Origin of the sequence: Methylobacterium sp. 37f, assembly GCF_023093475.1 — a bacterium.
Lineage (GTDB): Bacteria > Pseudomonadota > Alphaproteobacteria > Rhizobiales > Beijerinckiaceae > Methylobacterium.
Genome location: NZ_JAGHKN010000042.1, coordinates 1 through 44,238, shown reverse-complemented (window position 1 = coordinate 44,238; position 44,238 = coordinate 1). Strand labels below are relative to the sequence as shown.

The window sequence follows — 44,238 nt, the reverse complement described above, 5'->3', positions numbered from 1 at the left end:
CCGCATCGAGCCGCACGGCCACGTGGCGGCCGTAGGTGGGCGAGGCGCGCCGCAGGTCGACGGCCACGTCCAGGATGGCGCCGGCCAGCACGCGGATCAGCTTGGCCTGGGCCATCGGAGGGCGCTGGAAGTGCAGGCCGCGCACGGTGCCCTGCGGGGCGGAGAAGGATTGGTTGTCCTGGATGAAGACGTCGTCGATGCCGCTCGCGGCCAGGATGTCCGCCCGGTAGGTCTCCGAGAACCAGCCCCGCGCATCGCCGAAGCGCGTTGGCACCACGCGCCGCACCGCAGGAATGGTCGTCTCGATCACGCGCATACCCGGATCCTCAGCAGGAGCGTCGAACGGAGAAGAACCGCGACATCAGAATGGCACGCGTTCTAGGCGGGGTTCCATCGGTGGCCGTCAAGGCCCGAGGCGACTTTTTGTTCGAATGCAATCCAGGATTCAAGTCGGGATCGACCGCCCCCGAACCGCGCCGCAGAAGGTGGCCCTGTTTCCGACACAGGATGTCGCGAGACGGGAACCAAGGTTCGATCTCACGGACGTCCCCTCCCCCGGAGGATCGTCCGGATGGATAAGGAGCGACGATGGAGATTCAGGTCACCGCCGGTTCTTGCGGCACCGGTTCGGCTTCCTACGAACTCGGCCTCTTCCGGCTTCCGGATGGAAGCCTGCGCGGCGTCGAGGATCTCGAGGTGCTGATCCTGCCGATTCCGGAGCGTCCGGCGCCCCGGCGCAGCGGCATCGCCCGCGGCCTGCGCGAGGCCTTGGCGGCGACCGGTCCCTTGCCGAATCCCTTGGGTCTGGCCGCCTCCCTCGTGGGCGTCGGCCTGGACGTGCTCGGGGGCGAGGGCCCGAGCCTGTCCGTGGAACTCCGGTTCCGGGATGGCGCCACGGCACTGATCCGGGTGGCGGCCGACATGGCCGCGCAGATCGAGCGCGACCGCGCGGTGGTTCAACACGCCACCCTGCGCCTGTCCCCAGCGCATCTCCCGGTGCCGGACGCCGCGGCCGACGAGGCTCCCCCGGCGGATGGGATCGCGGTGCATTCGGGCGATGAGCGCGCGATCGAAGAGATCGCGCCGGACGACCGCACCCTCGCTTCGCTCTTCGCCTACGAGAAGCGCGGCGGCCGCGTGCGCCGGCTGTCGAAGGCGCTGGACAGCTGAAGCTACGCCGCCCGGTCAGCTCTCGATGACGCTCACATGGGCCGCGACCACCTTCCAGCCGCCGGGGAAGCGGATCCAGGTTTGGCTCTGGCGTCCGATGCGCCCGGGAGCGCTTGACCGGGTGAACAGCGTCATGGCGATCCCCGTATCGGCGCCGTAGGTGGTGATCACGGTGTCCCGGAGGTCGCGGGCGAGGCCCTCGGAAGAGCGCGCCCGGCGGAAGGCCCGGATCGCCTCCATGCCGTAGAGGTTCTCGGCCCCGCCATACCGGATGGTGCGGGGATCGTCGTGGAACAGCGCCTCCAGCGTCGGGACGTCGTTGCCCACCAGTGCCGCCTCGTAGGCCGCGAAGGCGGCTTCCACCTCGGCCTTCACGGCCGGATCGTCGATGATCATCGGGGTTCCGCTCACAGGTTCGCCACGGGGGCCCGGGCGACGCCCGCCCGCTCGAGGTGGTACGCGATCCGCAGGGCGACGTCCTCGCGCCAGGGGGCGGCGATGACCTGGACGCCGAGCGGCAGGCCCGCGTCGAGGCGCACCGGCACCGCCACCACCGGCAGGCCGATGAACGAGATCGGCTGGGTGAACACCCCGATATTGGCCCGCACCGGCAGGGTCACCCCGTCGAGCACGAAGGTGGTCTGGCCCGAGCGGGGGGCGCGGCACGGCGTGGCGGGTGCCAGGATGACGTCGACCTCGCGGAACAGGTCGAGCACCGCCGCCCGGTACCAGCGGCGGAAGCGCTGGGCACGTTCGACCATCGGGGCCGGGATCATCGCCCCGGCGATCAGGCGGTCGCGCACTGCCGGGTCGAAATCCTGGCCCCGCGTCCGCAGGCGGTCGAGATGGAGGGCGGCCCCCTCGGCGGCGGTGATGAGGTAGGCCGCCGCCCGGGCGCGGGCCGCTTGCGGAATCTCGATCTCGCGCGTCGCATCCAGCGCCCGGGCGACGGTCGCCACCGCCTCGAACGCCTCGGCATCGCCGCCGCGCGCGAAGTAGCCGCCCGCCACCGCGACGCGCAGGGTGCCGAGGCCGTCTGCGAGGCGGGAGGCGGTGAACTCGGCCGGCCGCGTGGTGGCGACCGGGTCGTCCGGGTCCGGCCCCTGCATCGCGTCGTAGCTGATGGCGAGATCCCTGACGCTGCGGGCCATAGGCCCGAGATGGTCGAGGCTGCCCACGAAGGGAAAGCTGCCGGCCCGGGTCAGGCGGCCGTAAGTGGGCTTGAGGCCGAAACAGCCGCAGAAGGCCGAGGGCACCCGGATCGATCCGTTGGTGTCCGAGCCGAGGGCGATCGGCACCAGCCCCGCCCCGATGGCGCCGCCGGACCCGCCGGACGAGCCCCCGGACATGTGGCCGAGGGCGTGCGGGTTGCGGGTCGACCCGTCATGCACGTTCTCGCCCGTGAAGTCGTAGGCGTATTCGCCCATGTTGAGGCCGCCGACCAGGATGGCGCCGGCCGCCTCCATGCGGCGGATCAGGGCGGCGTCGCGCGACGCGGGCGCCCGTGCGCGGTTGATCGTCGATCCCGCCCGTGTCGGCAGGCCGGCGATGTCGAACAGGTTCTTGACCGCGAAGGGCACGCCCGCGAGCGGCCCGAGGGGTTCACCGCGGGCACGGGCCGCGTCCAAGGCCTCGGCACGGGCCGCGGCGCGTTCGGGCAGCACATCCGTGAAGGCGTTGACCGCGCCGTCGATGCGCGCGATCCGCGCCAGGCAGGCCGCCACGATGGTGCGCGCGCTCAGCGTGCCGTCGCGAAATGCGCCCGCCAGCGCCTCGGCCGTCATGGTGCCCGGATCGCGGGCCTGCTCCACACCCTCCATGCGGCTCATGCCTCGTAGACCGGGGCGGCGTCCACCGCGTCGACCAGGGGGAATTCGGCCACATGGGCCGCGGCCGCGCGCAGGACCGCGAGGTTGCTGCCGATGGCGCCGATCCAGGTCGGATCGAGAGGAATGGCGAGCAGCCCGGCCGCCGCTTCGATGTAGGCATCGAGGCCGCCGGTCGGCGGTTCGTTGCGCTCCGACATGAGCTTTCTCCCAGTGATGTTTTTGCGTGCCGCCGGGACGCCGCGCGGACGGGGATCTATTCTGCCGCCGCGGCGGCGTGAGTCGCGGGCGGGGTCGACGGCGCGGCCGCCAGGGAGCGGGACGCGGCGTAGAGCAAGGCCGCCACCATCGCGTAAGCAAGCGCCAGGCCGGGCGTCACCGCCACGCCGACCGCCGGTCCGTGCATGAAGCCGAAGAAGGTGAGGACCGCCCCCGCCAGGGCGAAGGCCGCCGCCTTGGCGAAGGCGCGCTCGATGATGAACACCGTGATCGCCCCTAGGATGAGCCCGCCCAGAATCGCGCCTTCGCCGAGGATGCCGAGGCCGGCATAGAGCACGCCGGCCTGCCCGAGCTTGTCGAGGCCCACCGCGGCGGCACTGGTGCCGGCCGCACCCAGCGCCCCATCGATCAGCGTCTTGGCCCAGGCCGCCAGATGGGGCGCGAAGGCGAGTACGATGGCAGGCGCATGGGAATGCGGCGTCTCCTGGAAGGCCTGCGCGCCGATCAGCATGCCGATGTAGAGCAGGATCGGGGCGATCGCGACCACGGGCACGAGGCTGGACAGCAGCGAGACCAGGTTGAGCCAGCACAGCAGCAGGATCACCGCTCCGGTGGCGAAGGAATAGCCGATCCGCCCGCCCATCGCCTTCCAGCCCGGATGGCCGATATAGACCGCGTTGATGAAGGGGTTGCCCATCAGGCAGCCGATCAGGCTGACGACGCCGTCGGCCGTGAGCACGCGGGTGGTGGGATAGGGGTCGCCCGCCACCTCGGCGCTCTCGACGTTGTCCATGGCCTCCACGAGGTCGTAGATGCCGAACGGGATCGCGGTGACCAGGATGATCCCGATGAAGTCGAAGCCCGAGAACACGTGGCCGAGAGCCGGCAACGGCACCGAGAAGCCGATGCCGTGGAGCGCCGCCGCGAGGCCGGGGCCGCTCACCCCGCCGATGTCGAGGCCGAACAGCTTGGCGCCCCAGGCGATTCCCATCCCGAACAGGATGGCAACGAGGCCCGCCGGCAGGCGGCCGGGATAGCGCAGGCCCCCGAACCAGGCGAGCAGGATGATGGCGAAGGCCACCACGCCGATCACCGGCGTGGTGATGAGTTCGAGCGCCGGGCGCATGGCGATGAAGGTGACGGAGACGCCGGCGAGCGTGCCGAGCAGCGCCGCCCGCGGGGTGATCCGGCGGATTGCCGGGGCGGCAAAGCCGCCGATCATCAGGATAAAGCTCTGGATGAAGACCCAGGCGAGCCCCGCCTCCCAGGCTTTCACCGGATCGCCGGTGGCGAGCTTGATCGGCAGCATGATCACGAAGACCACGATGAACATGTGCGGCACGCTGATGCCGGAGGGCAGCGCGCAGACGTCGTTGCGCCCAGTCGCCGCGGCTAGCCGATAGGCGAGCCAGCCGTAATAGGCAGTCGAGAGGCAGAGCATCAGTCCGATGGCCGGCAGGATGCGCCCGAACGTGATGGCGTCGGGCATGCCCAGCACGAAGCGCAGCAGGCCGGTGAGCACCAGGAGGTTGACCAGGATGTTGGTGCCGAAGCCGAAGAAGGCGTTCCAATCCCCCGGCACCCACAGGCTCGGCCCGTGGCGTCGCCCGATACCGGATGTCGCTGGCCCCGTTCCGTCCGCGCCCGCCGCCATGATCGAGGTCCTTCCTGCTGGTATGCCGCGCCCGCGTGCCGGGACGATGATCCGGTCGCGTCGTGAGACCGGGGCTGCGCCCGCGCCTAGCGCGCGCCGGCGAGGGCTTCGACCACCGCATCCGAGGACGTGACCCAACCGAAGATGCCGCCCTGGGCGGCGATCATCGCGAGGCCGACTCGGTGGAATTCAGGGCAGTAGGAGGCGCAGCCATCGCCGATCGCGATGCAGCGATAGCCGCGGTCGTTGCCCTCGCGGATGGTGGTGTGCACGCAGACCTCGGTGGTGACCCCGCAGACCAGCAGGGTCGCGATCCGGCGGGCCGACAGGACGGCCCCGAGATCGGTGGCGTAGAAGGCGCCCTTCCCGGGCTTGTCGATGACCACCTCGCCCCGGATCGGCGCCAGTTCGGGCACGATGCCGTGACCCGGCTCGCCGCGGATCAGGATGCGGCCCATCGGACCCGGCGCGCCGATGCGCGCGGTGGGCGTCCCTCGTTCCAGCTTGGCCGGCGGCGCATCGGAGAGGTCGGGCTTATGGCCCTCGCGCGTATGCACGATGAGGAGGCCGGCGTTTCGTGCGGCGGCCAGCACCGACCGGATCGGCGGCACCGCCGTCTGCAGCAGGCTCACGTCGTTGCCGAGGGTCTCGCCGAAGCCGCCGGGCTCCAGGAAGTCCCGCTGCATGTCGATGATCACCAGCGCGGTGGTCGCCGGATCGAAGGAGGCAGGGGCAGGTTCGGCCGCGATGACGGGACGCATGATCGGGGCACCGGGCCGGAGGAGTCTCGACCCGGGCGGGGCGGCGTCGTGTCCGGCCCCGATCTCGAATCTCCGGTGATCATGGATCCAAGCTCTGCCGGAGACACGCCCAAATGATGCGCGGCGCTGCATCCTTGCCGTGCAGGTTGCGCCGCGCTTGTCCGCCCCTCGGCGCGCCCAGCGTGACGGTACCTGTCCGCCGGGACACGCGGGGGGGGGGGCAGTCCACGCGACCCGGTGCCTTCGCCAGCCGGCCGGGACGCCGCGGAACGGACGGTCCGGGGCGCGTGCCACAAGGCCATGGACGCTCGAGCCGTGGACGCTCCAATGCCTAACGATAATGCAACCCTGGCTAGAAATTAGACCATCTGGTCCGACTATCATTTGGCGCGTGGCGTTTCCAGGGCGCGAGCGGCCCGGTGTGCGGGACGGCGCAGGTCCGTTTCCGTAGGGGAGCGCGCCAGGATTGTTGCATTTTTGTATCACCCCGCCTGGTTGCGTGGACGGGCCGGCCGGATGGCACATCGGTTGCGGTCATTTGCCCCAACGGATGCTTAAATCCGAGGGGGACGTTATCGATGATCACGACATTCACACGACCGCTGCTGGCTGCCACGCTGAGCCTCGCCGCCCTGGTGCCGGCCCTGGCCGCAGACCTCACCAAGGAGAAGGCGCCGATCGCACCCGTGGTGGTGCCGTCCGGGTTCTTCCTGTTCTCCGATACGCAGATCAGCTACCGCTACCAGTTCCCGGCTGCCAGTCCCGGCGCCCAGGTCCAGCGGTCCGACGGCAGCTTCCGCAACCAGGACGCGCCCAAGCACATCCTCAACCTCTCGCATGCGGATGCCTGGGCCTACGGCACCAACTTCTTCACCCTCGACATCCTGAAGTCGGGGTCGCAGTTCCCGGCGGGCACCACCGATGGTTTCGGCGTGCCGACCTACTTCGAATACGGGAACACCGAGGCCTACGGCCTCTATCGCGGAACCTTGAGCCTGAACGCCCTGACGGGGACGAAGGCCTTCGTGGTGCCCGGCATCATCAAGGATGTGTCGCTCGCCTTCGGCTTCGATGCCAATGCGCAGAACGACGCCTTCGGCTCCAAGAAGCGCGACGTGGTCGGCGGCCTGAACTTTGCCTTCGACGTCCCGGCCGGCTTCCTCAGCGCCTCGGTCCATGCCTACAAGGAGTGGAATCGCAACGGCTTCAACGTCGCCCCGAACCGGGATACCAGCTTCAACACGGTCCCGGAATTCGAAATCGTCTACAGCTTCCCGCTGGCCTTCACGGGCCTGCCGCTCAGCATCGCGGGCTTCAACAACATCGTCCTGCCCAAGGGGCGTGGCGTGAGCGATCCGTCCGCCTTCGCCTCCAACCCGAAGACGGGCCTCGAATTCCTGTCGCGGACCAACCTGGTCCTCGACGTCGGCAAGCTGATTTACAACCAGCCGAACCGGGTCGACGTCTTCATCGGCTTCCAATACTGGCTCAACAAATTCGGCAACGTCGAGCGCGCCAACTTCAAGGGGACCGAAGAGAAGAGCTTCCTGGCCGGCGTCTCCTTCCACGTGTTCTAAGGGTAGGCTCCAACGGCAGGCGCCTTCTCACAGGACAGGCACCTTGATCGATGGTCTGCAGGCGAGGTCTGCAGACCATGACCTGAACGACGAGGCCGGACCGCCGTCCGGCCTCCCGATTTCCGGGCGGGCTAGGGTGAGGGCCGGTCCGCACCGAGGGAACACCGGATCAGCATGGTCGAAACCCCCGCGACGCGACGAGTCTGGATCCGCAACCCGCTGGCGATCCTGGCGCTGGATTCCGGCGGCGGCCTCGTCGTCGCAGGTACCCGCATCGTCGAGCGCGTGCCCGCGGGCGGCACGCCCGCCGCGCCCGTCCACGAGACCTTCGACGCCAGCCGCCACGTGGTCGTGCCCGGCCTCATCAACACCCACCACCACTTCTTCCAGACGCTCACCCGCGCCCACCCGGTGGCGATCAACAAGCCGCTCTTCCCGTGGCTGAAAGCGCTCTACACGGTCTGGGACAGGATCACCCCCGAGGCGTTCCGGCTGGCCACCCGGCTCGCTTACACCGAGCTGCTGCTCTCCGGCTGCACCACGGCCGGCGACCACCATTACCTGTTCCCCAAGGGCCTCGAATCCTCCGTCGACATCCAGGTCGAGGAGGCCGGCCCCCTCGGTATCCGGGCCTTCGTCACCCGCGGTTCGATGAGCTTGTCGGTGCGCGACGGCGGCCTGCCGCCCGAATGCCTGACGCAGGACGACGACACCATTCTGGCCGACAGCGAGCGGGTGCTGCGTCTGTTCCACGACCCCAAACCGGGCGCGATGGTGCAGATCGGGCTGGCCCCGTGCTCGCCCTTCAACGTCACCAAGCGGCTGATGCGCGAGAGCGCGGCCCTGGCGGACGCCCACGATTGCCGCCTGCACACCCATCTCGGCGAGACGCTGGACGAGGACCGCTACTGCGTCGCGATGTTCGGCCAGCGCCCGGTGGACTACCTCGAGGAGGTGGGCTGGATGGGGCCGCGCACTTGGCTCGCCCACGGCATCCACTTCAACGACGCGGAGGTGAAGCGCCTCGGTGCGGCCGGCGTCGGCGTGTGCCACTGCCCGACCTCGAACATGACCCTGGCCTCGGGCCAGTGCCGGACCTGCGAATTGGAGGCGGCCGGCTCGCCCGTCGGCCTCGGGGTCGACGGCTCGGCCTCCAACGACAGTTCGAACCTGATGGAGGGCGTGCGCCACGCCCTGATGATCAACCGCCTGACCTACGGCGCCGAGGCCGTCACCCATCTCGACGCCCTGCGCTGGGCGACCGAGGGCTCCGCCGCCTGCCTCGGGCGCAGCGACATCGGCCGGATCGCGGAGGGCTGCGAGGCGGATCTGGCCCTGTTCACCCTCGACGAGCTGCGCTTTTCCGGCGCGCACGATCCCCTCGCGGCCCTGGTACTGTGCGGCGCCCACCGGGCCGACCGGGTGATGGTGGCAGGCTCCTGGCGGGTCATCGACGGCCAGCCCCTCGGGATCGAGACCGGCCAGTTGCGCGAGGCCCATACCCGCCTCGCCCACGCGCTGTTCGGAGCGCTCTAGCGTGGTCCCCGTCGTCCCCCCTGTCCGCACGGAGGGGCCGACACCCCTCTTCGGCGCCTATGGCATCGTCAAGCGCTTCGGCGCCTTCACGGCCAATGACGGCATCGATCTCGAGATCCGGGCCGGCGAGATCCACGCCCTGCTGGGCGAGAACGGCGCCGGCAAGTCGACCCTGATGAAGATCCTGTACGGGCTCCTGGAGCCCACCGAGGGGGTGGTGACCCATCGGGGCGACGTCGTGCGCCTCGCCCATCCGGAGGCCGCCCGCGCGCTGGGCATCGGCATGGTGTTCCAGCACTTTTCGCTCTGCGAGAACCTGACGGTCGCCGAGAACATCGCGCTGGTGATGCCCAAGGGTCTGAGCGGCCGGACCCTGAAGGCCCGGATCGCGGAGGTCGGGTCGACCTACGGCCTGCACCTCGACCCTGACCGGCCGGTCTGGTCGCTCTCGGCCGGCGAGCGCCAGCGCATCGAGATCATCCGCTGCCTGCTGCAGGACCCCAAGCTCGTGATCCTCGACGAGCCGACCTCGGTGCTGACCCCGGGCGAGGCCGAATTGCTGTTCACCGTGCTGGAGCGCCTGCGCGACGAGGGCCGGGCGCTGCTCTACATCTCGCACCGCCTCGACGAGGTGCGCCGGCTGTGCGCGCGTGCCACCATCCTGCGCGGCGGCCGGGTGGTGGGGGCCTGCGACCCCCGCGCCGAGACCGCCCGGTCCCTCGCCGCCATGATGGTGGGCGTCCAAGTGCGTGAGGTGAAGCCACCTTCCGGCGTGGCGACCGGGCCGGAGCGCCTAGTCCTGTCCGGGCTCACCCTCCCCGCCCCCGGCCTGCACGGCACCGCCCTCGACGGCATCTCCCTCAGCGTGCGCGGCGGCGAGATCGTCGGCCTCGCGGGGATCGCCGGCAACGGGCAGGCGGAGCTGTTCGATGCCCTCTCGGGCGAGACCCTGGCGCCGGAGGCCGGCATGGTGCGGTTCGACGGCGTCGCTTCGGGGCGCCTCGGCATCACCGCCCGGCGGCGGGGCGGCGGCGGTTTCGTGCCGGAGGAGCGCAACGGCCACGGCGCGGCCCCGACCCTGAGCCTGTCCGACAACGCGATCCTGTCGCGCCACGCCACCGCAGGCTTGAGCCGCTTCGGAGTCCTGCGCCGCGCCGCCGCCAAGGCCCTGGCCCGGGACGTGATCGCGGCCTTCGACGTGCGCAAGGCGGGACCCGATCCCGCCGCCGGAACGCTGTCGGGCGGCAACCTGCAGAAATACCTGATGGGGCGCGAGATCCTGGCCGAGCCCGGCATCCTCGTGGTCAACCAGCCGACCTGGGGCGTCGACGCCCTCGCGGCCGCCCATATCCGGCAGGCGCTCCTCGATCTCGCTTCCCGCGGCGCCGCCGTGCTGGTGATCAGCCAGGACCTCGACGAATTGTTCGAGATCGCCGGCCGCATCGCCGTGCTGCACGACGGCACCCTGTCGCCGCCGGTGCCGGCCGCCGAGACCACCCGCGAGGCCCTGGGGCTGCGCATGGGCGGGGCGAACCCCGCGGAAGCCGCCGAGGGTTCGGTGGCGGGCGCGCCGGATCACGCCCGGGAGCCGGCCCATGCGCATTGACCTGACCCCGCGCACCAACCGGTCGGCCCTGATGGACGCGCTCTCGCCCATCCTGGCCTTCCTGGCCGCGCTGGTGGTGGGCGGGCTCGTGGTGGCCGTCATGGGCCGCTCGCCGGCCGCCGCCTTCGTCACCTACTTCGTGGCGCCCCTGAGCGAGGTCTGGTCGCTGCAGGAGGTGGCCGTCAAGGCCGCGCCGCTCGCCCTCATCGCCACCGGCCTGGCCTTCTGCTACCGCGCCAACATCTGGAATATCGGGGCCGAGGGACAGTTCGTCGTCGGCGGCCTGTTCGGCGGCTGGATCGGCGTCGCCATCCACGGATCGCCCGGCGATCCCCTCTGGGTGCTGCCCCTGATGCTCCTCGTCGGCACGGGGGCCGGCATGCTCTACGGGCTGATCCCGGCCCTCCTCAAGGTGCGCCTCGGCGTCTCCGAGATCCTCACCAGCCTGATGCTGGTCTACGTGGCCGAACTGCTGCTCGACTACATGGCGCGCGGCCCGCTGCGCGATCCGGCCGGCTTCAACTTTCCCCAGAGCGTCACCTTCGATGACGCCGCCCGCCTGCCCTACCTGATGGAGGGCGGCACCCTCCATGCCGGCGTCGCCATCGCGCTGGCGGTGGTGGTCCTCGCCACCCTGGTTCTCGGCCGCACCCTGTTCGGCTTCACCGTGCGGGTGGTGGGGGCGAGCCCGCGCGCGGCGCGCTTCGCCGGCTTCAGCGACGGGCGCCTGACGCTCGCGGTCTTCGCCGTCTCCGGGGGGGCCGCGGGACTGGCCGGAATCTGCGAGGTGGCGGGCCGGATCGGCCAACTCCAGCCGTCGATTTCGCCGGGCTACGGCTTCACCGCCATCATCGTGGCGTTCCTCGGGCGGCTGTCCCCGATGGGAATCCTGGTGGCGGCCCTGGTCATCGCCCTCACCACCATCGGGGGCGAGGGCGCGCAGATCGACCTGAAGCTCCCCCTCGACCTGACGCGGGCCTTCCAGGGCCTGCTGCTCGCCCTGGTGCTCGGGGCCGACGCCCTGTCGCGCTACCGGGTCCGCCTCGTGCCGGGAGCGACCGCATGACCATCCACGGCGTCAGCCTCGATATCGTCCAGATGGTGCTCATCACCATCGTGGCCGCCGCCACCCCGCTGATGATCGCGGCGCTCGGCGAACTCGTCGCCGAGCGCGCGGGCGTGCTCAACCTCGGCGTCGAGGGCATGATGGTGCTGGGCGCCGCCGCCGGTTTCGCGGTGGCGGTGGAGACCGGCTCGACGCTGCTCGGCGCGCTGGCGGGGGCCGGGGCGGGCCTCGCCCTCTCGGCCCTGTTCGGACTTCTCACGGTGGTGCTGAGCGCCAATCAGGTCGCCTCCGGTCTCGCCATGACAATCCTGGGGCTCGGGCTCTCGGGCCTCGTCGGCGCCTCCTATGTCGGCCTCAAGCGCGATCCGGCCCCGCACCTGTCCGTGCCGGGTCTTACCGATCTGCCCGGCCTCGGCGGCCTGCTCTTCGGGCAGGACGGCTTCGTCTACTTCGCCTTCGCGCTGGCGGCCGGGGTGTGGTGGTTCCTGTGGCGCACCCGCGCCGGCCTGATCCTGCGGGCCATCGGCGACGACCACACCGCCACCCACGCGCTGGGCCTGCAGGTCCGCAAGGTGCGCGTCCTCGCGGTGCTGTTCGGCGGGGCCTGCGCGGGGCTGGCCGGGGCCTACCTGTCGCTATCCTACACCCCGTTCTGGGCGCCCGCGATGACGGCCGGGCGCGGCTGGATCGCCCTGGCCCTCGTGGTCTTCGCCTCCTGGAATCCGCTCCGGGCGGTGGCCGGCGCCCTGCTGTTCGGCGGCGCCACGGTGCTCCAGCTCAATGCCCAGGCGGCCGGCCTCGGCCTGCCGGGGCAGCTGCTCTCCGCCCTGCCCTACCTCGCCACCATCCTGGCCCTGGTCTTGCTCTCTCTCGGCAGGCGCCAGGGCGGCTCCCTCGCCCCGGCGGCCCTCGGCCGCGTCTTCACCCCGCACCGGTAGACGTGCATTCTGGAAGGATATCGGAACGATGCGGATCGTGCAGGGTGCCCTGGTGGCCGTTCTCACCCTCGGACTCGGGGCCGCGCAGGCCCCGGACGCGCACGCGCAGGAGAAGAAGCCCGGCGAGAAGCTGAAGGTCGGCTTCGTCTATGTCGGGCCGGTGGCCGATTACGGCTACTCGTACCAGCACGACCAGAGCCGCAAGGCCCTCGCCGCCGCGCTGGGCGACAAGGTCGAGACCAGCTTCCTCGAGAACGTGCCGGAGGCCGACAGCGAGCGGTCCATCGAGAGCTTCGCCCGCTCCGGCTACGGACTGGTCTTCACCACCTCGTTCGGCTTCATGGAGCCGACCCTGAAGGTCGCCAAGAAGTTCCCCAAGGTGAAGTTCGAGCACGCCACCGGTTACAAGCGCGCGCCCAACGTCTCGACCTACTCGGCCCGCTTCTACGAGGGCCGCTACGTCTGCGGGGTGATCGCCGGGCGCCTCTCGAAGACGGGCACGCTGGGCTACATCGCCTCGTTCCCGATCCCCGAGGTGGTGAGCGGCATCAACGCCTTCATGCTCGGCGCCCAGTCGGTGAACCCCGACATCAAGATCAAGATCGTCTGGGTCAACACCTGGTTCGACCCGGGCAAGGAGGCCGAGGCCGCCAAGGCGCTGCTGGCCCAGGGCGCCGACATCCTGTCGCAGCACACCGATTCCGCTGCGCCGTTGCAGGAGGCCGAGAAGCAGGGCAAGCTCGCCTTCGGACAATCGTCGGACCAGATGCGTTTCGCCCCGAAGGCCCAGCTCACCTCGATCGTCGACGACTGGGACGGCTACGTCATCGGCGAGGCCAAGGCCGTCCTGGACGGCACCTGGAAGAGCCACGACACCTGGGGCGGCATCAAGGACGGCATGGTCGTGCTGGCGCCCTTCGCCAACATGCCCGACGACGTGAAGGCCCAGGCCGAGGCCACCAAGACGGCGATCGCGAACGGCACGCTCCTGCCCTTCCACGGCCCCGTCTTCAAGCAGGACGGCACCGAGGCGGTGAAGGCCGGCGAGAACGCCCCCGACCCGATGATCCTCGGCATGAACTGGTACGTGAAGGGCATCGCCGACACGCTGCCGCGCTAGGGCCGTCGCGAACCGACCCGTGGGGGAGCGAGGAACCGGCGTTCGAACACGAGAGGCCGCATGAGACACGCGATCCGCTTCCTCCTCGGCCATAAGGCGCGCACGATCGAGGCCTGCGATCCGACCCTGACGGTGCTCGACTGGCTGCGCGGCCCCGAGCGGCTGGTCGGCACCAAGGAGGGCTGCAACGAGGGCGATTGCGGGGCCTGCACGGTGGTGGTGGTGCGCCCCGAGGGGCCGCCCGGCGCCGAGCGCCTGCGCTACCGCACGGTCGATGCCTGCATCACCTTCCTGGGCATGCTCGACGGCTGCCAGCTCCTCACCGTGGAGCACCTGCGTGGGAGCGACGGCACGCTCCACCCGGTCCAGCGCCTGATGGTGGAGGAGCACGGCTCGCAATGCGGCTTCTGCACGCCGGGCTTCGTGATGTCGCTGTTCGCCATGACCAAGGATTGGCCCGCCGCGGCCGGGGAAGTCTGGACCTCCGCGAGCCCCATCGACGATGCCCTCGCGGGCAATCTCTGCCGCTGTACCGGCTATGCCCCGATCGTGCGCGCGGCCGAGCGGGCGCTGGCCCTGCCGGAAGCGGATGCCTTCGACGCCGCCCACGACGCCACCCTCGCCCGGCTGCTGGCCTTGCGCGACGACGAGACCGTTGCGGTCTCCGGGCCGAAGGGCCGCTTCTTCGCCCCGGCCACCATCCAGGCGCTCGTCGATCTCATGGCCGAGCACCCCCAGGCGACGATCGTGGCCGGCGCCACCGATGTCGCCCTCTGGGTGACCAAGGGCCTGCGCGTGCTCGACCCGGTGATCTGGCTCGGGCGGGTGCGAAGCCTGCGCGTCGTGGGCGAGGCGCCCGATCACCTGTATCTCGGAGCCGGCGTGAGCCTCGCCGAGGCCGGCACGCATCTCGCCGGACTGCATCCGGATCTCGGCGAACTCTTCCGCCGCCACGGTGCCGCCCAGACCCGCAATGCCGGCACCCTCGGCGGCAACATCGCCAACGGCTCCCCCATCGGCGACGCGGCGCCGGCCCTGATCGCCCTCGGGGCAGGCCTCCATCTCATCGGCCGGGGAACCGAGCGCGAGATTCCCCTCGCGGATTTCTTCGTCGCCTATGGCCGGCAGGACCTGCGCCCGGGCGAGTTCGTCGCCGGGGTGCGGGTGCCGAGACTCGGCCCGAAGGCGATCTTCCGCGCCTACAAGATTTCGAAGCGCTTCGACGAGGATATCTCGGCGGTCCTCGGCGCCTTCCGGCTGACGCTCGACGGCGGCACGATCGAGGAAGCCTGCATCGCCTATGGCGGCATGGCCGGCACCCCGAAGCGGGCCGTCCAGGCCGAGGCCGCGCTGGTGGGGCAAGCCCTCGACGCCGCCGTGATCCCGGCCTTCAAGGCCGCACTCGCGCAGGACTTCACCCCGCTCACCGACATGCGGGCCTCGGCCGGCTACCGCCTCAAGGTCGCCGGCAACCTGATCGAGCGCCTGATTCACGAGAGCGCCCCGGAGGCGCCGGAAACCCGCTTGGCGAGGGTGGGAGCACTGGCTCATGCTTGATCGCACGCCCCCTGCCCCGAAGGCGGACGACCGGATCGCGGGCGGCGCCCACACGCCGCGCATCCACGACAGCGCCGCCCGCCACGTCGGCGGTTCGGCGATCTACATCGACGACATGGCCGAGCCGGCCGGCCTGCTGCATGTCTGCCTGGGCCTGAGCGAACGCGCCCATGCCCGCCTGGTCTCGGTGGATCTCCACCCCGTGCGCAGTGCCGAGGGCGTGGTCGCGGTGTTCACCGCCGCCGACGTCCCGGGCGTCAACGACATCTCGTCCTCGCACCGGAACGACGAGCCGATGCTGGCCGAGGACACGGTGTCGTATGTCGGCCAGCCGATCTTCGCGGTGGCGGCCCTGACCCGCGATGCGGCCCGCCGCGCCGCCCGCCACGCCGTCATCGCCTACGAAGACCGCGCGCCCGTCCTGACCTACCGGGAGGCCCGGGCGGACGGCACGCTGGTCTGGCCGCCCATGACCCTGACGCGCGGCGATTCCGACGCGGTGCTGGCGGAGGCTCCCGGCATCGTCCGGGGCCGGATGGCCATCGGCGGCCAGGAGCACTTCTACCTCGAGGGCCAGATCGCGCTGGCCATTCCGGGCGAGGACGACGAGGTCACGGTCTACACCTCGACCCAGCACCCCTCGGAGGCCCAGGCCCTGGTCGCCAAGGTGCTGGGCACGGTCAATTCCGCGGTGACGGCCGAGATCCGCCGGATGGGCGGCGGCTTCGGCGGCAAGGAGAGCCAGTCGAACCTGTTCGCCTGCGTGGCGGCCCTGGTGGCCAAGACGACCGGACGCGCCGCCAAGATCCGGCCCGACCGCGACGACGACATGATCATCACCGGCAAGCGCCACGATTTCGAGGTCGATTACCTCGTCGGCCACGATGCCGCGGGCAAGATCCTGGCGGTCGACATGCAACTCGCCGCCCGCTGCGGCTGGGCCGCCGACCTGTCGGGGCCGGTCACCGACCGCGCCCTGTTCCACGCCGACAATTGCTATCACTACCCGGCGGTGCACCTGACCTCGCGCCCCTACCGCACCCACACCCAGTCCAACACCGCCTTCCGGGGCTTCGGCGGCCCGCAGGGCATGGTGGCGGCCGAGCGGGTGATCGAGGAGGTGGCCTATGCCTGCGGCCTCGACCCGTTGGAGGTGCGCAAGCGCAATTTCTACGGCACCGAGACCGACAACGTCACACCCTACCACCAGACCATTTCCGACAATTGCATCCGGGATTTGGTGGCCAAACTGGAAGTGGATTGTGAGTATGCTGGGCGCCGCGCGGCCCTGCATGCGGCGAATGAAGCGAGCCCGGTGATCAAGCGCGGCATCGCCCTGACGCCGGTGAAGTTCGGCATCTCCTTCACCTCGACCGCCTACAACCAGGCCGGCGCCCTGGTGCACATCTACAATGACGGTTCGGTCGGCCTGAACCACGGCGGCACCGAGATGGGCCAGGGGCTCTACGTCAAGGTTGCGCAGGTGGTGGCGGAGGAATTCCAGATCGATGCCGACCGGGTTCGCATCACCGCGACCACGACCGGCAAGGTGCCCAACACCTCGGCCACCGCCGCCTCGTCGGGGGCGGATCTCAACGGCATGGCGGCCCGCGCGGCCGCCCAGACCCTGAAGGACCGCCTCGTCGCCTTCGCGGCCGAGGCCTGGAGCGTCGCGCCCGAGACGGTGCTGTTCCTGCCCAACCGGGTCCGGGTCGGCAACCAGGAGATCGCCTGGGCCGAGCTGATCCACAAGGCCTACCTCGCCCGCGTCCAGCTCTCGGCCACGGGCTTCTACAAGACCCCGACCATCCACTGGGACCGCGATGCCGGCCGGGGCCACCCGTTCTACTATTTCGCCTACGGCGCGGCCTGCGTGCAGGCGGCGGTGGACACGCTGACCGGCGAATACCGGATCGAGCGGGCCGACATCCTGCACGATTGCGGCCGCTCCCTGAACCCGGCGGTGGACCGGGGCCAGATCGAGGGCGGCTTCATCCAGGGGCTGGGCTGGCTCACCACCGAGGAATTGTGGTGGGACGGCAAGGGCGCCTTACGCACCCATGCGCCGTCCACCTACAAGATCCCGACCTGCGGCGACCGCCCGCGCATCTTCAACGTGGCCCTCTACGAGAACGCGAATCGCGAGGCGACGATCTACCGCTCGAAGGCGGTGGGCGAGCCGCCGCTGATGCTCGGCATCGCCGGGCTGCACGCCCTGTCGGACGCGGTGGCGAGCGTCGCCGGGCACCGGCACTGCCCCCGCCTCGACGCCCCGGCGACGCCCGAACGCGTCCTCGACGCCGTCGAGCGGATGCGGACCCTGGCGGACCATCCGCGAACCGCGCAGCCGTGAGCCTCAACCCGTCGGAGGCGCTGTCGGAAACCCTGGCGGGCGCCCTCGCGGCGGGCGAGCCGGCGGCCCTCGTTACCCTGTCGGAGGCGCGGGGCTCGACGCCGCGCGCCGCCGGCACCGCCATGCTGGTGATGCCCGGCCGGGTCGTCGGCACCATCGGGGGCGGCACCTACGAATGGGCGGGCATCGCCCGGGCCCGGCAACTCCTGGCGGCGGGCGAGCGGGAGGCCACCCTGCCGATGCCGCTCGGGCCGGAGACCGGACAATGCTGCGGCGGGCACGTCACCCTGACGATCGTCCGGGCCGGGGCCGAGACGTGCGCGAGCCTCAGCGGCCGGGAGGCCGAGGGAGCGGCGCGGGCGCCGTGGGTGCTGATCTACGGCGCCGGCCATGTCGGGCGCGCCCTGGCGCTGGCCCTCGACCCGCTGCCGTTCCGCACCCGGATCGTCGACGACCGGCCCGGGGAGATCGCCCGCGTCGAGGGCGCCCGCATCCTCCGGGAGGTCGGCTCGGCCAGTGCCGTGGCCGAGGCCGCGCCGCCGGGGGCCGCGCACGTGGTGCTCACCCACAGCCACGCCCTCGACAGCCTGATCTGCGCCAGCCTTCTGGAGGCCAACAGCTTCGCGTATCTCGGCCTGATCGGATCGGCCACCAAGCGGGCGACCTTCCTCAGTGCCTTCCGGGCGATGGGGCTCGACGCGGCCGCCCTCGACCGCCTCGTCTGCCCGATCGGCGGCAGGCCGGTGCGCGACAAGCGCCCGGCCGTCATCGCCGCCCTGGTGGCGGCCGAACTGATCGGCGTCTTTGCGGGCTGATCTGGAGGCTCGACCGGCCGATCAGGGACGCGCCGGCGGGACGTTCGCTCCGCGTGCGGGCATCGACTCGGCAGGCATGGACTCGGCAGGCATCGACTCGGCCGCAATGCCGCCGGCCCGGGGCGGGACCGGGATCGCGTCGCCGCTGCGGAACGCCTCGGCCTCGTTGCGGGGGCCTGCCCGGCCCTCGGTGCCGCCCGGCGCGGTGGCGGCATCCATGCCGGCCGGCGCGCCGGCGCCCTGGGCCAGGGCCACCCCGGCGAGGCCGAGCGACAGGGTCAGGACGGTGATCAAACGGATCGGGGTGGGCTGGATCATGGCAGGCTCCAGAATTCGCAAGGAGGCGGAGAGCGTCGCGCGATGTCGCGTCGGGCTTTCGGAAAGGTCGGCGTTCGGCGCGGCTTCGGCGGAAACGGGCTCAGCGGTGACGTTTGTGCCGGGGTGCCCGGTGCCGGATCGCCCGGTGCCGGATCGCCCGGTGTCGGAGGGCCGCGCGTCCGCGCAGGCCGCCGGGGGCCGTGACCCGGGACTGGCCGCCGGGAGCGATCAGGGTGCCCTGGGCCCGGGGCGCCGGCGTCAGCATGAACAGGCCGGCCGTGACGAGCGCGGCCGCGAGGCTCCGCCCGAGCATTCCAACGCTTGCAAACCGGCGATTCAGGAACAGCTGCGGCACATCACGTCCTCCCGCGAGCCCGGCGCCCGCATGATCGAAGATGGTCCTGGCAAAGGACGTGCCGGACCGGCCCGACATCACCGAGGCTTGTTCCGCGCATCTCGACGTCTGCGCACGCGTGCCGGAGGTCTTCAGGATGGTGCCGGTCGATATCTTGCGCGGATCGGGCGGGATCGATGATGGCTGCTTCGCTCGGCAACGGATCGACCGGATGGCGAAGCCCGGGCGCTCCCCGTCGGGACAGCGCATCCCAAAGAGCGCAGGATTCGGGTGCTCAGAAGTCCAGTGCTCAGAAGTCCGGGGCTCAGGAGTCCGGGGCTCAGCTGCCCCGATAGGTCTGGTAGCTCCACGGGCTCGCCACCAGCGGCACGTGATAGTGCCCCTCCGGCTCGGCGACGCCGAAGCGCAGCGTCACGATGTCGAGGAAGGGCGGTTCGGGCAGGCCCGGTTGGGTCGCCCGGAAATGGTCGCCGATGTGGAAGCGCAGCTCGTAGGCGGCGATCGGCACCGGACGGTCGGCGATGAAGGGCGCGTCGGTGCGCCCGTCCGCGTTGGTCACGGCCCGGGCGATGAGGGCGGTCTCGGTGTCGGAGACCCATTCGTGCAGTTCCACCGCCACGCCCGACGCCGGCCGTCCCGCCGCGGTGTCGAGGATGTGCGTCGAGATCCGCCCGGTGGTGCGCAGGGCGCCCGGCCCTTCGACCAGCGCACCGAGGCGGATCGCGGCGATGCGGAACACCTCCGCCAGGGCGGTGGCGCGCTCGGTCTCGGCGTCGGAGGCGAGGCGCGCCGCGAAGGCGCGCAGGAGCGAGGCGCGGCCGTGGCGCCGGATGCAGAGGATGAAGGGAAACCCGAAGCGCGCCACGTAGGCCGCGTTCAGCGCCGCGAACCGCGCGTATTCCGCCTCGGACAGGCGGTCGAGCCCGGCCGAGGCCTGCTCGGCGATCGAATCGGGGGCGATCCGCCCGTCGCGGGCGGCGCGGCCCGCGAGTTCGGGGTGGCCGGTCAGCAGGCCGAGGCGCGCCGCCTCGGGAGCGGCCTCCACCGCGGCTCGCATGGCGGCGAGGAGCGCCGTGACCGTGGGAAATGGGCGCTGCCCGGCCGCCGCCTCGGCGACCCAGGGCGCGTGCTCGAACACCGCCCCGAGGGCATCGACGAACGCCGCGGGCGAAGCCCGGTTCAGGTCGTCGAGAATCGGCATTGGAATCTTTCCTGCTCGGGGCCGGTTTCGGCAGGCCGGCATAGCAGGCAACGGGCCATCCGGCGCGCGTGGCGCTCGCCAGGGCCGCGGAAATGTGGTCTTGCGCGCGATCCTGCCCGCCGGGCGAAGTCCGCTCGGTCCGCTGGACCATGAGACGAGGGCGCCATGATCCGCAAGACGCATCTTCCGCCCGACGCGACCCTGCTCCAGGTCGCGGGCGATCTCGCCGCGCCGGAGGAGTACCTGCGCCGCCTGCTCGGCAACATGCGCTTCTGCCAGAAGCGGCACGGCGACGCCCGGGTGCGCATCGGCGTGACCGGCAAGCAGAAAGGCAAGGGGTTCAGCCCCTCGTACCGGATCGACTATCACCAGGACGGAGTCGAGACGGTGTTCAACGGCTTCGGCGGCACCTCGCACAGCGCCTTCACCGAGACCAATGTCCGCGAGACCAACTGGAGCCGGGGCCATGCCACGATCCAGGAGGTCCAGCGCCTCTACGACGAACTTCGCAAAAGCGATTCGCACAAGGGCGACCCAAAAACGGACGGCGCGAGCCGGCAAGACGCGAGCCGGCAAGATGGAAGCCGGGACAACGTGAGCCGGGACAACGTGAGCCGGGACGACGTGACTCAAAGCGTGCCGCGCGAATCCTGACCTTCCGTCAGGCGGCCCGACAGGCAGGGCCGCGATCCAGGCCGCGATCGGGCGCCCGCCCGGGCGCGGGTGTCCCCGCCCCCGGGCGGAGTAGGGTTCAGCAATCCCGCGTGTGGGTCGTGCACGAATCCTGGGTCTTGTTGCCGTCGGCGGCCGGCGATGCACCGGGGACGCCGGTATTGCCCGATCCGCCGCCCATCTCCCCGGCCTTCAGCATCTCGCCCTTCCGCATCTCTCCCGCCGTGCCGGCCGGCGACGTGCCGGACGGGGCGGGGCCGCCGGACCGGTGCGCGGCCTCGGATGGTGCCGCGTGATTTCACCCGGTCGTATGGGGCCGCCCTTCCGGGGGACGAGGCCTTGGGCTGGCATGTGGCTTGCGGACCCGGACTGCCGCGGCCTTCCCGGGCGCGCGCGAGACGAGGGACCGTCGCGTGGATCACAGCTCTTCCGCATCCGGCTCTTCTTCAACCCCCGCGTCGTCCCAGCCCGGTCCAGCCGGCCGCTCCGCGCCCACCGCCCCACCATTGGCCCTCCTGCTTCTCGGGCTTCAGCACGTGCTGGTGATGTATGCCGGCGCCGTCGCGGTGCCGCTCATCGTCGGGCGCGCCCTCAAGCTCCCGCCCGAGCAGGTGGCGATGCTGGTCAGCGCCGACCTGTTCGCCTGCGGCCTCGCCACCCTGATCCAGAGCTGGGGCCTGCCCGGCATCGGCATCCGCATGCCGGTGATGATGGGCGTGACCTTCGCGGCGGTGACGCCGATGATCGCCATGGGCACCAGCCCGGATCTCGGGCTCACGGGCATCTACGGGGCGGTCATCGTCGCGGGCCTGTTCGCCCTTCTGGCGGCGCCCCTGGTCGGGCGGCTGCTGCCCCTGTTTCCCCCGGTGGTGACCGGCACGGTGATCCTCGTCATCGGCATCTCGCTGATGCGGGTGGGCGTGAACTGGGCCGCCGGCGGCCTCGGCAACCCGGCCTACGGGGCGCTGCTCTATCTCGGCATCGCGCTGTTCGTCCTTCTCGTCATCCTGGGCCTCACCCGCTACACCCGCGGCTTCGTCGCCTCGGCCTCGGTGCTCATCGGCATCGTGGTCGGCATGGGGGTCGCGGGCGCCTTCGGCCTCGTCGACCTGTCGCGGGTGGCCACGGCGCCGTGGTTCGACGTGGTGCGGCCCTTCGCCTTCGGGGTGCCGAAGTTCGATCTCGTGGCCAGCCTCACCCTCTGCCTCGTCATGGTGGTGGTGATGATCGAATCCACCGGCATGTTCCTGGCCCTGGCCGAGATCACCGGCGAGACCGTGGACGAGGCCCGCCTGATCCGAGGCCTGCGCGCCGACGGCCTCGGCACCGTGCTGGGCGGGGTGTTCAACACCTTCCCGTACACCTCGTTCTCGCAGAACATCGGCCTCGTCGGCGTCACCGGCGTGCGCTCGCGCGTCGTCACGGTGATCGGCGGCGTGGTGATGCTCGGCCTCGGGCTGGTTCCGAAGCTGGCGGCCCTGGTGGAGGCTGTGCCGCCCTGCGTCCTGGGGGGAGCCGGGCTGGTGATGTTCGGCATGGTGGCGGCCACCGGCACACGCATCCTCGGCGCGGTCGATTTCGCCGCCAACCGCAACAACCTGTTCATCGTCGCGGTCTCGGTCGGGTTCGGGCTGATCCCCCTGGTGGCGCCGGCCTTCTTCAAGCAGATGCCGGACGTGCTGCATCCGCTGCTGGAATCCGGCATCCTGCTGGCGGCCCTGTCGGCGGTCGCCCTGAACCTGTTCTTCAACGGTCTCGGCAGCCGGGATGGCGCCCGGGCCGAGGCCGCCCGCCTCGCCCATGCCGCCGAAGCGTGAGCCGCCGGACCCGGTCCGGGAGACCATCGATCGTGAGAGGACCCGCACCATGGCGCTGACGAAGGCACGATACGGCAAGGGCCGCGTGCGGGTGCTCCGGCTGGTGCGCGGGGACGCGCGCCACAGCGTGCGCGAACTCACCCTGACGGTGCTGCTGGAGGGCGATTTCGGCGCCGCCTGGACGTCGGGCGACAACCGGCAGGTGATCGCCACCGACAGCATCAAGAACATCGTCAACATCACCGCCGCCCAGCAGGTCGAGGCGGAGACCGAGGCCTTCGTGGGCCATGTCGCCGACCTGTTCCTGGAGCGCTACGCGCAGGTCGCCACCGTCACCATCGAGGCGCTGGAAACCCGTTGGCTGCGCCGGACCATCGCGGGGGCGCCGCACGCCCACACCTTCACCCTCGACGGCAACGGCGCGCCCTTCGTCCGCCTCGTCGCCGACCGGTCCGGCGCGGTGCTGCAATCGGGCCTGCGCGGCTACACCCTGATGAAGACCACGGAATCCGGCTGGGCCGACTTCGTCGACGACGCCTTCCGGACCCTGCCCGACACCCACGACCGCATCTGCGCCACCAGCATGGACGCGACCTGGACCTGGACCGCGCCGCCGGCCGACCCGGTGACGGCCAACGCGGCCATCCTCGACACGATGATCACGGTCTTCGCCACCACCTACAGCGCCGGCGTGCAGGACAGCATGTACCGCATGGGCGAGGCGGTGCTGGCGGCCCGGCCGGACATCGCCGAGATCCACTTCGCGATGCCCAACAAGCACTACATCCCGATGAACCTGGCGCCCTTCGGCATCGCCCATGGAGGCCAGGTCTTCCTGCCCACCGACGAGCCGCACGGCCAGATCGAGGCCACCCTGGCGCGCGACGGCTAACCGCCGCGAAGCCGAGCCTCCTGTTGGGCGCCGATCCGTGCTTCAGACCTCGGTTCGCCCGGGGGCCGGGCCGGCGTTTCGCGTGCCGAAGCCGAGAAATCCAGCTGTCCGGGTGCGGATTCGCACGCGGCGTCCAGAACCATGCCAGATCCGCCGCGATGCCGCAGAAAACGGCGATGTTCGATCAAGTGCCCGGAGCGAATAAGGAATTTTTCAAGACTTCGAGCACATCGGCGGGCGATGAGCGTTGGAGTTCGTGCCGCTTTGCTCATCCTTGATGCACACTCCTCAAGCAGCGTGTGTTGTTTTCGGCGCCATACGCGCACAGATTGCAGGAACCGGAACGCACCGCCTCGCGTCTCTGCGACACGCGTTCCAATCGAGGATTCCTGCCATGACCCATCGTCGCCTCACCACTGCGGTTTCCGCCACCCTCGCCATCGCCCTGGGCCTGTCCGCCTCGGGCGCCGTCGCCCAGAGCTACAACGCACCCGCCGGCATCCCGGCCGCCGTGGCTCCGGGTGGTCTCGAGGGACGGGCCGCCGCCCACAACCTGCACGCACTGCGCCGGAGCCACGGCGATACGATCGTTCAGCGGAACGTCACGGGCGATCTGACCACCGGTTCGGTCCGCGCTCCCCGCGCCGACCGCTGGTAAGTCCCGGTCCCGATCCTGAGGATGGCCGGTGTTCCCAGGCGGGGCGCCGGCCTTCGTCGTTCCGGAAGCGGAGCGGTTTTTGATGCGCCGGAGTCTCTGCTTCGCCAGAGGACGGAGGCCGTTCAGGCCGCGGCTTCGCGCGGGGCTTCGGGCGGGGCTTCGGGGCTGAGCGGCACGGTGTGATAGCGCCGGTCGGCGTAGACGAGGCCGTGCCCGTCGCCGGGCTCGGCCAGGCCCACCACCTCGCAATAGAGGACGTCGTGGGTGCCGACCGGGTGCCGGCCGACGATGCGGCAATCGAAGGCCGAGAGGGCTCCGGGGAGGGCCGGAGCGCCGGTCACGAGGGTGGTCCAGGTGGCGGCGGCAAAGCGCGTCTCCATCGGGGTGCGCCCACCGAAGGCCGTGGCGATTCCGGATTGCTCCGCCGCCAGGGTGTTCACGCACAGCACGTCGTTGGCGCTCACCGCCGCATAGGCCGAGGACGACCGGTTGATGCAGACCAGCAGCGTCGGCGGCCCGTCGCTGACGCTGCACACCGCGGAGGCGGTGAAGCCGGCCCGGCCCCCGTCCCCGTCGGTCGTGATGAGGTGGACGGCGCCGGCCACGCGCGCCATCGCGCCGCGATAGGCGTCGGCCTCGACGCCGGGCAGGTTTGCCGCGCCGGGGAAATCTGCCGCGCTGGGGTTCGTCTGGCTCATGGGGATCACTCCTGGGATGCGAGGAACGCCACGAGCGTCCGGTTGAAGGCGTCGGCGCGGGTCACGCTGTGGGCGTGGCCGCCGCTCGGCACCCGGTCGAGGCGCGCGTTGGGCAGCCCCCGCGCCAGAGCCTCCGAGCACAGATAGGGCACCAGCACGTCGTCCTCCGCCGCCATGACGAGGGTCTCGTGCGCGATGCCTGGGAGATCCACCGTCAGGTCGAAGGCTTCCAGCGCCGCGATCCGAGCCAGCACCGTGTCGCGCCCGGGGAAATGCGCCAGGGCGTGCGCCTCGTCCTCGGCCACGCGGTCCGCGTGCTCGGACAGCCAGGCCGCCGGGTAGAGGAAGATGGCCTGCGCCCGGACATAGGCCTCCGGGCTCTCGGCCAGCAACACCTTGCGGGCGGCAAAGCAGCGCCTCGTGGCGGAATCCGCCCGGGCCCAGCCGTTGATCACGACGAGGCGGCCGACCCGGTCCGGATGGGTGCGGGCGAGTTCGAGGCCGATCAGCCCGCCGAGCGCGTGCCCGACGATGTCGCAGCGCTCGGACCCGCAGGCATCCATCACGGCGAGGGCGTCGCGCGCCATGGCGGCGATGTCGTGCCCGGGCTCCAGGGGCCCGCCCGAGCGGCCGGTGCCGCGATGGTCGTAGGTGATCACGCGCAAGCGCGCGGTCAGCGCGTCCATCTGCGGCGCGAAGTAGCCGGCCGAGCCGCCGAGCCCCGGGGAGAGCAGGACCGTCCGGGCGCCGGAGCCCTGGACCGCGTGATGGATCGCCATCGATGCCTCACGAGAATGGGTCAGGAGGAATGCCTCGGGCAGGATGAGGCTTGAACGAAGGACGAGGCTTCAGCGAAGGATGAGGGCTCAGGCCTTGCCCACATGCGCGACCGAGGCGATCTCCACCAGCGCGTCGGGCTTCACCATACCGCACTGGATGCAGTAGCGCGCCGGCTTCTCGCCGGGAAAGTACGTGGCATAGACCGTGTTGATGGCGGCGTAATCGGCCCAGTCCTTCAGGAAGATGTGGTTGAAGGTGATGTCGTCCATGGTGCCGCCGGCGGCGGTGACCACGCCCTTGATGGTCTCCAGCACGTGCCGGGTCTGCGCGGCGGCATCGCCCACGTGGACGACGTTCGCCTCCGCGTCGAGGGGCAGCGTGCCCGAGACGTAGAGCACGCCGTCGGCCAGCGTACCGGGCACGTAGGGCGCCAGCGGCTTGCCGGTGCCGGGCGGAATGATCACGGTCTTGGGCATGGTCGGAGGTCTCCTGGGGCGGGGAAGGCGCCTTTGTCGATGGAGCTTGCAGGCGAATCGCGGCGGGCGGCCCTATTCCGCCGCCGCCGGGCGCGCGAGGTCCGGCCGCAGGGCCGCCTCGAAGGCGGCGACGTCCGAGACCCAGCCGAAGAAGGTCTCGATGTTGGCGAGCGCCCCCGCCTGCAGGGCGGCCGGCCCTGCCTGATGGGTGGCGTCGGCCAGCACGATGCCGAAATATTCGAGGAAGAAGCCGTCGCGCAGGGTCGATTCCACGCAGACGTTGGTGGCGATGCCGGTGAGGACCAGGGTGCGGATGCCGGCCGCGCGCAGCAGGCTGTCGAGCTGGGTGTTGTAGAAGCCGCTGTAGCGCGACTTGCCCAGCACGATGTCGCCGGGCTCCGGCTTGAGGGCGTCGACCAGGGCGTAGTCCCAGGTTCCCTTGGCGAGCAGGCGGTCGTTCATGGCCGGCTTCGCCCGCATGGTCTTGAGGGCGTTGGACTTGTGCCAGTTCGGTGAACCCGGGCCGCCGGCCTCGACGTAATCGGGGTCCCAGCCGTTCTGGAACCAGACGATTCGGATGCCGGCGGCCCGGGCCGTCGTCACCGCGCGGGCGATCTGCGCCACCACCGGTCCGGTGCCCGAGACGTCGAATCCCGCCAGATCGAGGTAGCCGCCCGGGCTGGTATAGGCGTTCTGCATGTCGACGACGATGAGCGCGGTGGCCGCGGCGTCGAAGGCGATGGGCTCGGGCCGTGCCGCCAGGGTGATGGCACCCTGGCGACCTGCCGCGTCGGTGTAGCCGGCCGGTTTCGCGGTCTGGTCCATCACGCCACCTTCGCCATGCTCTCGGCGTCCGCGGCGATATGGGCGCGGCTGGCCATCAAGGGCTGGATGCGGGTGCCGTAGGCGTCGAGCCCCTTGAGGAAGTCGTCGAACACCAGCAGCACGCCCTCGGTGCCCGGCACGGTGGCGACCTCGTCGAGCATGCGCGCCACCTCGGCGTAGGAGCCGACCAGCGTGCCCATGTTGATGTTCACCGCCGAGGTCGGGTCGGCCATCTGGCGCACGTTGGTGTCGGTGCCCGACTTGGTGTCGGCGGCGCCCTGCACCCCGAGCCAGGCGATGGCTTCCTGGTCGGCGCCGGCCTTGTAATGCTCCCAGGTGGCCCGGGCGGCCTCGTCGGTCTCGTCGGCGATGATCATGAACAGCACGTAGGAGGAGACGTCGCGGCCGGTCGCAGCCTTGGCAGATTCCAGCCGCTCCACCGTGGGGGCGAAGGCGGTGGGCGTGTTCACGCCCTTGCCGAAGCAGAAATTATAGTCGGCGTACTTCGCCGTGAACTCCATGCCGGCGCTCGACTGGCCGGCGCAGATGATCTTCATCTCGGCCTGCGGGCGCGGGCTGAGACGGCAATCGTCCATCTGGAAGAAGTCACCCTTGAGGGTACAGGTGCCGGTCTCCCACAGGTCGCGCAGAACCTGCGCGTATTCCGAGAGATACTCGTAGCGGCGCGAGAAATATTCGTCGCCGGGCCACAGGCCCATCTGGGCGTATTCCGGCCGCTGCCAGCCGGTGACGAGGTTGAGGCCGAAGCGCCCGTTCGAGATCGAATCGATGGTGGCGGCCATCCGGGCCGTGATGGCGGGGGGCATGCACAGGGTCGCGGCCGTGGCGAACAGCTTGATCCGGCTGGTGACGGCGGCCAGACCCGCCATCAGGGTGAAGGATTCGAGGTTGTGGTCCCAGAACTCGGTCTTGCCGCCGAAGCCCCGCAGCTTGATCATCGACAGGGCGAAGTCGAAGCCGTAGCCCTCGGCCTTGAGCACGATCTGCTTGTTCAGCTCGAAGCTGGGCTTGTACTGCGGCGCGTTCTCCGACAGGAGCCAGCCGTTGTTTCCGATCGGGATGAAGACGCCGACGTTCATGGCAACCTCGCTCGCACCGGGCAGCCCCGGCTGAAGGACAAGACTTCGCAACAGGCACGGACTGGACAAAGCAAGACGAGGGCCTGTCGAGACCGGACGGGAGACTGACATCACCCCCGGCACCGACGACCCAACTCTATTTAGACCAAATGGTCAAACTCCATTCGGCGCTTTTCCGGTGGTTGCATAAAGTCTCTCCGGTTTGCCTAGCGGTTGAGCGGTCGCTGCCCAGATGGATGGCGGATTCGGCCCGCTACCGCGCGGGATTCAGGCCGAGCCCGGCCAGAATCAGGTCCTGCGTGCTGGCGACGACCGATTCGAAGAAGGCCGGATCGTCGAGGCTGCGCCCGCTGACGGCATCCACCTGCACGGCGAAGTCGGCGTAGTGCTGGGTGATCGCCCAGATCGAGAAGATCAGGTGATGCGGGTCGTGCGGGTCGATTCGCCCCTGCGCGCTCCAGCTTCGGATGACGGTGGCCTTGGCCTCGACGAGGTCGCGCAGCGGACCTTCCAGCTCCGGCCGCAGCAGCGGCGCTCCCTGAACGATCTCCAGGCAGAACAGGCGCGAGGCTTGGGGCGCATCGCGCGACAGGGTCAGCTTGGCGCGGATGTAGTGCCGGAAGGCCTCGGCCGGCTCGCTGTCGGCGTCGAAGGCCTGGAGCGGATCGAGCCAGACCGCGAGCACCCGGCGCAGGACCGCGATGTAAAGCTCCTCCTTCGAGGGAAAGTAGTACAGCAGGTTGGTCTTCGAGAGGCCCGCCCGCTCGGCGATGCCCTCGACGCTGGCGCCATGCAGCCCAACGCTCGAAAACAAGGCAAGCCCTGCATCGAGGATCATCACGCGGCGCGCCTCGCCGTCCTTGCGACGCCGACGTGCGGGTGGGGAGGCGACGGCGGCGTCCGGGCTGGTCTCGGTCATGGCGCGCATCGAAGCCCGCGGCGGCGGCGCCTGGCAAGAGGGGCGATGCGGTGTGTCCCGCGCTATTCCGGCGCGCCGCCGTCAGGCGGGCGGGTGCGTCCGTATCCAGTGCTCGGCGATGTCGATGCGGCGGGCGACCCAGACCCGGTCGTGGGCGGCGATATGGTCGAGGAAGCGGACCAGGGCACCGATCCGCCCCGGCCGGCCGACGAGCCGGCAATGCAGGCCCACCGACATCATCTTGGGCGCGTGCTCGCCCTCTTCATAGAGCGCATCGAAGGTGTCGCGCAGGTAGGTGAAGAGGTGGTCGCCGGTGTTGAAGCCCTGGATCGCCGCGCATTTCATGTCGTTGGCGTCGAGGGTGTAGGGCACCACGAGGCCCCGGCCGCTGGGCTCCGTGATCCAGTACGGCAGGTCGTCGGCGTAGGAATCGGCGAGATAGGTCATCCCGGCCTCGATCCCGAGGTCGAGGGTGTGGGGCGAGGAGCGCCCGGTGTACCAGCCGCGCGGGCGCGCCCCGGTGAGATCGGTGTGGATGCGGATCGCCTCGTCCATGTGCGCCTTCTCCTCGGCGCGGGTGAAGTCGCGGTAGTCGATCCATTTCAGCCCGTGGCAGGCGATCTCCCAATCGGCCTCCCGCATGGCGGCGGCGATGTCGGGATGGCGGGCCAGCGCGGTGGCGACGGCGAACGCCGTCACGGGAATGTTGCGCGATTGGAACAGCCGCCACAGCCGCCAGAACCCGGCCCGCGCGCCGTATTCGAACAGCGATTCCATACTCATGTGACGCTGGCCCGGCCAGGGCTGCGCGCCGACGAGCTCCGACAGGAAGGCCTCCGAGGCCGCATCCCCGTGCAGGATGCAGTTCTCGCCCCCCTCCTCGTAGTTGAGCACGATCTGCACCGCGATCCGCGCGTTGCCCGGCCAGTGCGGATGCGGCGGGGTGCGGCCGTAGCCGACGAGGTCGCGGGGATAGGTCACGGGGCCGGCCCTTGGCTTGGCGTGAGGATCGACTTCGCTGTTCGGCCGGGGAGGCGCCTGCTGTCAACCGGCTCGGGGTCCTTGCACTCGCGGCGCCGGAATGCATCCATGCGCGCCGCGCCGCGCCGCGCTGACTGCGGCGAGCTTGCCGCGCCGAATCCTCACCGCGCACGGTCCTTGCCTTCACCGGCGGCTGACCGGCCCGCGCCCAACCCCCGAGGTCTCTCCCGTGCTCCTGACCCCTCGCGAAAAGGACAAGCTCCTCCTCGCCATGGCCGCGCAGGTGGCCCGCAACCGGCTCAGCCGGGGCGTGAAGCTGAATTACCCGGAGGCGGTGGCGCTGATCAGCGACTTCGTGGTCGAGGGCGCGCGGGACGGGCGCTCGGTCTCGGAGCTGATGCAGGCCGGCGGGCACGTGCTCACCGCCGAGCAGTGCATGGACGGCATCCCCGAGATGATCCACGACATCCAGGTCGAGGCGACCTTCCCGGACGGGACCAAGCTCGTCACCGTGCACCACCCGATCCGGGGCGCGGCCTCGGCCGAGGTCCCCGGCACCGTGACCACCCTGCCCGGCGAGATCGTGTTCAACGAAGGTGCGCCCCGGACCCTGGTGACGGTCTCGAATGTCGGCGACCGACCGATCCAGGTCGGCTCGCACTACCACTTCTACGAGGTCAATCCCGGCCTGACCTTCGACCGCGAGGCGGCGCGCGGCCAGCGCCTCGACATCGCCCCCGGCACGGCGGTGCGCTTCGAGCCCGGCGTGACCCGCGAGGTCGTGCTGGTGCCGCTCGGCGGAAACCGCACCGTGTACGGGTTCCGCGGCGACGTGATGGGAGCGCTCTGACACCATGGCCAACATGCCCCCCCGCGCCGCCCTGCCCCGGGCCGCCTATGCCGACATGTTCGGCCCGACCACGGGCGACCGCATCCGGCTCGCCGACACGTCCCTCGTGATCGAGGTCGAGCGCGACCACACCACCTATGGCGAGGAGGTGAAGTTCGGCGGCGGCAAGGTGATTCGCGACGGCATGGGGCAATCCCAGGTCACCAACCAGGACGGGGCGGTGGACACCGTCATCACCAACGCGGTGGTCCTCGACCATTGGGGCGTGGTGAAGTGCGACGTCGGGATCGTGAAGGGCCGGATCGCCAAGCTCGGCAAGGCCGGCAACCCGGATATCCAGCCCGGCGTCGACATCGTCGTCGGCCCCGGCACGGAGGTGATCGCCGGCGAGGGCAAGATCCTCACTGCCGGCGGGTTCGACAGCCACATCCACTACATCTGCCCGCAGCAGATCGACGAGGCCCTGTGCTCCGGCATCACCACCATGCTGGGCGGTGGCACCGGGCCGGCGCACGGCACCTTCGCCACCACCTGCACCCCCGGGCCGTGGCACCTCGCCCGAATGATCGAGGCGGCGGATGCCTTCCCGATGAACCTCGCCTTCGCGGGCAAGGGCAACGCGGCGCGGCCCGAGAGCCTGGTGGAGATGGTCCGCGCCGGGGCCTGCGCGCTGAAGCTGCACGAGGATTGGGGGACCACGCCCCAGGCCATCGACACCTGCCTCACCGTCGCCGACCTCCACGACGTGCAGGTGATGATCCACTCCGACACGCTCAACGAATCCGGCTTCGTCGAGGACACGATCCGGGCCTTCGCGGGGCGGACCATCCACGCCTTCCACACCGAGGGGGCGGGCGGCGGCCACGCGCCGGACATCATCAAGGTGGCGGGGCTGGCCAACGTGCTGCCGTCCTCGACCAACCCGACGCGGCCCTACACGAAGAACACCATCGACGAGCATCTCGACATGCTGATGGTGTGCCACCACCTCGACCCGGCCATCCCGGAGGACCTCGCCTTCGCGGAGAGTCGCATCCGGCGCGAGACCATCGCGGCCGAGGACATCCTGCACGATATCGGCGCGCTCTCGATGATGTCCTCGGACAGCCAGGCCATGGGCCGGGTCGGCGAGGTCGTCATCCGCACCTGGCAGACGGCCGACAAGATGAAGCGCCAGCGCGGCGCCCTGCCGGGCGACACCTCCGGCAACGACAACCTGCGCGCCCGCCGCTACGTGGCCAAGTACACCATCAACCCGGCCATCGCGCACGGCGTCTCGGGCCAGATCGGCTCGGTGGAGCCGGGCAAGCTCGCCGATCTCGTCCTGTGGAATCCGGCCTTCTTCGGGGTGAAGCCCGATCTCGTCATCAAGGGCGGGGCCATCGCCACTGCCCCGATGGGCGACCCCAACGCCTCGATCCCGACGCCGCAGCCGGTGCATTACCGGCCGATGTTCGGGGCCTACGGCCGGGTGCCCTTCGCCACCGCCCTGACCTTCGTGTCGAAGGCGGCGATCGAGGATGGCCTGGGCGAGAGGCTGGGGGTGCAGAAGCGCCTCGTCGCCGTCGAGAACGTGCGCGGCGGCATCTCGAAGAAAAGCATGATCCTCAACGACGCCACCCCGCACATCGAGGTCGACCCCGAGACCTACGACGTCCGCGCCGACGGCGAACTCCTGGTCTGCGAGCCCGCCGAGGTGCTGCCGATGGCGCAGCGCTACTTCCTGTTTTGAGGTAGGATGCGGTCGACGCGCGCGGAGTCCCACATGTCCAAGGCGGCCCTCAGCCCATCCCAGGGGCACGACCTCTACGAGACCGACCTCTACCTGTGGACGCAGGATCAGGCCGCCCTTCTGCGCACGGGGGGGCGGCAAGCCGGTGGCCAGCAAGCCGGCGACCAGCAAGCCAGCGACCGGCACCGCATCGACTGGTACCATCTTGCCGAGGAAATCGAGAGCTTGGGTGGATCGCAAAAATCCGAGATCCGGAACCGCCTCGCCGTGCTGCTCCAGCACCTGCTGAAATGGGAATTCCTGCCGGACCATCGGAAATACGGCTGGCGCGCCTCGATGGTCGAGCAGCGTCTCCAGATCGAAGGTCTTCTCGATGTCAGCCCGAGCCTCCGGGCTTGGCCGGAGAGGGTCCTGGCCAAGGCCTATCACCTGGCGCGCGTCCGCGCGGCGAGCGAGACCGGGCTGGCGGAACAGACATTTCCGCAGGCCTGTCCCTACACCCTGGCGCAGATCCTGGACGACAGCTTCTATGCCGGCCCTCTCGAGCCTCGCTTCACCTGATGAACTCTGCCGATCCCGTGACCATCTGCACCGTATCGTCCCACGCCCCATGATCCGCGCCACCCACGTCCAGCGCCGCGATGCCCTGTCCGGCGAGATCGTCGATCGCATCGTCCTCGACCATGGCGACCGGCACCGCCGGCGTATGGCCATGCGCGCCGCGGGCGGGCTGTCCTTCCTGCTCGACCTGCCCGAGCCGACCGTCCTCGACGACGGCGACGCCCTGGTGCTGCAGGATGGCCGGCTGGTCTGGGTCGAGGCCGCGCCGGAGCCGCTGCTGGAGATCCGGGCGGCCGACGATCACGCCCTCAAGCGCCTGATCTGGCACATCGGCAACCGGCATATCCCGGCCGAGATCGGCACCGACGCGGTCTATATCGGCTTCGACCACGTGCTCGCCGAGATGGTGCGCGGACTGGGCGGCAGCGCCGAACCGGTGCAGCGCCCGTTCCGGCCGGAGGGCGGCGCCTATGCGGGCGAGGCCGCAAGTCAGCATCACCACGCCCACCATCATGGTCACCACCCGCACGACCACCCGCACGACCACTTGCACGACCATCCGCACGCTCATGATTGAGGCCCTGCGCCTGATGGCGTGGCTGTCGCCGGGCTATCCGGTGGGGGCCTACGCCTATTCGCACGGGCTTGAGGGCGCGGTGGAGAGCGGCGAGGTCGGCGACGAGGCCTCGCTGACGGATTGGCTCGCCGACGTGCTCGAGCACGGCTCGGGCCGCAACGACCTCATCCTCCTGGCCGAAGCCCATGCGGCGGCGTCGGCCGGAGACGCGCCGAGGCTGTCCGAGGTCAACGACCTCGCCCTGGCCCTGGCCCCCTCGCGCGAACTGCACCTGGAGACGAGCCAGCAGGGCCGCAGCTTCCTCGACGCCACCGTGGCGGCCTGGGGCACGCCGGGCCTCGATCGCCTCGCCGCGGGCCTGCCCGGCGCGGTCGCCTACCCCGTCGCCGTCGGGCTCGCGGCCGGCGCCCACCGCATGGCCCTGGCGCCGGTGCTGGCCGGGTTCGGCCTCGCCTTCCTGCAGAACCTGGTCTCGGCGGCCCTGCGCTGCGCGCCCATCGGCCAGAGCGCCGGCACGCGGATCGTCGCCGCCCTGACGCCGCGGGTGACGGCGCTCGCCTTCACCATTCCGGCGCTCACCCGCGACGATCTCGGCAGCGCCACCCTGAATCTCGACCTCGGCTCGTTCCGGCACGAGACCCAGTATTCCCGGATCTTCCGGTCCTGAGCCCCCCGCATGAGGAATGTGCGATGACGTCTCTCAACGGCCCGCTTCGCGTCGGCATTGGCGGCCCCGTCGGTTCCGGCAAGACGGCCCTGATGGAGCAGCTGTGCAAGCGCTTCCGCGACACCTACGAAATCTGCGCCATCACCAACGACATCTACACCAAGGAGGATGCCCGCCTCCTCACCGTGGCCGGCGCCCTGCCCGAGGAGCGGATCATGGGCGTCGAGACCGGCGGCTGTCCGCACACGGCCATTCGCGAGGATGCCTCGATCAATCTCGCGGCGGTGGCGGAGATGCGCCGGCGTTTCCCGAAGCTCGACCTGATCCTGATCGAGTCGGGCGGCGACAACCTCGCGGCGACCTTCTCGCCGGAACTCGCCGACCTGACCCTCTACGTCATCGACGTGGCGGGCGGCGAGAAGATCCCCCGCAAGGGCGGCCCCGGCATCACCCGCTCGGATCTTCTGATCGTCAACAAGACCGACCTCGCGCCCCTGGTCGGCGCCGATCTCGGCATCATGGAATCGGACACGAAGCGGATGCGCGGCACCCGGCCCTACGTGTTCTCGTCCCTGCGCGACGGCCACGGGGCGGACGCCATCGCGCGCTTCGTGGTGGAGGCCGGCGGGCTGAACGCCTGAGCGGCCTTCTTCGGACGGACCGTCCTAAGACCGGCCCACCGGCGCCCTGGTCCCGGCCGACGTTCGTGCAGGCGACGCGGTGCGGAGGCGGTGGACCTGCCAGGTCAGCATCATGCTGGCCACCATCAGGGCGGCATGCAGCAGGTGGAGCAGAACGGGCGTCTCGTGCAGCGTGTCTGGCATCGGCGGGACCTGCGGGCGCATCCGGCGCGCCGGGAGCCGAGGCGTGCAACAAGCGGGCCAGACGTCCCCGCTCGGAAGGCCGGTCCCGCTTCAGGAACCCGGATCCGGCTCAGGAAGCCGGCTGCAGAGCCGCTCCCCGGGGCGCTACGTCCGGCGCCTCGAACGCCTTCGCCGAGACCAGGCGCGTCAGGACCGCGAGCAGGTCGGTCTGGGTGACGATTCCGAGGATGCGGTCGTCTGGAGCGGTGACCACCACCGCGTGGCTGTGGCCGTTGGTGAGGACCTCGACCAGGCTGAGCACCGGCGCGTCCGGCTCGGCCGTCCGCGCCTCCGACATCACCCGCGCCAGCTCCGGCACGGGATTTTGCCCCGAACGCCCCTCGCTCCGCAGCGACAGCTCGCGCAGACCGACCGTGCCGACGAGCTGGCCGGATTCCGACACCACCGGCAGCGTCCGGATGTTGTGCCGGAGCAGCAGGTCGCGGGCTCGCTCGGGCGATTCGTGCAGGCCGAGGGTGATCACGTCGCGGGACATCACCGCCCCGCAGGTCAGGGTTCCGTGGGTCCTCTGCAGGGCCTGGGCCTCGACCTCCCGCAGCAGACGGTCGAGGTCGGTGCGGTCGATGTCGAGGGTTTCGTTGAGGGTCAGCAGCGCCGCGTCGACGTCCCGGACGTTGAAGCCCACCCGCACCGGGGCGGGCGCGTCGGCGGTGCCGTGCGGGTTGACCGGGGTGGCGGGTGCGACGTGCGGATAGGTCCGCCCCGAGACCCGATGGAAGGCGATGCCGAGCCCGACCAGGATGAGGGAGTTGAGGCAGACCGGGACGAACGGGAACAGGAAGCCGGACGAGGCGATGGCGGGGCCGCCGATCAGGGCGGTCAGGGCGGCGGCTCCGCCGGGCGGATGCAGGCAGCGGGTGAACGACATCACGGCGATGGCCAGCGAGACGCCGACCCCGATGGCCAGGACCGGGTTGGAGATGAAATGCGCGGCCGTGACGCCGATCAGGGCTGAGATCGTATTGCCGCCGATGATCGGCCAGGGCTGGGCCAGGGGGCTGGCCGGTACGGCGAAGAGCAGCACCGCCGTCGCGCCCATGGGCGCGACGATCAGGGGAATGTGCGGCCCCTCCCCGACGATCCAGCCGCTGACGAGCCCCGTGAGGGCGATGCCGATGAGCGCGCCGAGGCAGCCGATCAGCCGCTCGCGCAGGGTCGCGCCGGCCAGGATCGGCCGGAACACCCGGGCGCTCAGGGATGATCCGAGAGGAACGCCTGCAGGGACACCACCGACAGGGATTCCGGTCCGGCGTTCAGGGCCAACCCCATGCGACATCTGACACCCCACATTCTCGCGCCGTCCGCCTTCTGTGTCGGCCATCGCCGACGATGCGGGTAGGCATCTCTGGTATACCAGCGAAAAACTGACAGACCGGCTCGGAAAATGCAACGCGCTTGGGCAGAATGCCTGCCATGAAGGCAGAGCCTTATGCCTGCCATGAAGGCAGATGCTTCGGCTTCAGATGCCCGCGTACCAGGGGAATCCGAGTTCGGCGACCATGCTGCCGCGACCCTGGCCGAGGCCGTCGACCCGGTCCACCGCCTCGATCGCGCTGAGATATTTCAGGCTCTTGTAGCCGAGCTGGCGTTCCACCCGCAGGCGGACCGGGGCGCCGTGCGCCACCGGCAGGGGGGCGTCGTTCATGCCGTAGGCCAGGATTGTCTGCGGATGGAGGGCATCGAACAGGTCGTAGCTGTCCCACCAGCCATCGACGCTGCGCACCACGATGAAGCGGGCCTCCGGCTTCAGGCCCACCGTGGCGAGCAGGTGGGCCAGCGGCACGCCCGTCCACTTGGCGATGGCCGACCAGCCCTGCTCGCAGGCGTGGAGGGTGATCTGTTTCCGGGCCGGCATCGCCCGGAGGTCGGCGAGGGAGAACGCGCCCGGGCGCTCGACGAGGCCGCCGACCGGGAGCCGCCAATCCGTGAATCCGAGGGCCTTGGAGCGCCGGTAATCGGAATGGTCCGGGTCCGTGGTGTTGATGGTCGGGAACACCGCCGAGATCGCCTCCGGCCCGAACTCGCGCACCAGGGGCTGGTGGCGCTGGAGCCAGCGCTGGACCGCGAAGGTCAGGCCGTTGCTCCAGTCGTAGGGGGTGGCGAGCCGCGACAGGGCCGGCGCCTCGCAGCCGCCGAGCAGCCCGGCGCCCAGCAGCGTGCCCGAACCAGCGAGGAGGCGGCGGCGCGAGAGGTCACGCATCGGGGGGCTCCGCAGCAGGAATTCGGGAAGGGGCTCGGGGAGGAACTCGGGGAGGAACTCGGGGAGGAATTCGGGAATCGTCTCGGGGAACGCGGAAGCGTCCGGTGATCATCGAGCGCATCAGGTTGCCGGCCCCGCCGACGAAGACCTGGGCCACGTGCACCACCAGGAACGCCACCAGCAGGCAGGCGGTGAGGAAATGCAGCGTGCGCGCCGATTGCCGGCCGCCGAACAGGGTGAACAGCTCCGGATAGGCGGCCGTGACGCCCGGCGACATGGTCAGCCCGGTGAGCACCATCAGGGGAAACAGGCCGAACAGCACCGCCAGGTAGGTGAACTTCTGCAGGGCGTTGTAGCGCAGGGCCTCGCGGCCGCGCGCCGGCCGGAGGCGGACATGGTCGGCGATCTCGCGGGCGAGGTGGCGCGGAGCGAGCTGGTCCCGGTCGGGGACGAGGTCTCGGGCGAAGTGGCCGCCCACGAAGGCGACGATGCCGTAGACGATCCCGTTGAGCACCAGCACCCAGGCGGCGAGGAAGTGCAGGTTGCGGCCCCAGCCCGTCTGTTCGAGGTTGACCGGCAGCGGCAGGTCGAGGGCGGCCGGCGCCCCGTTGGCCCCGGTCTCGCCCCAGAACAGGCGCGGCAGGGCGAGCAGGATCGCGACGCCGCTGACCAGCAGGGCCAGGAACGCGGCGGCATTGAGCCAGTGGGTCAGCCGCACCCAGGCGGCGTGGCGATGGACCAGGGACGGGTCCGGAGCCTCTGCCGGGGGCGCCCGCCTCACGCGGGGGCCTGCGGGGCCGAAACCGGAGGCCCCTGCAGCACGTCGAGGCGGTAGCGCTCGGTGCGGCTCTGGTGGCGGGGCGTCAGGCCGGGCGCCGTCAGCCCGATCAGGGTTTCCACGGCCGCATCGGCGCTGAGGGGAAAGTCCGTCTCACCGAGCCAGTGCACCAGGACGACCTCGCCCCCGGGCTTCAGCGACGCGGTGAGATGTTGGGCGATCCGGGACAGGTCCTCGGGGGTGAAGAAGTACAGCACCTCCGACAGCAGCACGAGGTCGAACCGGCCGGGCGGCCATTCATCCGGCACCGCCGCCCGCAGGAAGTCGACCTGCGGGCTGTCGGCGCAGCGCGCGCGGGCAGTGTCGAGGGCGCTCTCGGCCACGTCGAGGGCGAGCAGGCGCCCGCAGCGATAGGCGAGGCGCCGGGTCATGACGCCGATCGAGCAGCCGATCTCCAGGGCCTCGGCGTAGGTCGGCCGGCCGAGCGCCGCCAGGGTGGCGGCGTACTTGGCGTGCTCGTAGGGCGAGGTGGTGAAGTCCCAGGGATCGGGATTGGCGGCGTAGAGGTCGGTGAAATAATCCGCCGGCAATGTCCGGGTGGCGCGTGTCGGGATGGAGCCGGTCATGAAAGCCTCGCCGATGGGACGCACGGCCCCGAGCCTGAAGCGGACGGGAGGGGAATCGGTGGTCCGGACGCCATCATGCGCGGACCGCGCTGCACCTCAAACACCCGCCGATCGCGCCTCTGGCGCGGGCATCCCGGGGGGATCACGCCACAGGAGGTCCGCCGGCCGCGCCTCGGCGAGGATATGGGCCGCCGCGGCGGTGAGCGCCCGGTCCGGCCCGGGCTGGCGCAGGTAGGTCGCCAGGTCCCGTGCCAGGCGCTCCAGGGGATGCGGGCTGAGGAAGCCCGAGAGCCCGACCGAGCGCTGGGCCCGCTCCAGCACGTCGAGCCCGGCCCGTTCCACCGCCAGACGGGTGAGGTTGACGTAGGCGATCACCCGCTCGGGCTCCGCCGCCGGGTCGCTGGCCAGCACCGCCGCCCGGGCCACGAACAGGCGCGCCGTTTCCACCGCGATCGCGGCCTCCCCGAGGCGGGCGGCCTGGTGCGGGTCGCCGCCGCGTCCGGTGGCCCGGAGATGGGTCCGCAGGGCGTCGAACACCGCCTCGATGCCGCCGAGCTGCACCGCGGCGAAGCGCCAGGCCCCGCCGGAGAAGTGCGGCTCGGCGAAGTAGGCGTCCGGTCCGCCGACGAAGCCGCCCGGATCGGCGGGCAGGCCGGTGAAGTCGAGGATGCCCGAGGTCGAGGCGCGCATGCCGTGGGCCTGCCAGCCGGAAAGGTCGGCCCGGGTCCCGGCCACGAGGTTGGCCACCAGCATCTGCTGGCGCCCGTCCGGCCGGCGCGCGGTGACGAGGGGGCGGGTGACCGATCCGGCCCCGGAGGCGAACGACTTGACCCCGCGCAGCCGCCAGCCAGCCCCGGCTCCTTGCGGGGCTTCCGAGCCTTCCAGGCCTTGCAAGTCTTCGACGCCCGGCAAGTCTTCCACGCCCGGCACGTCTTCCAGACTGAGGCCGCCGGTCTGGGGCTGGGTGTTCCAGACCCCGAACAGGTGCCCGGCCCGGACGTCGCCTGCGAGGCGCTCGGCCACCGCCGGGTCGGCGTAGCGCAGGATCAGCAGCAGGGCGTTGACGTGGCCCTCATAGAGTCGGCCGAGGGCGAGGCTGCCGCGCCCGACCCGCGCCAGGACGTCGGCGAGGACCGGCGCCCGCTCGGGCGCGTCGAGGCCGGCGCCGCCGAGGGACACCGGCAGCGGCGCCGCCAGCAGTCCGGCCTCGTATGCGTGGGCCACGTCTTCGGCCGGAAACCCGCCCGCGCGGTCGAGGGCGTCGGCGCGCTCGCCGGCCCGGTCCGCCACCGCCCGGGCCGCCGCCAGAATCCTCGCCGGGTCGGGGGCCGAGCAGTCCTGAAGATGTCGATGAAGGGGGATGAAGTTCATGGACAGCACATGGATCACGCCCGCGCGATCTCCAGACGCTGATTGCGTACACAAGCTCCGTTTTTCCGCGTCGAAGCCCGGTTCTCCCGCGTCAAAAAGCACCTGGGTTGCCGAGGCGCACGACGGCGCGGCGGGGGCGCCGCCGCGCTCCGTCCGGTTCCCCCGCGTCAGCTCCAGGCGTGGAAGGGCGGGTTCACGCCGTTGAGGGCGTGATTGCCGACGATCGCGTATTTCCAGCGCACGGGGTCGTGGAGGGTGTGGGTACGGGCGTTGCGCCAGTGCCGGTCGAGGTTGTGCTCGGCCAGGGTCGAGCGGGTGCCGGCGAGCTCGAACAGGGTGTTGGTCGTGCTCAGAGCCACCTCGGTGGTGAGCACCTTGGCCTCCGCCACCGCCAGCTGCGCCGCCGCCACCGTGTCGGCCTGCGGTGCCGCCACGGCGGCGTCGAGGGCGAGGCCCGCCCGGTCGAGCAGCGCCTCGGCCGCGTGCAGCCGGATGGTCAGGTCGCCGACGATGCGGATGGTGTGGGGGTCGTCGGAGGCCCGCTCCAGGCCGCTGTCGACCCAGGGGCGCGACCGGGTGCGCACGAACTCGATGGTCTCGGCGAGCGCCGCCCGGGCGATGCCCGCATCCACGGCCGCCTGGATGATCTGGAAGATGGCCCCGTCGGCGCTCGGGGCGGCGTAGCCCTTCCAGGCCGGCACCAGATGGGTCTTGGGCACCCGCACGCCGTCGATCCGCACCGTGCCGCTGGCGGTGGTGCGCTGGCCGAAGCTCGACCAGTCGTCGATCACCGTGAGGCCCGGGGCGTTGCGTCCGGCGATGGCGTACCAGGCCCGGCCCGCGTCATCGAGGGCCACGATGGGCACGAGATGGGCCAGCAGCGCGCCGGTGGCGTAGAACTTGGTGCCCTGGACCACGACGTGGTCGCCGTCCTCGACGAAATGCGTCTTGAAGTCGGCGGCACGCGGCGTGCCCATTTCCGAGAAGGCGTTGCCGAAGCGGGTGCCGGCCAGCACCAGCCCGAACAGCAGCGCCTTCTGGTCCGCGTCCGACACCGTGTCGATCGCCGCCACGATGCCGAGGTGGTTCTGAGCGATCTGGCCGATCGACGGGTCGCCCGCCGACACGATGGCGATGACCTGGGCCACGGTCCGGTACGACAGCCCCGGCCCGCCCTGCGCCCGCGGCACGTTGATCGACCACAGGCCGCTCTGCGAGAACGCGTCGAGTTCGGCCAGGGGGCGGCGCCCGGTGCGGTCGCGCTCCGAAGCGCCGGCCCGGAACCCCTCCGCCAGCGCGTGGGCGATCCGCAGGGCCTCGGCGGCGTCGCGGACGATGTGGGCCGGGGCGGCGGGGCGCTCGGGACCGGGCGCCCCGGTGGGCCAGCGATGGGTCTCCCGTGATGTCTGGCTGGCGGCGATGTTCGGGCTGACGGCGATGGTCATGGCGTGTCTCCGGATCGGGGGCGGTTCGGCGGAGGGCCGCGCGTCAGGCGGCCCGCGCCCGTTCGCGGCGGGCCGCCTCCAGGGCGCGCACCCGCGGGATCACGTGTTCGCCGAAATAGGCCACGTCCTCCTGGAAGTGCAGGAAGGCCAGCAGCGCCAGGTCGGCCCCGGCATCCTTGAGCGCCACAATGCGCGCGGCGATCTGGTCAGGCGTGCCGATCAGGTTGGTCTTGAAGCCGTCATTGTACTGGACGAGGTCCTCGAAGCTCGATTTCGCCCAGTTGCCCTCCCCTTCCGGCGAGGCCTTGCCGGCGTTCTTCGCCTCGTGGCCGAAGGCCTTCACGGCGTCCGGGTCGGCCTGGTCGATGATCTCCCGCAGGACGGCCTGTGCCTCTTCCTCGGTGTCGCGCGCGATGACGAAGGCGTTGACGCCCACCTTCACCGCATGCCCGTTGGCCTTCGCCTTGGCCTGGAGGTCGTCGACCTGGGCCCGCAGGCCCTCCGGCGTGTTGCCGTTGGTGAAGTACCAGTCGGAGACGCGGGCGGCCATGTCGCGGGCGGCGCGCGAGGAGCCGCCCTGGAAGATCTCCGGCTGCGGGTCGGCCGGCTTCGGCCGCAGGGTGTAGTCGCTGTAGCGGTAGAAATCGCCCCGGAAGGTGAAGTTGTCCTGGGTCCAGATCCCCCGCAGGGACCGGATGAACTCCTCCGAGCGGCGGTAGCGCTCGTCGTGGTCGAGCCACGGCTCGCCGATGGCGCGGAACTCGCCCGAGAACCAGCCCGAGACCACGTTGACGGCGATGCGGCCTTCCGAAAGCTGGCTGATCGTGGCGATCTGCTTGGCGGCCAGCGTCGGGTTCCACGGGCCGGGCAGCAGCGCGGCGATGACCTTCAGCGTGCTGGTGGCGGCCAGCAGCGCGTGGCTGAAGGCGACGGATTCATGCTGATACTCGGCGCCGTATCCGGCGGTGAAGCGGATCTGCGTCAGGGCGTAGTCGAACCCGGCGGCCTCGGCGATCTGCGCGAGGCGGCGGTTGTAGGGGCCGTCCCAGCTCGTGCGCTGGGGAATCTTGCTGATGACGAGGCCGCCCGAGACGTTGGGCACCCAGTAGGCGAAGCGGATCGGATCGCTGTCGTCGTGGTGCGGCGGTTGGAAGCTCATGTTCGGATCCATGCGTTTTCAGCGGGCGCGCAAGGTCGGCGGCCCGGCAGGTTGGGTTTTCGGATTGAATACAAAAGACGAGGCGTCGACATGATTGCCTCACGTCTCCGTGACGCCGAGGCCTGGACTTGGTCTTTGTTGGTGCTTGCTGTTCCTCGTCTAGAATTGCCCGGACGCGTGTCCGCGTCAAAGGAAGCAAACGGCTTTTTTCAGGCCTCCGGCGAAAACCCGTTCCCCCGAACGCGACCGGCGCCGAAGGTTTGTGTCGTGGGGCTGTTCGGGGACCGGCGCGCCGCTGCGGCCCGGTCATGCGCGCGCCTTCCGGGCAGGTCCGGGGCGCGGGACAGGGCTGATCCGGCGCCGACGATGCCCGGATTGCGGGCGCTGCCGGGATGCCGAATTCAGTTGCCGGGGCCGGATTGCTTGTTCCGGCGCCTTTCTGGGCAGCTGAATGCTGATAAGGTGGGCAATATCGAAAATTTGCCGATCTTGTAAGCTTGCCCTTCAAAATGACATTGCTTCGCGAAACCGGTCGTTTAAGCACGCGTTAATTCATCGCCCCTTACGTTTGGCTCCATCTCCAAGGGATCGCCGAAGTCTCCGATCTCGGTTCACCCAGGACTTTCATCCAGGAACACCGTCCATGCTGGCCGCGTCCCGACGACCGCTCGTGGTTCTCCTTGCCGGAGACGAGCTGACCCGTTCCATCACCACGAGTTGCCTCGAGATGTCGGGCTACGACGTGCTCGGCGCCCGCACCGCCGGCGAGGTCGAGAGCCTGCTGCTCGCCCGGCCGGACGAGGGCCGGGTCGACGTGCTGGTGACCGATGCCGACGTGCGCGACACGGTGGACGGATTGTCCCTGGCGGGCGTGGCCCGCTGCCTCGATCCGACCGTAGGGGTGATCTACACCGTCCGCTCGCCGCGCCGCCTCGACGGCGAGGCCCTGGAGCCGGGCGCCCTGCGCCTGCGCACGCCCTATCACGGCCACCAGCTCGTCGCCCTGATCACCGACCTCCTGGCCAGCCCGGCCAATCGACGCGAGCAGGCCCGCGCGGCCGCGTGAGTCGGGGGGCTGCGCCCCCGACCGCCTGCCCGTTTCACACCGCGCCGATTCCACCCGCCCGTTGCCCGTTGCCCGTCCGCCTCTGCGCGTCTCGATTCACACACCTGATCTTGCCGGCAGACCGCGTCCCTCTCCCCCGTGTGGTGGGGAGAGGTTCGGCGTGGCGGTGGTTGGGTGACCCTCAGCCGGCGGAGGCTGGCGGGGCCCCCCCCACCCCCAGCTCCAACGCCGCCCCACAGGCGCGACGGATCGCGGGCAGGCCCGGGATCCGCTGGGGAGCAGGGCCGCGTCGCGGTGAGATGCCGTGAATCCAGGAGCCCGTGGAGAGGGAGCGTGCCCGTCCCCGACGCACCGGCCCAGGCGCCCGCCCCCGGTCGCCAACCCCCAATGTCCAACCCGCCTGTCCGTCCGGCGCCGGGCGGTGTATCAGGC

Annotated in this window: 44 protein-coding genes and 1 pseudogene; 21 read left to right on the top strand and 24 right to left on the bottom strand. The window is 70.7% G+C overall.

The features are described 5' to 3' along the window. A partial coding sequence (gene rfbC, locus J7U37_RS21170; protein WP_247636995.1) for a dTDP-4-dehydrorhamnose 3,5-epimerase occupies positions 1 to 316 on the bottom strand: 316 nt, incomplete at its 3' end. A 272-nt stretch (positions 317 to 588) separates the two neighbouring features. Here rfbC and J7U37_RS21165 point away from each other — a divergent pair. Then, positions 589 to 1,170, top strand: coding sequence for a hypothetical protein (locus J7U37_RS21165; protein ID WP_247636994.1), 582 nt, complete (start codon positions 589 to 591; stop codon positions 1,168 to 1,170). A gap of 15 nt (positions 1,171 to 1,185) precedes the next feature. On the opposite strand, the gene hpxZ is transcribed toward J7U37_RS21165, so the two are convergent. The 5 genes from hpxZ to J7U37_RS21140 form a co-directional block, all read right to left on the bottom strand. After that, positions 1,186 to 1,566, bottom strand: coding sequence for an oxalurate catabolism protein HpxZ (hpxZ, locus tag J7U37_RS21160; protein WP_056480768.1), 381 nt, complete (start codon positions 1,564 to 1,566; stop codon positions 1,186 to 1,188). Between the two features lie 11 nt (positions 1,567 to 1,577). Next, positions 1,578 to 2,954, bottom strand: a complete 1,377-nt coding sequence (locus tag J7U37_RS21155) for an AtzE family amidohydrolase (protein WP_247636997.1) — start codon at positions 2,952 to 2,954, stop codon at positions 1,578 to 1,580. Positions 2,955 to 2,995: 41 nt separating this feature from the next. Further along, on the bottom strand, positions 2,996 to 3,196 hold the full coding sequence (locus J7U37_RS21150) for a DUF4089 domain-containing protein (RefSeq protein ID WP_247636993.1): 201 nt from the start codon (positions 3,194 to 3,196) through the stop codon (positions 2,996 to 2,998). A 56-nt stretch (positions 3,197 to 3,252) separates the two neighbouring features. Continuing rightward, positions 3,253 to 4,869, bottom strand: a complete 1,617-nt coding sequence (locus tag J7U37_RS21145) for a regulator (protein ID WP_247636992.1) — start codon at positions 4,867 to 4,869, stop codon at positions 3,253 to 3,255. 86 nt (positions 4,870 to 4,955) lie between these two features. Then, complete coding sequence (locus tag J7U37_RS21140; protein WP_056190582.1) at positions 4,956 to 5,630, bottom strand: isochorismatase family cysteine hydrolase; 675 nt, start codon at positions 5,628 to 5,630, stop codon at positions 4,956 to 4,958. Between the two features lie 578 nt (positions 5,631 to 6,208). Between J7U37_RS21140 and J7U37_RS21135 the strand changes: the two genes are divergently transcribed. The 9 genes from J7U37_RS21135 to xdhC all read left to right on the top strand — a co-directional run bounded on the left by J7U37_RS21135 (position 6,209) and on the right by xdhC (position 18,198). Next, on the top strand, positions 6,209 to 7,207 hold the full coding sequence (locus tag J7U37_RS21135) for a hypothetical protein (RefSeq protein WP_056190580.1): 999 nt from the start codon (positions 6,209 to 6,211) through the stop codon (positions 7,205 to 7,207). Between the two features lie 174 nt (positions 7,208 to 7,381). After that, positions 7,382 to 8,743 carry an 8-oxoguanine deaminase gene (locus J7U37_RS21130; protein WP_247636991.1) on the top strand — a complete coding sequence of 454 codons (1,362 nt, stop codon included), beginning with the start codon at positions 7,382 to 7,384 and terminating at the stop codon, positions 8,741 to 8,743. Between the two features lies 1 nt (position 8,744). Continuing rightward, on the top strand, positions 8,745 to 10,349 hold the full coding sequence (locus J7U37_RS21125) for an ABC transporter ATP-binding protein (protein ID WP_247636990.1): 1,605 nt from the start codon (positions 8,745 to 8,747) through the stop codon (positions 10,347 to 10,349). Continuing rightward, complete coding sequence (locus tag J7U37_RS21120; RefSeq protein WP_247636989.1) at positions 10,339 to 11,415, top strand: ABC transporter permease; 1,077 nt, start codon at positions 10,339 to 10,341, stop codon at positions 11,413 to 11,415. Before J7U37_RS21125 ends, J7U37_RS21120 begins: the two co-directional genes overlap by 11 nt. Beyond that, on the top strand, positions 11,412 to 12,353 hold the full coding sequence (locus tag J7U37_RS21115; protein ID WP_247636988.1) for an ABC transporter permease: 942 nt from the start codon (positions 11,412 to 11,414) through the stop codon (positions 12,351 to 12,353). The genes J7U37_RS21120 and J7U37_RS21115 overlap by 4 nt, the downstream gene beginning before the upstream one ends. Before the next feature lie 28 nt (positions 12,354 to 12,381). Beyond that, positions 12,382 to 13,473 carry a BMP family ABC transporter substrate-binding protein gene (locus J7U37_RS21110; protein ID WP_247636987.1) on the top strand — a complete coding sequence of 364 codons (1,092 nt, stop codon included), beginning with the start codon at positions 12,382 to 12,384 and terminating at the stop codon, positions 13,471 to 13,473. 60 nt (positions 13,474 to 13,533) lie between these two features. Further along, positions 13,534 to 15,030 carry a xanthine dehydrogenase small subunit gene (gene xdhA, locus J7U37_RS21105; protein WP_247636986.1) on the top strand — a complete coding sequence of 499 codons (1,497 nt, stop codon included), beginning with the start codon at positions 13,534 to 13,536 and terminating at the stop codon, positions 15,028 to 15,030. Further along, positions 15,023 to 17,383: a xanthine dehydrogenase molybdopterin binding subunit gene (gene xdhB, locus J7U37_RS21100; protein ID WP_247636985.1), complete on the top strand. Its 2,361-nt coding sequence runs from the start codon at positions 15,023 to 15,025 to the stop codon at positions 17,381 to 17,383. Before xdhA ends, xdhB begins: the two co-directional genes overlap by 8 nt. Continuing rightward, positions 17,380 to 18,198, top strand: coding sequence for a xanthine dehydrogenase accessory protein XdhC (gene xdhC, locus J7U37_RS21095; protein WP_247636984.1), 819 nt, complete (start codon positions 17,380 to 17,382; stop codon positions 18,196 to 18,198). Before xdhB ends, xdhC begins: the two co-directional genes overlap by 4 nt. Before the next feature lie 21 nt (positions 18,199 to 18,219). Here xdhC and J7U37_RS21090 read toward each other — a convergent pair whose 3' ends face one another. The 3 genes from J7U37_RS21090 to uraD all read right to left on the bottom strand — a co-directional run bounded on the left by J7U37_RS21090 (position 18,220) and on the right by uraD (position 20,072). Continuing rightward, positions 18,220 to 18,498 carry a hypothetical protein gene (locus tag J7U37_RS21090; RefSeq protein ID WP_247636996.1) on the bottom strand — a complete coding sequence of 93 codons (279 nt, stop codon included), beginning with the start codon at positions 18,496 to 18,498 and terminating at the stop codon, positions 18,220 to 18,222. 118 nt (positions 18,499 to 18,616) lie between these two features. After that, positions 18,617 to 18,871, bottom strand: a complete 255-nt coding sequence (locus J7U37_RS21085) for a hypothetical protein (protein ID WP_247636983.1) — start codon at positions 18,869 to 18,871, stop codon at positions 18,617 to 18,619. 319 nt (positions 18,872 to 19,190) lie between these two features. After that, positions 19,191 to 20,072, bottom strand: coding sequence for a 2-oxo-4-hydroxy-4-carboxy-5-ureidoimidazoline decarboxylase (gene uraD, locus J7U37_RS21080; RefSeq protein ID WP_247636982.1), 882 nt, complete (start codon positions 20,070 to 20,072; stop codon positions 19,191 to 19,193). 165 nt (positions 20,073 to 20,237) lie between these two features. Between uraD and J7U37_RS21075 the strand changes: the two genes are divergently transcribed. From J7U37_RS21075 to J7U37_RS21060, 4 genes are all read left to right on the top strand, one after another. Further along, positions 20,238 to 20,726 (top strand): hypothetical protein, encoded by a 489-nt coding sequence (locus J7U37_RS21075; protein ID WP_247636981.1) that lies wholly within the window; start codon positions 20,238 to 20,240, stop codon positions 20,724 to 20,726. Between the two features lie 524 nt (positions 20,727 to 21,250). Beyond that, a complete protein-coding gene (locus J7U37_RS21070; protein ID WP_247636980.1) occupies positions 21,251 to 22,561 on the top strand; it encodes a nucleobase:cation symporter-2 family protein in 1,311 nt (436 codons plus the stop codon). A gap of 49 nt (positions 22,562 to 22,610) precedes the next feature. Then, positions 22,611 to 23,453, top strand: coding sequence for a factor-independent urate hydroxylase (gene pucL, locus J7U37_RS21065; protein ID WP_247636979.1), 843 nt, complete (start codon positions 22,611 to 22,613; stop codon positions 23,451 to 23,453). 394 nt (positions 23,454 to 23,847) lie between these two features. Beyond that, on the top strand, positions 23,848 to 24,111 hold the full coding sequence (locus J7U37_RS21060) for a hypothetical protein (RefSeq protein WP_056190559.1): 264 nt from the start codon (positions 23,848 to 23,850) through the stop codon (positions 24,109 to 24,111). A 122-nt stretch (positions 24,112 to 24,233) separates the two neighbouring features. Here the strand turns inward: J7U37_RS21060 and J7U37_RS21055 are convergent, their stop codons facing one another. The 7 genes and pseudogenes from J7U37_RS21055 to puuE all read right to left on the bottom strand — a co-directional run. Continuing rightward, positions 24,234 to 24,809 (bottom strand): flavin reductase, encoded by a 576-nt coding sequence (locus J7U37_RS21055; protein WP_056190557.1) that lies wholly within the window; start codon positions 24,807 to 24,809, stop codon positions 24,234 to 24,236. Between the two features lie 5 nt (positions 24,810 to 24,814). Beyond that, positions 24,815 to 25,588, bottom strand: coding sequence for a pyrimidine utilization protein D (gene rutD / locus J7U37_RS21050; RefSeq protein ID WP_056480799.1), 774 nt, complete (start codon positions 25,586 to 25,588; stop codon positions 24,815 to 24,817). Positions 25,589 to 25,675: 87 nt separating this feature from the next. Beyond that, positions 25,676 to 26,065 carry a pyrimidine utilization protein C gene (rutC, locus tag J7U37_RS21045; RefSeq protein WP_056480801.1) on the bottom strand — a complete coding sequence of 130 codons (390 nt, stop codon included), beginning with the start codon at positions 26,063 to 26,065 and terminating at the stop codon, positions 25,676 to 25,678. A 72-nt stretch (positions 26,066 to 26,137) separates the two neighbouring features. Further along, positions 26,138 to 26,890, bottom strand: coding sequence for a pyrimidine utilization protein B (rutB, locus tag J7U37_RS21040; protein WP_056480803.1), 753 nt, complete (start codon positions 26,888 to 26,890; stop codon positions 26,138 to 26,140). Beyond that, positions 26,890 to 27,990, bottom strand: a complete 1,101-nt coding sequence (gene rutA / locus J7U37_RS21035) for a pyrimidine utilization protein A (RefSeq protein ID WP_056480805.1) — start codon at positions 27,988 to 27,990, stop codon at positions 26,890 to 26,892. Before rutA ends, rutB begins: the two co-directional genes overlap by 1 nt. Before the next feature lie 253 nt (positions 27,991 to 28,243). After that, positions 28,244 to 28,909 carry an HTH-type transcriptional regulator RutR gene (gene rutR / locus J7U37_RS21030; protein WP_247636978.1) on the bottom strand — a complete coding sequence of 222 codons (666 nt, stop codon included), beginning with the start codon at positions 28,907 to 28,909 and terminating at the stop codon, positions 28,244 to 28,246. A gap of 87 nt (positions 28,910 to 28,996) precedes the next feature. After that, a pseudogene (gene puuE / locus J7U37_RS21025) lies at positions 28,997 to 29,890 on the bottom strand (allantoinase PuuE); the annotation flags it as partial. 229 nt (positions 29,891 to 30,119) lie between these two features. Here puuE and J7U37_RS21020 point away from each other — a divergent pair. From J7U37_RS21020 to ureG, 6 genes are read left to right on the top strand one after another with little or no spacing between them, the layout of a single operon-like run. After that, positions 30,120 to 30,740 (top strand): urease subunit gamma, encoded by a 621-nt coding sequence (locus tag J7U37_RS21020; protein WP_247636977.1) that lies wholly within the window; start codon positions 30,120 to 30,122, stop codon positions 30,738 to 30,740. A gap of 4 nt (positions 30,741 to 30,744) precedes the next feature. After that, positions 30,745 to 32,472, top strand: a complete 1,728-nt coding sequence (ureC, locus tag J7U37_RS21015) for an urease subunit alpha (protein WP_056190542.1) — start codon at positions 30,745 to 30,747, stop codon at positions 32,470 to 32,472. Positions 32,473 to 32,505: 33 nt separating this feature from the next. Next, positions 32,506 to 33,033, top strand: coding sequence for a DUF29 domain-containing protein (locus tag J7U37_RS21010; protein WP_247636976.1), 528 nt, complete (start codon positions 32,506 to 32,508; stop codon positions 33,031 to 33,033). 49 nt (positions 33,034 to 33,082) lie between these two features. Next, entirely contained in the window at positions 33,083 to 33,610 is a 528-nt protein-coding gene (locus J7U37_RS21005) for an urease accessory protein UreE (RefSeq protein WP_247636975.1), read from the top strand. Then, positions 33,603 to 34,277 carry an urease accessory protein UreF gene (locus J7U37_RS21000; protein WP_247636974.1) on the top strand — a complete coding sequence of 225 codons (675 nt, stop codon included), beginning with the start codon at positions 33,603 to 33,605 and terminating at the stop codon, positions 34,275 to 34,277. The genes J7U37_RS21005 and J7U37_RS21000 overlap by 8 nt, the downstream gene beginning before the upstream one ends. Positions 34,278 to 34,300: 23 nt before the next feature. Next, positions 34,301 to 34,918, top strand: coding sequence for an urease accessory protein UreG (gene ureG, locus J7U37_RS20995; protein ID WP_056190534.1), 618 nt, complete (start codon positions 34,301 to 34,303; stop codon positions 34,916 to 34,918). A gap of 24 nt (positions 34,919 to 34,942) precedes the next feature. On the opposite strand, the gene J7U37_RS20990 is transcribed toward ureG, so the two are convergent. The 8 genes from J7U37_RS20990 to sfnG all read right to left on the bottom strand — a co-directional run bounded on the left by J7U37_RS20990 (position 34,943) and on the right by sfnG (position 42,740). Further along, positions 34,943 to 35,101 carry a hypothetical protein gene (locus tag J7U37_RS20990; protein WP_156375972.1) on the bottom strand — a complete coding sequence of 53 codons (159 nt, stop codon included), beginning with the start codon at positions 35,099 to 35,101 and terminating at the stop codon, positions 34,943 to 34,945. Positions 35,102 to 35,210: 109 nt separating this feature from the next. Beyond that, entirely contained in the window at positions 35,211 to 36,344 is a 1,134-nt protein-coding gene (locus J7U37_RS20985) for an HPP family protein (protein ID WP_056480817.1), read from the bottom strand. 276 nt (positions 36,345 to 36,620) lie between these two features. Beyond that, positions 36,621 to 37,361, bottom strand: coding sequence for a molybdopterin-dependent oxidoreductase (locus J7U37_RS20980; protein ID WP_247636973.1), 741 nt, complete (start codon positions 37,359 to 37,361; stop codon positions 36,621 to 36,623). Further along, positions 37,354 to 38,142 (bottom strand): cytochrome b/b6 domain-containing protein, encoded by a 789-nt coding sequence (locus tag J7U37_RS20975; RefSeq protein WP_247636972.1) that lies wholly within the window; start codon positions 38,140 to 38,142, stop codon positions 37,354 to 37,356. The genes J7U37_RS20980 and J7U37_RS20975 overlap by 8 nt, the downstream gene beginning before the upstream one ends. Then, complete coding sequence (locus tag J7U37_RS20970; protein WP_247636971.1) at positions 38,139 to 38,765, bottom strand: class I SAM-dependent methyltransferase; 627 nt, start codon at positions 38,763 to 38,765, stop codon at positions 38,139 to 38,141. Before J7U37_RS20970 ends, J7U37_RS20975 begins: the two co-directional genes overlap by 4 nt. A 96-nt stretch (positions 38,766 to 38,861) precedes the next feature. Beyond that, positions 38,862 to 40,136: an acyl-CoA dehydrogenase family protein gene (locus J7U37_RS20965; RefSeq protein WP_247636970.1), complete on the bottom strand. Its 1,275-nt coding sequence runs from the start codon at positions 40,134 to 40,136 to the stop codon at positions 38,862 to 38,864. A gap of 167 nt (positions 40,137 to 40,303) precedes the next feature. Then, complete coding sequence (locus J7U37_RS20960) at positions 40,304 to 41,581, bottom strand: SfnB family sulfur acquisition oxidoreductase (RefSeq protein WP_247636969.1); 1,278 nt, start codon at positions 41,579 to 41,581, stop codon at positions 40,304 to 40,306. Between the two features lie 43 nt (positions 41,582 to 41,624). Next, the gene (sfnG, locus tag J7U37_RS20955; protein WP_056190705.1) at positions 41,625 to 42,740 is read right to left on the bottom strand and encodes a dimethylsulfone monooxygenase SfnG; all 1,116 of its coding nucleotides are present in this window, start codon (positions 42,738 to 42,740) and stop codon (positions 41,625 to 41,627) included. A gap of 643 nt (positions 42,741 to 43,383) precedes the next feature. Here sfnG and J7U37_RS20950 point away from each other — a divergent pair. Next, complete coding sequence (locus tag J7U37_RS20950) at positions 43,384 to 43,806, top strand: hypothetical protein (protein ID WP_056190525.1); 423 nt, start codon at positions 43,384 to 43,386, stop codon at positions 43,804 to 43,806. Positions 43,807 to 44,238: the final 432 nt, after the last annotated feature.

Coding starts and splice junctions, on each gene's coding strand:
- rutD (WP_056480799.1), bottom strand. CDS start 25,588: ATGGCGATCCATCACGCGGTCCAGGGCTCCGGCGCCCGGACGGTCCTG.
- rutC (WP_056480801.1), bottom strand. CDS start 26,065: ATGCCCAAGACCGTGATCATTCCGCCCGGCACCGGCAAGCCGCTGGCG.
- J7U37_RS20965 (WP_247636970.1), bottom strand. CDS start 40,136: ATGAACTTCATCCCCCTTCATCGACATCTTCAGGACTGCTCGGCCCCC.
- J7U37_RS21120 (WP_247636989.1), top strand. CDS start 10,339: ATGCGCATTGACCTGACCCCGCGCACCAACCGGTCGGCCCTGATGGAC.
- pucL (WP_247636979.1), top strand. CDS start 22,611: ATGGCGCTGACGAAGGCACGATACGGCAAGGGCCGCGTGCGGGTGCTC.
- J7U37_RS21000 (WP_247636974.1), top strand. CDS start 33,603: ATGATTGAGGCCCTGCGCCTGATGGCGTGGCTGTCGCCGGGCTATCCG.
- hpxZ (WP_056480768.1), bottom strand. CDS start 1,566: ATGATCATCGACGATCCGGCCGTGAAGGCCGAGGTGGAAGCCGCCTTC.
- xdhA (WP_247636986.1), top strand. CDS start 13,534: ATGAGACACGCGATCCGCTTCCTCCTCGGCCATAAGGCGCGCACGATC.
- J7U37_RS21005 (WP_247636975.1), top strand. CDS start 33,083: ATGATCCGCGCCACCCACGTCCAGCGCCGCGATGCCCTGTCCGGCGAG.
- J7U37_RS21075 (WP_247636981.1), top strand. CDS start 20,238: ATGATCCGCAAGACGCATCTTCCGCCCGACGCGACCCTGCTCCAGGTC.
- J7U37_RS21010 (WP_247636976.1), top strand. CDS start 32,506: ATGTCCAAGGCGGCCCTCAGCCCATCCCAGGGGCACGACCTCTACGAG.
- J7U37_RS21165 (WP_247636994.1), top strand. CDS start 589: ATGGAGATTCAGGTCACCGCCGGTTCTTGCGGCACCGGTTCGGCTTCC.
- uraD (WP_247636982.1), bottom strand. CDS start 20,072: ATGCCGATTCTCGACGACCTGAACCGGGCTTCGCCCGCGGCGTTCGTC.
- sfnG (WP_056190705.1), bottom strand. CDS start 42,740: ATGAGCTTCCAACCGCCGCACCACGACGACAGCGATCCGATCCGCTTC.
- ureC (WP_056190542.1), top strand. CDS start 30,745: ATGGCCAACATGCCCCCCCGCGCCGCCCTGCCCCGGGCCGCCTATGCC.
- J7U37_RS20970 (WP_247636971.1), bottom strand. CDS start 38,765: ATGACCGGCTCCATCCCGACACGCGCCACCCGGACATTGCCGGCGGAT.
- J7U37_RS21130 (WP_247636991.1), top strand. CDS start 7,382: ATGGTCGAAACCCCCGCGACGCGACGAGTCTGGATCCGCAACCCGCTG.
- rutA (WP_056480805.1), bottom strand. CDS start 27,990: ATGAACGTCGGCGTCTTCATCCCGATCGGAAACAACGGCTGGCTCCTG.
- J7U37_RS21060 (WP_056190559.1), top strand. CDS start 23,848: ATGACCCATCGTCGCCTCACCACTGCGGTTTCCGCCACCCTCGCCATC.
- J7U37_RS20960 (WP_247636969.1), bottom strand. CDS start 41,581: ATGACCATCGCCGTCAGCCCGAACATCGCCGCCAGCCAGACATCACGG.
- J7U37_RS21115 (WP_247636988.1), top strand. CDS start 11,412: ATGACCATCCACGGCGTCAGCCTCGATATCGTCCAGATGGTGCTCATC.
- J7U37_RS21055 (WP_056190557.1), bottom strand. CDS start 24,809: ATGAGCCAGACGAACCCCAGCGCGGCAGATTTCCCCGGCGCGGCAAAC.
- J7U37_RS21145 (WP_247636992.1), bottom strand. CDS start 4,869: ATGGCGGCGGGCGCGGACGGAACGGGGCCAGCGACATCCGGTATCGGG.
- J7U37_RS21140 (WP_056190582.1), bottom strand. CDS start 5,630: ATGCGTCCCGTCATCGCGGCCGAACCTGCCCCTGCCTCCTTCGATCCG.
- ureG (WP_056190534.1), top strand. CDS start 34,301: ATGACGTCTCTCAACGGCCCGCTTCGCGTCGGCATTGGCGGCCCCGTC.
- xdhB (WP_247636985.1), top strand. CDS start 15,023: ATGCTTGATCGCACGCCCCCTGCCCCGAAGGCGGACGACCGGATCGCG.
- J7U37_RS21110 (WP_247636987.1), top strand. CDS start 12,382: ATGCGGATCGTGCAGGGTGCCCTGGTGGCCGTTCTCACCCTCGGACTC.
- J7U37_RS21150 (WP_247636993.1), bottom strand. CDS start 3,196: ATGTCGGAGCGCAACGAACCGCCGACCGGCGGCCTCGATGCCTACATC.
- rutR (WP_247636978.1), bottom strand. CDS start 28,909: ATGACCGAGACCAGCCCGGACGCCGCCGTCGCCTCCCCACCCGCACGT.
- J7U37_RS20950 (WP_056190525.1), top strand. CDS start 43,384: ATGCTGGCCGCGTCCCGACGACCGCTCGTGGTTCTCCTTGCCGGAGAC.
- J7U37_RS21155 (WP_247636997.1), bottom strand. CDS start 2,954: ATGACGGCCGAGGCGCTGGCGGGCGCATTTCGCGACGGCACGCTGAGC.
- J7U37_RS20980 (WP_247636973.1), bottom strand. CDS start 37,361: ATGCGTGACCTCTCGCGCCGCCGCCTCCTCGCTGGTTCGGGCACGCTG.
- J7U37_RS21135 (WP_056190580.1), top strand. CDS start 6,209: ATGATCACGACATTCACACGACCGCTGCTGGCTGCCACGCTGAGCCTC.
- J7U37_RS20990 (WP_156375972.1), bottom strand. CDS start 35,101: ATGCCAGACACGCTGCACGAGACGCCCGTTCTGCTCCACCTGCTGCAT.
- rutB (WP_056480803.1), bottom strand. CDS start 26,890: ATGGACCAGACCGCGAAACCGGCCGGCTACACCGACGCGGCAGGTCGC.